At 68.0% G+C, this 57,154-nt stretch carries 58 protein-coding genes (1 of these 58 cut by a window edge); 34 read left to right on the top strand and 24 right to left on the bottom strand.

Features of this window, described 5'->3' with window-relative positions; all coding sequences use genetic code 11:
- The 4 genes from GS4_RS19660 to GS4_RS19645 form a co-directional block, all read right to left on the bottom strand.
- Positions 1-403: the 5' portion of a DUF6764 family protein gene (locus GS4_RS19660; protein WP_007623864.1), read on the bottom strand. 131 nt of this gene lie to the left of the window's left edge; the window shows 403 of its 534 coding nt (coding positions 1-403); its start codon is at positions 401-403; its stop codon lies beyond the left edge, outside the window.
- A gap of 89 nt (positions 404-492) precedes the next feature.
- On the bottom strand, positions 493-933 hold the full coding sequence (locus GS4_RS19655) for an SRPBCC family protein (protein ID WP_007623861.1): 441 nt from the start codon (positions 931-933) through the stop codon (positions 493-495).
- A 216-nt stretch (positions 934-1,149) separates the two neighbouring features.
- Positions 1,150-1,824: a DUF4166 domain-containing protein gene (locus GS4_RS19650; protein ID WP_007623859.1), complete on the bottom strand. Its 675-nt coding sequence runs from the start codon at positions 1,822-1,824 to the stop codon at positions 1,150-1,152.
- Between the two features lie 98 nt (positions 1,825-1,922).
- Positions 1,923-2,540: a TetR/AcrR family transcriptional regulator gene (locus tag GS4_RS19645; protein WP_007623858.1), complete on the bottom strand. Its 618-nt coding sequence runs from the start codon at positions 2,538-2,540 to the stop codon at positions 1,923-1,925.
- A gap of 96 nt (positions 2,541-2,636) precedes the next feature.
- Here GS4_RS19645 and GS4_RS19640 point away from each other — a divergent pair, with 96 nt between their 5' ends.
- Positions 2,637-3,113, top strand: a complete 477-nt coding sequence (locus GS4_RS19640; RefSeq protein WP_007623855.1) for a PaaI family thioesterase — start codon at positions 2,637-2,639, stop codon at positions 3,111-3,113.
- Positions 3,114-3,140: 27 nt separating this feature from the next.
- Here GS4_RS19640 and GS4_RS19635 read toward each other — a convergent pair whose 3' ends face one another.
- The 5 genes from GS4_RS19635 to groL form a co-directional block, all read right to left on the bottom strand.
- Positions 3,141-4,037 (bottom strand): DUF3159 domain-containing protein, encoded by an 897-nt coding sequence (locus GS4_RS19635; RefSeq protein ID WP_051989790.1) that lies wholly within the window; start codon positions 4,035-4,037, stop codon positions 3,141-3,143.
- 154 nt (positions 4,038-4,191) lie between these two features.
- On the bottom strand, positions 4,192-4,419 hold the full coding sequence (locus GS4_RS19630) for a hypothetical protein (RefSeq protein WP_007623850.1): 228 nt from the start codon (positions 4,417-4,419) through the stop codon (positions 4,192-4,194).
- Positions 4,412-5,071: a DsbA family oxidoreductase gene (locus tag GS4_RS19625; RefSeq protein ID WP_007623849.1), complete on the bottom strand. Its 660-nt coding sequence runs from the start codon at positions 5,069-5,071 to the stop codon at positions 4,412-4,414. The genes GS4_RS19630 and GS4_RS19625 overlap by 8 nt, the downstream gene beginning before the upstream one ends.
- Before the next feature lie 69 nt (positions 5,072-5,140).
- Positions 5,141-6,235 (bottom strand): alpha/beta hydrolase, encoded by a 1,095-nt coding sequence (locus tag GS4_RS19620; RefSeq protein ID WP_245555781.1) that lies wholly within the window; start codon positions 6,233-6,235, stop codon positions 5,141-5,143.
- Positions 6,236-6,755: 520 nt separating this feature from the next.
- Entirely contained in the window at positions 6,756-8,381 is a 1,626-nt protein-coding gene (groL, locus tag GS4_RS19615; RefSeq protein ID WP_007623839.1) for a chaperonin GroEL, read from the bottom strand.
- 526 nt (positions 8,382-8,907) lie between these two features.
- Here groL and GS4_RS19610 point away from each other — a divergent pair.
- The 5 genes from GS4_RS19610 (at position 8,908) to GS4_RS19590 (ending at position 12,903) form a co-directional block, all read left to right on the top strand.
- Positions 8,908-9,543, top strand: coding sequence for a DUF4178 domain-containing protein (locus GS4_RS19610; protein ID WP_007623838.1), 636 nt, complete (start codon positions 8,908-8,910; stop codon positions 9,541-9,543).
- Positions 9,540-10,076 carry a DUF2617 family protein gene (locus GS4_RS19605; protein WP_007623837.1) on the top strand — a complete coding sequence of 179 codons (537 nt, stop codon included), beginning with the start codon at positions 9,540-9,542 and terminating at the stop codon, positions 10,074-10,076. Before GS4_RS19610 ends, GS4_RS19605 begins: the two co-directional genes overlap by 4 nt.
- Positions 10,073-10,735, top strand: a complete 663-nt coding sequence (locus GS4_RS19600) for a DUF4247 domain-containing protein (RefSeq protein ID WP_007623836.1) — start codon at positions 10,073-10,075, stop codon at positions 10,733-10,735. The genes GS4_RS19605 and GS4_RS19600 overlap by 4 nt, the downstream gene beginning before the upstream one ends.
- Before the next feature lie 88 nt (positions 10,736-10,823).
- Positions 10,824-11,249 carry a DUF350 domain-containing protein gene (locus GS4_RS19595; RefSeq protein WP_007623834.1) on the top strand — a complete coding sequence of 142 codons (426 nt, stop codon included), beginning with the start codon at positions 10,824-10,826 and terminating at the stop codon, positions 11,247-11,249.
- Between the two features lie 79 nt (positions 11,250-11,328).
- The gene (locus GS4_RS19590) at positions 11,329-12,903 is read left to right on the top strand and encodes a polyamine aminopropyltransferase (protein WP_040511168.1); all 1,575 of its coding nucleotides are present in this window, start codon (positions 11,329-11,331) and stop codon (positions 12,901-12,903) included.
- Positions 12,904-12,960: 57 nt separating this feature from the next.
- Here GS4_RS19590 and GS4_RS19585 read toward each other — a convergent pair whose 3' ends face one another.
- A complete protein-coding gene (locus GS4_RS19585; protein WP_217997698.1) occupies positions 12,961-13,863 on the bottom strand; it encodes an SDR family NAD(P)-dependent oxidoreductase in 903 nt (300 codons plus the stop codon).
- Between the two features lie 94 nt (positions 13,864-13,957).
- Between GS4_RS19585 and GS4_RS19580 the strand changes: the two genes are divergently transcribed.
- From GS4_RS19580 to GS4_RS19550, 7 genes are all read left to right on the top strand, one after another.
- The gene (locus tag GS4_RS19580; protein ID WP_007623828.1) at positions 13,958-14,539 is read left to right on the top strand and encodes a TetR/AcrR family transcriptional regulator; all 582 of its coding nucleotides are present in this window, start codon (positions 13,958-13,960) and stop codon (positions 14,537-14,539) included.
- A 36-nt stretch (positions 14,540-14,575) separates the two neighbouring features.
- Complete coding sequence (locus GS4_RS19575; RefSeq protein ID WP_007623827.1) at positions 14,576-15,823, top strand: sensor histidine kinase; 1,248 nt, start codon at positions 14,576-14,578, stop codon at positions 15,821-15,823.
- A 4-nt stretch (positions 15,824-15,827) separates the two neighbouring features.
- A complete protein-coding gene (locus tag GS4_RS19570; protein ID WP_007623826.1) occupies positions 15,828-16,625 on the top strand; it encodes a LytR/AlgR family response regulator transcription factor in 798 nt (265 codons plus the stop codon).
- Positions 16,622-16,993 (top strand): hypothetical protein, encoded by a 372-nt coding sequence (locus GS4_RS19565; protein WP_007623825.1) that lies wholly within the window; start codon positions 16,622-16,624, stop codon positions 16,991-16,993. Before GS4_RS19570 ends, GS4_RS19565 begins: the two co-directional genes overlap by 4 nt.
- The gene (locus GS4_RS19560) at positions 16,994-18,742 is read left to right on the top strand and encodes a sodium/solute symporter (protein WP_007623824.1); all 1,749 of its coding nucleotides are present in this window, start codon (positions 16,994-16,996) and stop codon (positions 18,740-18,742) included. It begins immediately after the preceding gene.
- Between the two features lie 190 nt (positions 18,743-18,932).
- Positions 18,933-19,289: a DUF485 domain-containing protein gene (locus GS4_RS19555; RefSeq protein WP_007623819.1), complete on the top strand. Its 357-nt coding sequence runs from the start codon at positions 18,933-18,935 to the stop codon at positions 19,287-19,289.
- Complete coding sequence (locus GS4_RS19550) at positions 19,286-20,923, top strand: monocarboxylic acid transporter (RefSeq protein WP_007623815.1); 1,638 nt, start codon at positions 19,286-19,288, stop codon at positions 20,921-20,923. The genes GS4_RS19555 and GS4_RS19550 overlap by 4 nt, the downstream gene beginning before the upstream one ends.
- 506 nt (positions 20,924-21,429) lie before the next feature.
- Here GS4_RS19550 and GS4_RS19545 read toward each other — a convergent pair.
- Positions 21,430-21,864 (bottom strand): MarR family winged helix-turn-helix transcriptional regulator, encoded by a 435-nt coding sequence (locus tag GS4_RS19545; RefSeq protein ID WP_007623812.1) that lies wholly within the window; start codon positions 21,862-21,864, stop codon positions 21,430-21,432.
- A gap of 241 nt (positions 21,865-22,105) precedes the next feature.
- Here GS4_RS19545 and GS4_RS19540 point away from each other — a divergent pair, with 241 nt between their 5' ends.
- Together GS4_RS19540 and GS4_RS19535 are read left to right on the top strand one after the other, a co-directional pair.
- A complete protein-coding gene (locus GS4_RS19540; protein ID WP_157226703.1) occupies positions 22,106-23,719 on the top strand; it encodes an MDR family MFS transporter in 1,614 nt (537 codons plus the stop codon).
- Positions 23,716-24,543, top strand: a complete 828-nt coding sequence (locus GS4_RS19535; protein WP_007623800.1) for a universal stress protein — start codon at positions 23,716-23,718, stop codon at positions 24,541-24,543. The genes GS4_RS19540 and GS4_RS19535 overlap by 4 nt, the downstream gene beginning before the upstream one ends.
- Positions 24,544-24,619: 76 nt before the next feature.
- On the opposite strand, the gene GS4_RS19530 is transcribed toward GS4_RS19535, so the two are convergent.
- The 3 genes from GS4_RS19530 to GS4_RS19520 all read right to left on the bottom strand — a co-directional run bounded on the left by GS4_RS19530 (position 24,620) and on the right by GS4_RS19520 (position 28,605).
- A complete protein-coding gene (locus GS4_RS19530) occupies positions 24,620-26,419 on the bottom strand; it encodes a hypothetical protein (protein ID WP_169331492.1) in 1,800 nt (599 codons plus the stop codon).
- Positions 26,420-26,593: 174 nt separating this feature from the next.
- Positions 26,594-28,012 (bottom strand): amidase, encoded by a 1,419-nt coding sequence (locus GS4_RS19525; protein ID WP_007623791.1) that lies wholly within the window; start codon positions 28,010-28,012, stop codon positions 26,594-26,596.
- Positions 28,009-28,605 (bottom strand): TetR/AcrR family transcriptional regulator, encoded by a 597-nt coding sequence (locus tag GS4_RS19520; protein WP_051989789.1) that lies wholly within the window; start codon positions 28,603-28,605, stop codon positions 28,009-28,011. Before GS4_RS19520 ends, GS4_RS19525 begins: the two co-directional genes overlap by 4 nt.
- Before the next feature lie 89 nt (positions 28,606-28,694).
- Here GS4_RS19520 and GS4_RS19515 point away from each other — a divergent pair, with 89 nt between their 5' ends.
- The 3 genes from GS4_RS19515 to GS4_RS19505 all read left to right on the top strand — a co-directional run bounded on the left by GS4_RS19515 (position 28,695) and on the right by GS4_RS19505 (position 32,509).
- Positions 28,695-30,032, top strand: coding sequence for an MFS transporter (locus tag GS4_RS19515; RefSeq protein WP_007623779.1), 1,338 nt, complete (start codon positions 28,695-28,697; stop codon positions 30,030-30,032).
- A gap of 120 nt (positions 30,033-30,152) precedes the next feature.
- On the top strand, positions 30,153-31,352 hold the full coding sequence (locus tag GS4_RS19510) for an acyl-CoA dehydrogenase family protein (RefSeq protein ID WP_007623777.1): 1,200 nt from the start codon (positions 30,153-30,155) through the stop codon (positions 31,350-31,352).
- Between the two features lie 44 nt (positions 31,353-31,396).
- Entirely contained in the window at positions 31,397-32,509 is a 1,113-nt protein-coding gene (locus GS4_RS19505) for an acyl-CoA dehydrogenase family protein (RefSeq protein ID WP_007623775.1), read from the top strand.
- A gap of 130 nt (positions 32,510-32,639) precedes the next feature.
- Here the strand turns inward: GS4_RS19505 and GS4_RS19500 are convergent, their stop codons facing one another.
- From GS4_RS19500 to GS4_RS19490, 3 genes are read right to left on the bottom strand one after another with little or no spacing between them, the layout of a single operon-like run.
- Complete coding sequence (locus GS4_RS19500; RefSeq protein ID WP_007623773.1) at positions 32,640-33,467, bottom strand: aldose epimerase family protein; 828 nt, start codon at positions 33,465-33,467, stop codon at positions 32,640-32,642.
- Positions 33,464-33,790, bottom strand: coding sequence for a hypothetical protein (locus GS4_RS19495; protein WP_007623771.1), 327 nt, complete (start codon positions 33,788-33,790; stop codon positions 33,464-33,466). The genes GS4_RS19500 and GS4_RS19495 overlap by 4 nt, the downstream gene beginning before the upstream one ends.
- Before the next feature lie 10 nt (positions 33,791-33,800).
- Positions 33,801-35,537, bottom strand: coding sequence for a sodium:solute symporter family protein (locus GS4_RS19490; protein ID WP_051989788.1), 1,737 nt, complete (start codon positions 35,535-35,537; stop codon positions 33,801-33,803).
- A gap of 93 nt (positions 35,538-35,630) precedes the next feature.
- Here GS4_RS19490 and GS4_RS19485 point away from each other — a divergent pair, with 93 nt between their 5' ends.
- The 3 genes from GS4_RS19485 to galK are packed head-to-tail and all read left to right on the top strand — an operon-like array spanning position 35,631 to position 38,682.
- Positions 35,631-36,422, top strand: a complete 792-nt coding sequence (locus GS4_RS19485) for a DeoR/GlpR family DNA-binding transcription regulator (protein WP_040511130.1) — start codon at positions 35,631-35,633, stop codon at positions 36,420-36,422.
- Entirely contained in the window at positions 36,419-37,552 is a 1,134-nt protein-coding gene (gene galT / locus GS4_RS19480) for a galactose-1-phosphate uridylyltransferase (protein ID WP_007623768.1), read from the top strand. Before GS4_RS19485 ends, galT begins: the two co-directional genes overlap by 4 nt.
- Complete coding sequence (galK, locus tag GS4_RS19475) at positions 37,549-38,682, top strand: galactokinase (RefSeq protein WP_007623767.1); 1,134 nt, start codon at positions 37,549-37,551, stop codon at positions 38,680-38,682. The genes galT and galK overlap by 4 nt, the downstream gene beginning before the upstream one ends.
- Here galK and GS4_RS19470 read toward each other — a convergent pair.
- Entirely contained in the window at positions 38,638-38,889 is a 252-nt protein-coding gene (locus GS4_RS19470) for a hypothetical protein (RefSeq protein WP_007623766.1), read from the bottom strand. The genes galK and GS4_RS19470 overlap by 45 nt on opposite strands.
- A gap of 207 nt (positions 38,890-39,096) precedes the next feature.
- Here GS4_RS19470 and GS4_RS19465 point away from each other — a divergent pair, with 207 nt between their 5' ends.
- The 4 genes from GS4_RS19465 to GS4_RS19450 all read left to right on the top strand — a co-directional run bounded on the left by GS4_RS19465 (position 39,097) and on the right by GS4_RS19450 (position 42,814).
- Positions 39,097-40,320 (top strand): LLM class flavin-dependent oxidoreductase, encoded by a 1,224-nt coding sequence (locus GS4_RS19465; RefSeq protein ID WP_007623765.1) that lies wholly within the window; start codon positions 39,097-39,099, stop codon positions 40,318-40,320.
- A complete protein-coding gene (locus GS4_RS19460; protein ID WP_007623763.1) occupies positions 40,317-41,681 on the top strand; it encodes an NtaA/DmoA family FMN-dependent monooxygenase in 1,365 nt (454 codons plus the stop codon). Before GS4_RS19465 ends, GS4_RS19460 begins: the two co-directional genes overlap by 4 nt.
- Positions 41,682-41,792: 111 nt before the next feature.
- Complete coding sequence (locus GS4_RS19455) at positions 41,793-42,221, top strand: DUF350 domain-containing protein (protein ID WP_040511150.1); 429 nt, start codon at positions 41,793-41,795, stop codon at positions 42,219-42,221.
- A gap of 128 nt (positions 42,222-42,349) precedes the next feature.
- Positions 42,350-42,814, top strand: coding sequence for an SRPBCC family protein (locus GS4_RS19450; RefSeq protein WP_007623756.1), 465 nt, complete (start codon positions 42,350-42,352; stop codon positions 42,812-42,814).
- Positions 42,815-42,917: 103 nt separating this feature from the next.
- Here the strand turns inward: GS4_RS19450 and GS4_RS19445 are convergent, their stop codons facing one another.
- Positions 42,918-43,718, bottom strand: a complete 801-nt coding sequence (locus tag GS4_RS19445; protein ID WP_040511149.1) for an HAD-IIA family hydrolase — start codon at positions 43,716-43,718, stop codon at positions 42,918-42,920.
- A 96-nt stretch (positions 43,719-43,814) separates the two neighbouring features.
- On the opposite strand from GS4_RS19445, the gene moeA reads away from it, so the two are divergent.
- The 4 genes from moeA (at position 43,815) to GS4_RS19425 (ending at position 49,399) form a co-directional block, all read left to right on the top strand.
- A complete protein-coding gene (gene moeA, locus GS4_RS19440; protein WP_007623752.1) occupies positions 43,815-45,029 on the top strand; it encodes a molybdopterin molybdotransferase MoeA in 1,215 nt (404 codons plus the stop codon).
- 184 nt (positions 45,030-45,213) lie between these two features.
- Positions 45,214-45,942, top strand: coding sequence for a phosphatidylserine decarboxylase (locus GS4_RS19435; protein WP_007623751.1), 729 nt, complete (start codon positions 45,214-45,216; stop codon positions 45,940-45,942).
- On the top strand, positions 45,939-47,006 hold the full coding sequence (locus GS4_RS19430) for a CDP-alcohol phosphatidyltransferase family protein (RefSeq protein ID WP_083862796.1): 1,068 nt from the start codon (positions 45,939-45,941) through the stop codon (positions 47,004-47,006). Before GS4_RS19435 ends, GS4_RS19430 begins: the two co-directional genes overlap by 4 nt.
- Positions 47,003-49,399, top strand: a complete 2,397-nt coding sequence (locus GS4_RS19425; protein ID WP_007623749.1) for an AAA family ATPase — start codon at positions 47,003-47,005, stop codon at positions 49,397-49,399. The genes GS4_RS19430 and GS4_RS19425 overlap by 4 nt, the downstream gene beginning before the upstream one ends.
- A 35-nt stretch (positions 49,400-49,434) precedes the next feature.
- Here the strand turns inward: GS4_RS19425 and GS4_RS19420 are convergent, their stop codons facing one another.
- On the bottom strand, positions 49,435-50,292 hold the full coding sequence (locus tag GS4_RS19420) for an alpha/beta fold hydrolase (RefSeq protein ID WP_040511145.1): 858 nt from the start codon (positions 50,290-50,292) through the stop codon (positions 49,435-49,437).
- A 141-nt stretch (positions 50,293-50,433) separates the two neighbouring features.
- On the opposite strand from GS4_RS19420, the gene GS4_RS19415 reads away from it, so the two are divergent.
- The 4 genes from GS4_RS19415 to GS4_RS25350 all read left to right on the top strand — a co-directional run bounded on the left by GS4_RS19415 (position 50,434) and on the right by GS4_RS25350 (position 52,228).
- Positions 50,434-50,787 (top strand): VOC family protein, encoded by a 354-nt coding sequence (locus GS4_RS19415; protein ID WP_007623747.1) that lies wholly within the window; start codon positions 50,434-50,436, stop codon positions 50,785-50,787.
- The gene (locus tag GS4_RS19410) at positions 50,784-51,212 is read left to right on the top strand and encodes a hypothetical protein (protein ID WP_007623746.1); all 429 of its coding nucleotides are present in this window, start codon (positions 50,784-50,786) and stop codon (positions 51,210-51,212) included. The genes GS4_RS19415 and GS4_RS19410 overlap by 4 nt, the downstream gene beginning before the upstream one ends.
- A 237-nt stretch (positions 51,213-51,449) precedes the next feature.
- Positions 51,450-51,734: a hypothetical protein gene (locus tag GS4_RS25895; protein WP_007623744.1), complete on the top strand. Its 285-nt coding sequence runs from the start codon at positions 51,450-51,452 to the stop codon at positions 51,732-51,734.
- Positions 51,735-51,964: 230 nt separating this feature from the next.
- A complete protein-coding gene (locus tag GS4_RS25350) occupies positions 51,965-52,228 on the top strand; it encodes a hypothetical protein (RefSeq protein ID WP_439644629.1) in 264 nt (87 codons plus the stop codon).
- A 98-nt stretch (positions 52,229-52,326) separates the two neighbouring features.
- Here the strand turns inward: GS4_RS25350 and GS4_RS19400 are convergent, their stop codons facing one another.
- The 4 genes from GS4_RS19400 to GS4_RS19385 all read right to left on the bottom strand — a co-directional run bounded on the left by GS4_RS19400 (position 52,327) and on the right by GS4_RS19385 (position 55,151).
- Positions 52,327-52,869, bottom strand: a complete 543-nt coding sequence (locus GS4_RS19400) for a DUF1990 domain-containing protein (protein WP_007623742.1) — start codon at positions 52,867-52,869, stop codon at positions 52,327-52,329.
- On the bottom strand, positions 52,862-53,638 hold the full coding sequence (locus tag GS4_RS19395; RefSeq protein WP_007623741.1) for a phytanoyl-CoA dioxygenase family protein: 777 nt from the start codon (positions 53,636-53,638) through the stop codon (positions 52,862-52,864). Before GS4_RS19395 ends, GS4_RS19400 begins: the two co-directional genes overlap by 8 nt.
- Before the next feature lie 110 nt (positions 53,639-53,748).
- Entirely contained in the window at positions 53,749-54,489 is a 741-nt protein-coding gene (locus GS4_RS24930) for a hypothetical protein (protein WP_245555780.1), read from the bottom strand.
- 224 nt (positions 54,490-54,713) lie between these two features.
- Positions 54,714-55,151, bottom strand: a complete 438-nt coding sequence (locus tag GS4_RS19385; RefSeq protein WP_007623739.1) for a hypothetical protein — start codon at positions 55,149-55,151, stop codon at positions 54,714-54,716.
- Between the two features lie 74 nt (positions 55,152-55,225).
- Between GS4_RS19385 and GS4_RS19380 the strand changes: the two genes are divergently transcribed.
- Positions 55,226-57,154 (top strand): proton-conducting transporter transmembrane domain-containing protein (locus tag GS4_RS19380; RefSeq protein WP_007623737.1); only part of this gene is annotated, 1,929 nt, incomplete at its 3' end.

The raw sequence follows: 57,154 nt of genomic DNA, 5'->3' as shown, positions 1-57,154 counted from the left end.
CGGCCACGCTGAAGCCGCCGCGCCGCGCCTGCGCGACCGACAGCGCCTTGGGTCCGGTGGTCACCGAGTAGGCGGTGCCGCGGGAGCTCGCCCCAGCGAGTGCGGACGATCCCGGCTGCTGATTGCGCGCCGTCGAGTTGCCGCCCTTGTCGGCGACCGCAACGGCCGTACCCGAACCACTCAGCTCGTCGGCGTCGGCGCGGCTGGCCGGCCCGGCCTTGGCGCCGCAGCCGCCGGCACCGACGATCCGCTCGACCTGCTGCCCGTTGGCGGCCGAGCAGTGCACGGCTGCCTGTGCGGTCGGCGTGCCGAGCCCGAAGAGGAGCCCGCCGGCCAGTGTTCCGATGCCCACCGCGATCACCCGCGTGGCCGACAGACGTGTTCCGATCTTGTTGATCCGCACTTTGATTGGTCCTTCTCGTCGATGCTGCCCCCTGGCATGTGGGCTACAGGGTACTCAGATCTGCCGCGTGCCGTGGCGGCCGGTTCGACTCAACTGCCGGCGCGCCGCTCGACCTCTGCGATCAAGCCCTTCTTGGCGGTGTCGACAGCCATCTTCTGCGCGCGCTTCACGATCAGTCCCGGCAGTTTGATCTTGAGCTCGACCTCGAGCTCGAAGACCACGTGCGACCCGGAGTCGGTGGGGGTCACGGTGTACCGACCGTGCTGTTCGCTGAGTTGGTTGCCCTCCACCAGATCCCATGTGCAGCTGTCCTCGGTCCAGGTGTAGGAGAGGGTCTGCTCGTCGGAGATACCGGCCGCCGTCACCACCACCCGCACCTGGTCGGGGGTGCCGTCCTCGTGTTCGGACAGGATCTCGGCTTCCTTGTGCGGCCCGGACCAGTCGGGCAGGGATGCCACATCCCGGAGCACCTCCATCACGACGGACGGAGGTGCAGCGACATCGAACTCGTTCTTCGCGGAGACAGCCATGGGGAGAACCTACCCTCGCGTTCGACGGAGTCACGATGGAATCGCCCCCGCGCGTCCGAACGACGGACCCGTCTCGCGGATGCCGCGCACCCGCGCCGGGACACGACCGATGGATCGGTCGGGCGTCAGCGCCCGATTCGACTGCGCCACTTGGTCAGTTCGATGCCCCGGTGTCCAGATCGGATGGTGCCGACCCGAACGCGGACCGCGACGTGGTCACCGTTCGCGGTCGACGAGTTTCAGCGGCCATGCCTCATCCGGGATGTCGTGGACGCTGCATGCCTGATCGACAGCGGTGAACCATCCCCGGAAGTGCAGGATCTCACCGATCACCGGATTGCGGACGGTCGCATCGCAGCGGAATCGCTGCCGCGCGTCGTCCCACCCCTCGATGTACTTCATCTGGGCGGTGAACGGGCCGCGCATCCCGAAGTTGGGCCCGCGCAGCCAGCGCATCGGCCCACTCTCCAACAGCAGCGAGCCGTCGCGCGTGACGGATGGTTCGATCGGATACAGGAGTTCGGGCCCGTCACCGAAGTAGTCGACCAGACCGTTCCGCCCGGAGACCAGCAGCGAGTTGAGGCTGCGCGTGCCCGATGTGTAGTCGAACGACCGCAGCACCGCGAGGCACTCGCGGCCGAGCTCGTCGACGTAGCAATAGTGCCCCTGCGTGAAGGGCACCATGCGGCTCGACTTCTGCGGGAACGCGTTGCGCTTCGCGTAATACCAGATCATCGGCGGAGGCAGCGCCGAGGTCATGAACACCGACTCGTAGATGCCGGTGCCGATCTGCGCGACCCCCGACGTCGAGTCAATGCTGTAGCGCCAGGCGACGTTGGGATGGAGGCGGTCGAAGTCGGAGCCCAGGATGTCCCGGTACACCGGCGTCATACCGCTCTCCCTCCGCGAGGCCCGTCATCGACCGCGAGGCCGGACACAGGCGACCTCGCCGAGTTCTGAACCTACTATGCGACCGGGGTCACGCGTGGCTAGCGGGTGACCTCGGACTCACACAGACGCTGGAGTTCGGCGATGACGCGGTCCAACGGCTCCACACTCCGACGGGTCTGACAGATCCCGACGGCGCCTTCGACCGACGCCACCACGAGGTTCGCGAGCGAGTCGGCGCGATCGGCGTCGAGGCCCTCCTCGAGCAGGCGGGTGGCGATCAGGCGGTTCCAGCGGAGGAAGATCGCATCGGACTCCTCGGCCACCGCCGGCTCCGATCGCCGGGCCAGACCGCCGGCCAGGACCGGACAACCGAACTGGTAGTCGCTGTTCACCAGCATCCGCCGCCAGACGTCCCCGATGTCGGCGACCGCGTCGGCAGGTGTCGCCGACCGCGGCTCGCTGATGCGGTGGGCGACGAAGTCACCCGCGTAGCGGACGGCCTCGGTCATCAGCTGGGTCTTCCCACCCGGGAAGTGGTGGTAGATCGATCCGCGCGGTGCGGCCGCGGCCGCTATGACGTCTCCGATCGATGTCGCTGCCACGCCATCGCGCCCGATCAGGTCGGCCGCGTGTACGACCATCCGTTCGCGTGGTCCGCGCTCGGCGACACCGTGGGTGACATCGGCGGACACCGTCGTGTCCGTTTCCGGTTCCATTCCCCTCACATCCTCTCGAGGACCCCCGGGCGACGACCACGAGACCCGGCGCGCGTCGGCTCAGCGCTATGCAGGTCTTCATAATCATCGCCTTCTATGCAACCATACATAGTCATGACGACTACCAGTGAGACTTTCGATCCGTCCGCTTTGTCCGGGCTGGAACTCCTGCGTGCATGGATGAACCGCCCCACCGACGCACACCCCAACATCGGAACCCTCATCGGAATGGCGCCGAAGTCGATCGACGAGGGTTCCGTGACCTTCACCGTGACCCCCCGGCCCGACTTCGCCAATCCCCTCGGCACCGTCCACGGTGGCATCTGCGCCACGCTGCTGGACTCCGTGATGGGTTGTGCGGTCCACACGACGCTACCCGCGGGAGCGAGCTACACGACGCTCGAACTCAAGATCAACTACATCCGCACGGTCGCGGTCGACGCCGACGAGCTCACCGCGACCGGGACCGTGATCCACGTCGGCGGCCGTACGGCGACGGCCGAGGGCAAGGTGTACTCCGCCGACGGCAAGCTGGTCGCCCACGGCAGCACCACCTGCATCGTGTTCCGCTGAGTCGGCGTACGTTCCGGTCACCGACGGTCAAGGCGTGGACGGCGGTTGGGCCGCGCCCGGGGTCTCCTGGCCGCGCGGGGCGTCGGCGACTGCGTCTGCGACAGCCTTCTTCTCGGCCGGGAACAGTCGGTGCATCACGCCGATCGCCACGGCGCCGACCGCGACGAGAACCCATCCGACGGTCGACGACACCGAGTCGGTCACCAGGCCCATGATGCCGACGATCAACACGAACGCGGGTATCCAGTCGAACAGTCGTACCAACGACACCGGCGGATCGGTCTCGACGCCCATCTTCGCCAACGCCTTGTTGGGACCGTAATCGGGATAGAACTCGGTGAACGAGACGGCGAAGACCGTGGCGCCGATCTGGATGATCCAACCGGTCCAGAAGTTGCCCGCATCGTCGAGCACCGCATCGCCGATGGCACCGGCGATGGCGGAGACGCCGAAAGCCGCAACCCACGCCCAGGTGATGACGTAGTTGGTCCGGATGAAGATCGGCGACGACCAGAGCTCGGGATCGGTTGCCTCCTTGGCGTATTCGAGTGTGAACGGCCGCCGGATGAGGATGGAGCCGAGCGCGAACGCCACCAGCGCGACGTTGGCGATCTCACCGCCCCAGAGTTCCATCCAGCTGATCACGCGAGCCGACGCGAACAGTCCGATGCCGGCGAGGATCAGGAAGAACGCGGTGTCGAACCACTCGAGCAACTTGACCGAGTTGCCCAGCCGCCAGTTGGCGAACACCACCAACAGCGCCAGTCCGAGGGCACCGGCGACGGCTTCCTCGAAGCGTCCCGGGCCGGTGAAGAGCGACATCACGATCCATGGCGCCAGACCCGCGATGGGCGAGTTGAGGACCGCCCGCACCAGCGATGACGGAGAGTGATGGGCGGCGGCGCCATCGGTCGGAGATGTCATGGATCGAAGGCTATGCCGCACACCACAGATCCGCAGCCCGTTCTACCTGTTCGGTGCGGTACGACCGGATCGGACCATGCGTCGGACGGCTCACGCCTTCCCGCTACGGACTCGACCGTCGAGTATCGAGGTCAGCCGGCGCCCGGACAGTGGGCTATGCGCTCGATGCCGCGTCGGTCGCGGTGGACCCCTGGTTCGTCGCGGCATAGGTTGTCGGGGCATCGGTTGTCGGGGCAGGGCCGGTCGGGTTCGCGGCCGGCGGCCATGTGCACACGCCGTCCACACAGACCGCGGCGTCGTCGCCGACCATCTGCAGCGGAGCGGATGAACCGTCCTGCGCAGGCGCCCGCGTCGATTCGGAGCGGTCGGTCGGGTCAGGCATCCTCGGCCACCTCCGCGCCGACCTTGCGCAGGACGTCGGCGAACACATCGGGCTCCTGCGCTCCGGAGACACCGTAGCGACCGTTGACGACGAAGAACGGCACCCCGTTGATGCCGTAGGCACGTGCCTGCTCGATGTCGGCGGCCACGGCGTCGGCATACTCACCGGACTCGAGCACCGACTCGACCTCGGCACGGTCGAGACCGACGTCGGCGGCAAGGTCGACCAGGTCGGCGATCCTCCCGAGATGCCTCCCCTCGGTGAAGTAGGCGCGGAACAGGCGCTCAGACAGTTCGAGCTGCTTCCCCTCTGCCTTGGCGTGATGGAGCAGCTCGTGCGCCTTCAGCGTCTTGGTGTGCTGCAGCGCGTCGAAGTCGTAGTCGAGGCCCACCGACGCGGCGACGCCGCCGACCTGGGCCAGCATCTGCTCGACCTGCTGGGGCGCCAATCCCTTGTGCCCCACCAGGAAATCGACCTCGGTGCCGTTGAAGTCTACCGGCGTGTCCGGCGCCAGCTCGAAGCTGTGATAGGTCACCTGCACGGCATCGGCGTCGGGATACTCCTGCAGCGCGGCCTCGAACCGGCGCTTGCCGATGTAGCACCACGGGCAGGCGATGTCGGACCAGATGTCGACGGTGATCGGCGCACTCATGTGCGTGTCAACACCATCGGGACGCCGAACGTTCCCGGGCGGTGTGGGCGCCGCCCGGGACGTACGTTGTCACTCGCCGAGCGAACGAGCAATCTGCGGCCACGACCTGTGCAGTTGGTCCTGCCAGTACTCCCACGTGTGCGTACCCGGGCTGTACTCGAAGGTCGCCGGGATGCCGAGACCGCGCAGCCTGTTCTGCAGGTTGACGGTGCACTGATGTGTGGCCGCCTCGATGCCGCCGCCGACGAGTACTCGGTCGACCAGCTTGTTGAGGTCGCCGCCGATGTCGCGACCGTCGAGCTTGTCGTACGGACCGGACTGGCCGGTGCCCGAGCTGATGTAGAGCGACTTGCCGCGGAGCTTGCCTGCCTGCACGATCGGGTCGTTGGCACGCCACCCCGGGCCGCCGTAGGGGCCCCACATGTTGGTGGTGTTGGCCCCGCCCCGACCCTCGACGACCAACCTGATGTACAGCTGGCCGAGCGGTGAACTGGTCTCCGCGCAACCGCTGTACGAGGCGACCGACCGGTAGAGGTCGGGCGCCGACTCCGCCAGGCCCAGCACCGAGGTCCCGGCCATCGAGATCCCTGCGATCCCGTTCACTTTGGTGGTGTTCAGCCGCTTGTCGATGACCGGCGGCAGTTCCTTGGTGAGGAACGTCGTCCACTTGTTGCGTCCGAGAACAGGATCCGGCTTCTGCCAGTCGGTGTAGTAGCTGTAGGCGCCGCTCATCGGGACCACGACGTTGACGTTCTTGTCGGCGAAGAAGTTCACGACGTCGGTCTGCGCGAACCATGTCCCAGTGCCCTCGCCACCGCCTGCCCCGTTGAGCAGGTAGAGCGTGGGGCGCGGTTTCGAGGTGTCGGCGGGGAGCAGGACCCGGATGGGGATCGAGCGCCCCATCGACTCGGACGGCACCGAGAGGTCGAGGATCTGCTTGCCCTTGGGCGCCACCGGATACGGCGACCCCTCACCGGGATTCGCTTCCTGGTCGGTCCGTGGCCCCGGGGGCGTGTGCTGTTGAGGTGCTGCGTTCTTCGGGGGCGTCGTCGACGGTTCCGCCATCGCTGCCGGCCCCCCGACCGACAGGATCATGACCGCTGCGAGAACAGCTGCTGCGGTCACCGACGTCCGCTGCCATAGCGGACGAGACGCTCTGGACATGGGTGATCTTTCGACGTTTCCGTACGTGGGACGCAGGGGCAGCTCGGGCTCTGCACGCCACCTGCGCCGACCTTTCCGCGACCAGAGTACCGACGAGTAACGGGAACTATCGCGAAGATCATCAAGGATGCTGAAGAGTCACCTGGTCAGATGATGCGCCGCCACGTCCGAGCAGGTCGGGACCGTACTCGGAGGTACTGCGGGTGAGGTGTCGGCGGGCTGTGGATTCATCTGTTCGGGGGATCGGTCGGGGGCCTGGCGGGTGGTTCGGGTGGGGTCGGCTGGGCTGCGAGCTGGGCTGCGAGCTGGGCTGCGAACTGACCAAAAACTGCCCTCCAGCGGGGAGCCACGTGGTTATTGCACGCGACGATCCGCTCCATAGCAGATTTTGGGCACCCCCGCCCCGGCCCCGCCGACCCCGGCCAACGCAACTCGCCACAAACGCCGGAAGCCGGCCACCCACAAGGGGTGACCGGCTCCCGGACTGATGCGTTTCGAAAGACGCAGGGTTCTGATCAGATCAGAAGCCCATGCCGCCCATCTCGTCGCCACCCGGCACTGCCGGAGCAGCGTTCTTCTCGGGCTTGTCGGCGACGACGGCCTCGGTGGTGAGGAACAGAGCCGCGATCGACGCAGCGTTCTGCAGCGCCGAGCGGGTGACCTTCACCGGGTCGTTGATGCCGGCGGCCAGCAGGTCCTCGTACTCGCCGGTCGCGGCGTTGAGGCCGGTTCCGAGGGGCGAGTTGAGGATCTTGTCGGCGACGACGCCCGGCTCGAGGCCGGCGTTGACGGCGATCTGCTTGGCCGGAGCCGACAGCGCGACACGCACGATGTTGGCGCCGGTGGCCTCGTCACCGTCGAGAGCCAGCGAATCGATGGCAGGCTCCGACTGCAGCAGGGCAACGCCACCGCCGGCGACGATGCCCTCTTCGACCGCAGCCTTGGCGTTGCGCACGGCATCTTCGATGCGATGCTTGCGCTCCTTGAGCTCGACCTCGGTGGCCGCGCCGGCCTTGATGACCGCAACACCGCCGGCCAGCTTGGCCAGACGCTCCTGCAGCTTCTCACGGTCGTAGTCGGAGTCGCTGTTCTCGATCTCGCTGCGGATCTGCGCAACACGACCGGCGATGGCGTCCTGGTCGCCCGCACCCTCGACGATGGTGGTCTCGTCCTTGGTCACGACGACCTTGCGCGCCTGGCCGAGCAGCTCGACGCCGGCGCTCTCGAGCGAGAGGCCGACCTCTTCGCTGATGACCTCGCCACCGGTGAGGATGGCGATGTCGGCGAGGATGGCCTTGCGACGGTCACCGAAGCCGGGAGCCTTGACGGCAACCGACTTGAAGGTGCCGCGGATCTTGTTCACGACCAGGGTCGACAGGGCCTCGCCCTCGACGTCCTCGGAGATGATGAGCAGCGGCTTGCCGGCCTGGATGACCTTCTCCAGCAGCGGCAGCAGGTCCTTGACGGTCGAGACCTTGCCCGACACGAGCAGGATGTACGGGTCCTCGAGGACGGCTTCCTGACGGTCGGCGTCGGTGACGAAGTAGCCCGAGATGTAGCCCTTGTCGAAGCGCATACCCTCGGTCAGCTCCAGGCTCAGGCCGAAGGTCTGTGCCTCCTCGACCGTGATGACGCCTTCCTTGCCGACCTTGTCGAGAGCCTCGGCGATCAGGTCGCCGATGGCCTTGTCGCCGGCCGAGATACCAGCGGTGGCAGCGATCTGCTCCTTGGTCTCGACCTCCTTGGCGCTCTTCAGCAGCGACTCGGTGACCGACTCGACGGCCTTCTCGATGCCGCGCTTCAGGCCCAGCGGGTTGGCGCCGGCGGCGACGTTGCGCAGGCCCTCACGGACGAGCGCCTGAGCGAGAACGGTGGCGGTGGTGGTGCCGTCGCCTGCGACGTCGTCGGTCTTCTTGGCGACCTCCTTGACGAGCTCGGCACCGATCTTCTCGTAGGGATCCTCGAGCTCGATCTCCTTGGCGATGGAAACGCCGTCGTTGGTGATGGTGGGGGCGCCCCACTTCTTCTCCAGCACGACATTGCGGCCCTTGGGGCCGAGGGTCACCTTGACGGTGTCCGCGAGGCTGTTGAGGCCACGCTCGAGGCCGCGACGGGCCTCTTCGTCGAACGCGATTTGTTTGGCCATGGGTAAGTGATCCTCCGATAGGGGGTGACACTAGGTGTATGGCCGGACTCGGTGCCCGCGACGGACGACCGGAGTGTCAACGAGGACCGATCTCACCGTCCCGACCTGGCACTCACAACTCATGAGTGCCAACGTCCGTTTTAGCACTCGACCATGGCGAGTGCAAGGTCGGACGGTCCGGCGCAGAAATCGGCGAGACCGCCGGTCACGACCGTCTCCGCGCCCATGGCCCACGTGCTCCGAATGCTCCGACACCGGATCGGACCGACCACCCCGTCCGGTCCCCGGCGGCAACTCCATCGCGCGCGCCGACCTGGCACAGTTCCTGCTCGACGCGGTGGACGACCCCACACTGATCGGGCAGGTCGTCCGCGTGGCGCGCTGAGCACCGACCGCGTCGTCGCCGGAGGTGGGGACCAACACGCAGCGGTCTGCCGCGTCCGCGCGCACCAAAAGACGCAAATCGGTCATCTGATCGTGGGACACACGACTGTCGCGACGCCCTCGGGACCGATAGGGTCAGCCCGTGGAATTCCTGCTGATCATCGTCGTTGCCCTGCTGGCGATCATCGCGGTGGTGGTGATCTTCAATTTCCTGCAGAACCGCAAGGCGCGGCAGGCCGAGGCGGACGCCCTGCGCAACCGCACCTACCGCCCCGGCGACCCGTTCTCGAGCGCCGACGACGATGCGGTGCGCGGAGATCCCCGCCAACTCAAGCCCAGCGATCTCGTCGAGATCCGCGGAGAGACCTATGCGGTCCGCGGCACCCTGCGACTCAGCCAGGGCGGGTTCATCTGGACCGAGAACTTCCTCGACACCGGCCTGGGCCAGAAGGCCTGGATCTCCGTCGAGGACGACCCCGACCTCGAAGTGGTGCTCTGGCGTGAGCTCAGCGGCGTGACCGTGAGCCCGGGTCCGTCCTCGATCGATCTCGACGGGCGGCGTTACACCTCCGACGAGTCGGGCGGGGCGTCGTTCACGTCGGCGGGCACCACCGGGCTCGCGGCGTCCGGGTCGGTTCGCTACCACGACTATTCGGCCGGTGACGACCGACTCTCCTTCGAGGACTTCGGTTCCGGCTGGGAGGCCGCGCGTGGCGAGGTGCTGTCGCGCGCCGAGTACCGCATCTATCCCTCCAATCCGGCACCGGACGCCCCGTGACCGCGAGCACCCGACTCCGGGTCGCCTACGCCGACACCAGCGCCGACCAGCTGACCTTCTCCCTGAGCACACCGCTGCTGCCCGCGCTCGCCGAACGGGCGTGGCGCACCCAGGGGACGCGCTTGTCCCTGCGGCTGCTGGGGGCCAGTCATCAGGTGGTCGTCGACGATGAACAGACCACGGGCTCGCTGTGCGAGACGGTGGCCTGTCTGCCGGACGAATCCGCAGATCTCCCATCGACCTTCACCTCCAACGCCTTTCGTTTCACCGCCGACGTCGAGCATCCGACCGATCGTGCACTCGAGGCGCTGGTCGCCGACCTCACCAGACGCGCGAGCGAACACCTCGACGCCGGACGTCCGGCCCTGATCGGGCACTTCCCCGGCCGCCCCCTGGCCGTGACCGCCGTCCTGGCCGACGTGGGTCCGGACGAGGTGACCTGGTCGACCTGGCACACCTACCCGCAGACCGGAGAGGTCGTCGTCACCACCAGCAGCCTGCTCCGTGACTCGATCGGAGCGTCGAGCCGATGACCCAGGGACCGCCGTTCGGACCGCCCGGTCCGCCACCGCCCGCGGGTCCGCCGCCAGGGGGTCCCCCGACCGGAGGACCGCCGTTCGGGAATCCGCCACCGGGAGGGCCACCGCCGTCCGGACCACCGCCCGGTCGAGGTCCGGGTGGAGCCGACGACGACCCCGGACGTGGCCTGCGCCGCATCCGCAACATCATCATCGGCGTCATCGCCGCCGTCGCCGTGCTCGCACTCGTCGGCACCTGCAGCGTCAAGGCATTCGGTGGCGGCAACGGGACGAGTGTGCGCAACTACATCAGCTCGAACTACCAGCGGGACACCGGACTCGACGAGGGTGACGTGGACGCGTATGTCGCCGACGGCAGCCCCGCATCGGTGGCCAGCACACTCGCCGGCGTCGAGTCCCCGACCGACCGCCGCAACGGCGACAGTCGACAGGCGGGCAATGTGGCCGGGACGCAGTTCCTGCAGTACCCCGACTATCTGGTCGCCCTGTTCCCCTACGCCGCGAACAAGACCCGCGTCATGCTGAGTCGCGACTACCGATCGGGTTACAACCACTACCACAGCTATGTCGGCGGGTTCTGGGTCCCGACACCGAGCTATTCGGGGTCGGGCAGCGGCTACCGGGGCGGCGGCAGCGGTGGTGGCGGCAAGTGAGCGCCACACCGGGATCGGCCCACACCACACATCGATCGAGCACACCCGACCACCGCCGGCCATCCATCACACCACCGGGAGACACACCGTGATCCGAGACATCTTCGAGAACGCCTATGCGGCAGCCGCCTACAGCATCGTCGGCGTGGTGCTGATGGCCATCTCCTTCGTCGTGCTCGATCTGCTCACCCCGGGCAAACTGCGTGAGGTGCTGTGGGCGCAGCGCAACCGTAACGCCGGAATCCTGGTGGCCTCCAACCTCGTCGGCATCGCGATCATCATCACTGCCGCCATCGTCGCCAGCCAGGGCCGACTCCTCGAGGGGCTGCTCTACACGGTGGTGTACACCGTCATCGGCATCGTGGTCATGGCCATCACCTTCGCCCTCATCGATCTGGCGACCCCGGGCAAGCTGGGTGAGCTGCTGCTGCACCCGGAGTCGCATCCGGCGGTATGGGTCCAGTCGGCCACCCACGTCGGCGTCGCCGTGATCGTCGCATCGGCGATCCTCTGATCGTCCCGTTCCTCCGCACGTGACCGACCCCGACCTGACACCGACCGCCGGTCGGCCGAGCCCGGGCGTCGACACGGGCATCGCCGACAACGGCGCTGCGGCACCGACCGATCCCGACGAGATCGGTCAGTGGCACCGTCTCTCACGCGCGGCGCTGCTCGCCGTCGTCTTCGTCTGCGCCGCCTGTGGGCTCGTCTACGAGCTGGCCCTGGTCTCGCTGGGCTCCTTCCTGATCGGGAACACCGCCACCCAGGCCTCGATCGTGCTGGCTGTGATGGTGTTCGCGATGGGTATCGGTTCACTGGCCGCGAAACCCCTGCAGAACAAGGCGATCCTGTCGTTCGCGCTCATCGAGCTGGCTCTCGCCCTACTGGGCGGGCTGTCGGTGATGGCGCTCTACGCCGCCTTCGCCTATCTCGCGCTGTACACCCAGGCCCTCGTGGTGGTGGCCTTCGTCCTCGGTCTGCTGATCGGCGCCGAGATCCCGCTCCTGATGGTCCTCCTGCAGCGAATTCGTAAGCAGGAGGCCGGCTCCGCGGTCGCCGACATCTTCGCGGCCGACTACATCGGCGCCCTGATCGGCGGCCTATGCTTCCCGTTCCTGCTCCTGCCGCTGTTCGGCCAACTCCGCGGTGCGCTGGTCGTCGGCCTGGTCAACGCGCTGGCCGGCTGCTTCCTGGTCTTTGTCGTGTTCCGCCGATCGCTGACACCGCGACGCCTGGTGGTACTCGGCAGTGTGGCGGTCGGCGTGGTCGCCGTACTGGTCCTGGGCCTGATCTACTCGACCCGCTTCGAGGTGACCACGCGGCAGTCGCTCTTCCGCGATCCGATCGTCGCCGCTGAACGCACCTCGTACCAGGACATCGTGATCACCGAGCGCCGGATCCCCGGGGGTCCCGACACCCGGCTGTTCCTGAACGGCGATCTGCAGTTCTCGTCGATGGACGAGTACCGCTATCACGAAGCGCTGGTGCACCCGGCCATGGCCGGCGAGCACGAGCGGGTACTGATCCTGGGCGGCGGCGACGGCCTCGCCTTGCGCGAGGTGTTGACCTACCGCGACGTGCGGTCGGCGACACTGGTGGAGCTCGACCCGGAGATGATCCGGCTCGCCCGGGAGGACTCCCGGCTGACCCGTCTCAACCGTGGGTCGATGACCGACCCGCGGTCGACGATCATCGCGGCCGATGCGTTCAACTGGTTGCGGACGGCCCGTGAGCGTTACGACGCGATCATCATCGACATGCCCGATCCGGACGAATCCGCCACCGCCAAGCTGTATTCCACCGAGTTCTACGCTTTGGCGGGCGCCCACCTGGCTCCCGGCGGACGGATGGTCGTCCAGTCCGGCTCACCGTATTTCGCACCGCGTTCCTACTGGTGCGTCGACGCGACCGTGCGGTCGGCCGGGCTGCAGACGATGCCGTACCACGTCGACGTGCCGTCATTCGGCGACTGGGGGTTCCTGCTCGCGGCCCCGACTCGGCCCGAGCTCCGGATCACCCCACCCCGCGCTCTGCGATTCCTCTCCGACGCCGAACTCCAGGCGGCCGCGGTGTTCCCCGCCGATCGCCCGCGACTGGAGATGGCACCGTCGACACTGATGGACCCGCGCATCCTGCGCTATGCACAGTCGGAGTGGACCGCCTACTGATTCGATCTCGTAGCTGTGGCCGACGAATCAGAACACCGCGGAATCCGGATGTCGCCGCTAGGGATTCGAGGCGAGGAGGCCACCGAGGAAGTCCCACAGCATCCGCTCGCGGTCGGCATCGTAGGACTCGCCCGACGACGGGATCACCCGCGTGCGGTCGATGTAGGCGCCCGACGGAGCCGGTATCCGACCGAGCGCCACATCGGCGAGCTTGCGCCCCGCGGTCGGGACACTGTCGAAGAACGGGGTGACGGTGATCGCCGGCAACAGCCACCGGTTCGCATAGCGATCTCGACGGCTCGCATCTCTGGCCAACCCGGTGTTCGGGACGAAGGACGGGTTGTACGAGACGATCTCGACGCCGTCGGGGAGACGGCGGGCCCATTCGTGGACGAGATGGATGACGGCGAGTTTGCTCGTCGAATAGGCACGACGCCCCGCGGTGACGGGGTTCGCATCGCCGAAGGCTCCGGTTCGCGCGAGCGCGGCGGGGTCGGTCCAGCGCGGCGCGGGGACGAGACCACCGGTGTGCCGGAGGTCGCCGAAATGGGTGTCGCTCGCGGTGATCACCAGCCGCGCGGGCGCCGTGACCGCCGGCACGAGCGCACCGAGCAGAACGTGGTTGGCGATGACGTTGACGGCGAATGTGGTCTCGAGACCGTCGACGGTCTCGTGCCGGTCGTCGGCGAACTGCAGACCGGCGTTGCCGAGGAAGCCGCGCAGCGGAGGCAGGTCACCGGCCGACACACGGTCCACCACGGTTTCGGCGGCGGCGCGGGTGTCGTCGAGAGATGCGAGATCGACGTCCACCGTCATGAGGCGACGAGCGAAACGGGTGAGTGACGTCGCGAGCGTGGAGTTGCCCTCGGCCCGACCGAGAACCACGAGGTGGAGATTCGGATCGCCGGCCAGAAGCTTCTCGGCCGCGTATCGCCCGATGCCGCGGCTCGCGCCCGTCATCACCGTTGTGTACATGGTCGCCCTCGCATCCAGTTGACGTTGTCAACAAACTGTGCGCGCTTCAGTTGACTATGTCAACTGATAGATTCATTTGATGGCGACACGGGTGGAGAGCGCGGCCCGCACCCGCCGCGCGCTGCTGGACGCGGCGTCGGAGCTCCTCGATGCGGGCGGTCCCGATGCGGTTACCCTCCGCGAGGTCGGCAATCGTGCGGGAGTGTCGCGCACCGCCCCGTACCGCCATTTCGCCGACAAGGAAGCACTCTTGATGGCGCTGGCCGCGCAGGCGTGGACCGTCGTCGCGGATTCGCTCGCCGCGATCGCCGGTGCCGACGTCGAGCCCAGGGCCGCCTTGCGATCGGCCCTCGAGGCGCTCTCCGACCTCGGCCGGACGCGACCACACCTGTACCGCTTGATGTTCGCCCAGCCGGCCGCGGACGCCATTCCTGCACCGGTCGACGAGGCCGCGGGTCGCGCCCAGAACGTCTTCCTCGAGCTGGTCGCCGCCGGCACCGACGTAGACGATCCGCGCCCCTACGCGGGCATCCTCACCGCCGCTGCGCACGGCCTCACCGACCTCGACCTCAGCGGACACCTGCCGGTCGAGAAGTGGCACGCCGACCGACACCGGCTCATCGAGCTGCTGATCGAATTGCTCCCGTCCGGGCGTGCCTGACCACGTCCCGCACCGACCCCCGAGGAGGATGATCTCGTGACCTCCCTGTCGGTACCCGTCGCCGTGGCCCTGGTCCTGGTCGCGGTCGTCGTCGTCGCGGGCGTGGTCGTCCTGATCCGGACCCGACGCGTGGTCGCGACCCCGACCGAGCGCGCGGTGCACTCGGCTCTGCACACCGCGTCGCAGGCGGCACGGTCACTGCGACAAGGACTGTCGGCAGAGTCGGCCCGCGATGCGCTGCCGCATCTGCGCGCCCTGACCGCGGCGGAGGGAGTCGCGCTGTACGACGCCGACGCAGGACTGCTGGCAGTCGATCCCGCCGACGACGCACTCTGGGACCCCGACCTGACCGCCGCCGCGGCCGCGGCCGCCGACCAGGCTGACGCCAACCGTCGGCGGGTGCTGGTGTCCGACCCGTGCGGCGCCGAGTCACCAGCCCGTGCGATCGTCGCGCAACCGCTCATCGCCGACGAGACGGCGGTCGGCGTGCTGGTCGTGGCGACCACTCAGCGCCCGGGGCCCGGCATGCTCGCCGCGGTCGCCGAGGTCGCGCGCTATGCATCCGGTCAACTGGAGCTCGCCGACCTCGACGCGTCACGCGCCCGTCTGGATCGCGCCGAGGTCGTCGCACTCCGCGCCCAGATCAGCCCGCATTTCATCTACAACGCGCTCAACACCATCGCCTCCTTCGTCCGGACCGATCCCGATCGCGCTCGAGAGCTGATCCTCGACTTCGCCGACTTCACCCGCTACTCCTTCCGCGCCGCGGGCGACTACACGCTGCTCGCCGACGAACTCCGCAACATCGACCGCTACCTGACCCTCGAGCGTGCGCGATTCGGCAGCGCGCTCGAGGTCCGTCTGCACGTCGCACCCGAGGTCCTCAACGTCGTGCTGCCCTTCCTCGCGCTGCAACCGTTGGTGGAGAACGCCGTTCGGCACGGACTCGCCGGCAAGGGCGGAGGCACCATCACCATCACCGCGGCCGACGAGGGCGCCGACTGCGTCATCACCGTCGAGGACGACGGAGTCGGGATGGACCCGGAGATCCTGCGCACAGGTGACCTGGAGGCGTTGACCGAAGCCGGCGGGCAGTCGACGCGACCGGAGTCCGAGGGCGCACAGATCGGCCTCTCCAATGTGGACCATCGGCTGCGAGCCGCATTCGGCAACGATTACGGTCTAGTGGTCGAGACCGCGGTCGGCGCGGGCACGAAGATCGGCATGCGGGTGCCGAAGTTCCGCGCGGGCATCAGCGCCCGGCACGAGAGACTCCAGAGGTGAGGCGATGGGCGGACTGACCGTCTTGGCCGTCGATGACGAGCGTCCAGCACTCGACGAGGTCTCCTATCTCCTCTCCCGCCGTCCCGAGATCGCCGAGGTCGTCGCGGCCACCGACGCGACATCGGCCCTGCGGGAGCTGAACGACCGTGCGATCGACGCGATCTTCCTCGACATCAACATGCCCGGGCTCTCCGGACTGGAGTTGGCCGAGGTACTCCGCCGCTACAGCGCACCACCGGCCATCGTGTTCGTGACCGCGCACGACGACCGGGCAGTGGACGCATTCGAGGTCGGCGCCGTCGACTACCTGCTGAAGCCGTTACGCGAGGATCGTCTGGCCGAGGCGGTCGGACGGGTGGTGGCGGCCCGTGAGTCCACCCAGGCCGCTGCCACCACCGCTGCGGACGATGCGTTCGCCGACGATGTGATCCCGGTCGAGCTCAGCGGCGTCACCTCGCTGATCCGACGCGACTCGATCGTCTGGGTCGAGGCCGTCGGCGACTACGCCCGGCTCCACAGCGAGAGCGGCGCCCATCTGGTCAGAATCCCGCTCACGACGCTCGAGAACCGTTGGCGGGACCACGGATTCCATCGTGTGCACCGGTCGTACCTAGTGGCACTGGGCATGGTCTCCGGACTGCGGACGTCGGGGGCGGCCACCGTGGTGGGCATGCGCGCCCACGGCCACACCCACGCCGTGGAACTCCCGGTGAGCCGCCGCCAGGTACGGGAGCTGAAAGACCGACTCGTACGCGACCCGTTGCGCAGCTACGGAAAGCAGAGCCGCTCGGGGTCGGCGTGAGTGAGCAGCCCGCGGCCCGCGAACGCGTCGTGCTCTCACAGCGGCGCGGTGCACGGATGGTCCGGACGCGGGTGGAGGTGCAGGAGCAGACGGAGGTCGGCGACGCCCTGGTGCGCGGCTTGGTGCGGGCACAACTCGGCCTGGCGCTCCGCCTCAGCCTGGGCGTCATCGCGGTGATCGTCGCGATCCCCCTCGTCGGCTTGCTGTTCCCCGGCCTGGCGACCGCGACGGTACTGGGCATCCGCGCCAACTGGATCGTGCTCGGCGTCGCCCTGTACCCGCTGCTGTATGTCGCAGCACGCATCTACGTGCGCTTCTCCGAGCAGGCCGAACGTGACTTCATGGGCGTCGTCGACGATGACTCCTGAGTGCCGGTGAACTCCGGGATCGATCCGGCCACCGCGGCCGCGCTGGCGATCGCAGCCGTCGCGACCGTGGCGGTCGGCGCCTACGGCGGCCGGCTCTCGCGGACCACCTCCGACTTCCTGGTCGCCTCGAGATCGGTCGGATCACGCTGGAACGCCGCAGCCATCTCGGGTGAATATCTCTCCGCGGCATCGTTTCTCGGAGTGGCCGGGCTGGTCGCGAAATACGGGGCCGACGCGCTCTGGTACCCGGTGGGCTTCACCGCCGGCTATCTCGGCCTGTTGCTGTTCGTCGCGGCCCCACTCCGACGTTCCGGCGCGTACACGGTGCCCGACTTCGCCGAGTTCCGGCTCGGCTCCCGTGCCGCCCGCACCACTGCGATGCTGGTGGTGGTCGTCGTCTGCGTGCTCTACCTCATCCCCCAGTTCCAGGGTGCCGGCCTGACCCTGAACATCCTTCTGGGCGCGCCGGTCTGGGTCGGCGTCGTCGCGGTGGGCGTCATCGTCATCGTGAACGTGGTCGGCGGTGGCATGCGGTCGATCACGTTCGTGCAGGCCTTCCAGTACTGGCTCAAGCTCACCGCGATCGCCGTTCCCGCGCTCGTGCTCCTCGGCGTCTTCGCCGGCGACCGTTCCGATCTCGGCGCGCCCGCTCCGCCTCGGGTCAATCAGGAGACCACCGTCGACATCACCACCGACGTCGTCGTCGCGGTCACCGACCCGCAGGGTGTGACGGTGACCGGCTCGGTCGACGGACGCGACGTCCGGGATCAGCCCGTGCCGGGTGCCGGCCGACACACACTCGCCGCCGGATCGGTCCTGCACCTGCAGTCGGGGGCAGCCACCCCGGTGATCGCCGGGGCACCGAGCACCGGTGCCGACTGGATCGAATCCGGCCGCGGACTGGGCGGCGATCACCCTCTGTACCAGGTGCTCTCACTGATCGTGGCCACCTTCCTCGGCACGATGGGGCTGCCCCACGTGCTGGTGCGCTTCTACACCAACCCCGACGGTCGATCGGCTCGTCGCACCGCGCTCGCGGTGATCGCCCTACTGTCGCTGTTCTACCTCTTCCCCACCCTGCTCGGCGTCTTCGCGCGTCTCTACGTCCCCGAACTCCTCATCACCGGCACAGCCGATGCCGCGGTGTTGCTGGTCCCGGCCGCGGCCGTCGGCGGCATTCCCGGCCAACTGCTCGCCGCGCTCGTCGCGGCCGGCGCCATCGCGGCGTTCCTCGCGACCTCCTCCGGTCTGCTGGTGAGCGTGGCCGGCGCGCTCTCCACCGACGTGCTGCGCGGGCGGGTCCGCGACTTCCGCATCGCCGCACTCATCGGCGGCCTGTTGCCGATCGGTCTCGCGCTCGCCGCCACCTCCCTGGAACTCTCGCGCACCGTCGGCCTCGTGTTCGCGGTCGCGGCCTCCACGCTGTGCCCCCTGCTGGTGCTGGGCATCTGGTGGCGAGGACTCACCGCGGCCGGCACCATCGCGGGCCTGGCTGTCGGCGGCTTCTCGTCGGGGATGGCCACCAGCCTGGCCATCGCCGGCGTGGTCGACGACGACGCGCTGGGTGGATGGGCGGCGGTCCTGGTCGGGTATCCGGCGGCGATCACGGTGCCCCTCGCGTTCGCGACGATGGTCGGCGTCAGCCTGCTGACGCGAGGTCGTCGGCCGGCCGACGTCGCACGGATCTTCGCGCGGATGCACGTGCCGGAGCGCCTGGGCATGGGCGTCGAACGACTCCCCGACGCCTGACCGAGAAGACCGTTCGTCGGCGCTCACCGACCGTCCACCGCATGTTCGTCGGACCTCATCGTGTGACCCAGGCCACGCCGTTGTGTGTGATCCGCGCCTCAGTGACGATTTCTCCAGCGGACCGTCACAGATGTCGTGTGTCCGGACCATCCGACGACCAGAGCCCACCATCGGCGAACAGGAGAACCCAGTGTCCACCGTCGAGCATCCGCCCGGAGCTCCACACACGCCCACCGGCGCGGAGTTCATCGAGGCGCAGCAGAGCCCCCAGTTCCAAGACCTGAAGCGCACCCTCCGTCGCTTCGTGTTCCCGATGACCGCCTTCTTCCTGATCTGGTACGCGGTCTACGTGCTGCTCGGCGCGTTCGCGCACGACTTCATGGCGATCTCGGTGTGGGGCAACATCAACGTCGGCATCATCCTCGGCCTGCTGCAGTTCGTCACCACCTTCCTCATCACCGGCCTCTACGTACGGTTCGCCAACCGCGACCTCGACCCCAAGTCCGAGGCCATCCGCAACGAACTCGAAAGTGAGGTCCGGCCGTGAACGACCAGTCCGTGACCGTCCTCGCCGCAGCCGTCGGCAACCCGGCCGCCAACATCGCGATCTTCGGCGCCTTCGTGCTGATCACGCTGTTCGTGGTGATCCGTGCGAGCCGCAACAACTCGACCGCCGCCGACTTCTTCACCGGTGGGCGAGCCTTCTCCGGGCCGCAGAACGGCGTCGCCATCGCCGGCGACTATCTCTCGGCCGCAAGCTTTCTCGGAATCGCAGGCGCCATCGCCGTCTACGGCTACGACGGCTTCCTCTACTCCATCGGCTTCCTGGTGGCGTGGCTCGTCGCCCTCCTGCTGGTCGCCGAACTGCTCCGCAACACCGGCAAGTTCACGATGGCCGACGTGCTGAGCTTCCGACTCAAGCAGCGTCCCGTCCGGATGGCGGCGGCGTTGTCGACGCTCACCGTCTCGTTCTTCTATCTGCTGGCCCAGATGGCCGGTGCCGGCGGACTCGTCGCGCTGCTGCTCAATGTCGAGAGCAAGCTCGGACAGTCGTTGGTGATCGGCGTGGTCGGCATCCTGATGATCGTCTACGTGCTCGTCGGCGGCATGAAAGGCACCACCTGGGTGCAGATCATCAAGGCCGTCCTGCTGATCGCCGGAGCCGCGTTCATGACAGTGATGGTGTTGAGCAAGTTCGGATTCAACTTCTCCGAGATCCTCGGGTCGGCGCAGACCGCGATCGGCGGCTCGACCGACGAAGCCGTCGCCGCCCGTGACGTCCTGGCGCCGGGTGCCCAGTACGGTGGGTCGCTCGAGTCGAAGATCAACTTCATCTCGCTCGGCATCGCACTGGTCCTCGGCACCGCGGGCCTGCCGCACGTGCTGATGCGCTTCTACACCGTCCCGACCGCGAAAGAGGCTCGGCGCTCAGTGGTCTGGGCGATCGCACTGATCGGCGCCTTCTACCTGTTCACCCTCGTCCTGGGATACGGCGCGGCGGCGATCGTCGGGCCGGACCGGATTCTGGACGCGGCCGGCGGACAGAACGCAGCGGCCCCGCTACTCGCCTTCGAGTTGGGCGGTGTGGTCCTACTCGGCATCATCTCGGCGGTCGCCTTCGCGACCATCCTCGCCGTGGTCGCCGGTCTGACCATCACCGCGTCGGCGTCCTTCGCCCACGACATCTACGCGAACGTGCTGAAGAACAACAAGGTGACCGAGAGTCAGCAGGTCCGGGTCTCGCGGATCACCGCAGTGGTGCTGGGCATCGTCGCCATCGCCGGCGGCATCCTGGCCAACGGTCAGAACGTGGCCTTCTTGGTCGCATTGGCCTTCGCGGTCGCCGCGGCGGCGAACCTGCCGACCATCGTCTACTCGCTGTATTGGAAGCGGTTCAACACCCGCGGTGCACTGTGGAGCATCTACGGCGGCCTGATCTCGACCATCGTGCTCATCGTCTTCTCACCCGCGGTGTCGGGATCGAAGACCTCGATGATCCCCGATGCCGACTTCGCCTGGTTCCCGCTGGCCAACCCCGGCATCGTGTCCATCCCGCTCGCCTTCATCCTGGGCATCGTCGGGACGCTGACCACGAAGGACGCCAGCGATCCGGAGAAGGCCGCCGAGATGGAGGTCCGCTCGCTGACCGGTGTCGGCGCCGAGAAGGCGGTCGTGCACTAGGGCTGATGCGGGTCTTTTCTTCCGGTTGATCGTTCACCACCGACGTCGAGGTTCTCGGCGTCGGTGGTGTTCTGTTGTCGGGGGGTGGGTCGTCGCCGGGCTCACCCAAGGCGGCATGACCAGAAACTGCCGTCCAGCGGGACACCGCGTGGATAGTGCACGCGCCGCACCGGTGGGCGGCAGATTGTGGTCATCAGCCGGCAGCCAAGCACCGGGGACCCCGAACCCGACTGAACCTCCACCACCAGCGCCACCCCGACCAAAAACTGCCCTCCAGCGGGCAGTCGCGTGGATAGTGCACGCGCCGCACCGGTGGGCAGCAGATTGTGGTCACCAATCGGGCGTGCCAAGCACCGGGGACCCCGAACCCGACTGAACCTCCACCACCAGCGCCACCCCGACCAAAAACTGCCCTCCAGCGAGGAGCCATGTGGATATTCCACACGCCCACCCGCTCCACGGCAGATTCTGGCCACCAGCCGGCAGCGCGATGTCCGAGACGAGCCCTACCCCGAATCCTCCGCCAACCGACCCAGGAGCTCGGTCAGCCGACGCACGTCGGTGGGCTCCCACCGCGACAGTCGATCCCGCCAGTCCGCGATCGCCGACACCGAGACCTTGTCCAACCGTCGACGCCCCTTGGCGGTCAACGACACCAGTCGGACGCGCGCATCGTCGGGGTCGGGCTGCCGCTCGACCAATCCGAGCCGCACCACCGAATCGATCTGCCGCGTCAGCGTCGACTTCTCGATCCCCAACTCGGCGATGATCGCCGACATCGGGACCTGACCGCGCTGCATCAGGACCATCAGCAGCGGGTAGCACGCCGGATCGAGTCGCGGGTCGATGGCCTGCGCCCGTTCACGCGTGCGAATCCGACCGCGCCGCCACATGTCGACCAACGCTTCCTCGAGGTCGGCGATCGGGTCGTCGGAGCCCATGGCGCGATCCTCTCGTGTCGATGACGCGCGGACGTCCGATCCGCTCGCCGTAGGTTACCGAGCCCACGGGGCTCGTCCCGCCGCTGGTCGGGTCCGGGAATAAGTCAGATTAGTTGATAGTTGCAACCTTCATGCCTATGGTTGCATCTTGCAACTACTGGCGTCCCGACTCCGAGGAGGTCCCATGAGCGCACACGAGGCGCAGCCGGTCGCGCGATCGGCACCCGACACGGATGTCGCGATGACGCACCAGCAGAAGATCGAGGCCCTCGTCGGCCTGCTGCTGGGGATGTTCGTCGCGTTCCTGTCGTCGACCATCGTCAGCAACGCCCTGCCGACGATCATCACCGATCTACACGGCACCCAGGACCAGTACACCTGGGTCATCACCGCGACCCTGCTCGCCTCCACGGCGACCACCCCGATCTGGGGCAAGTTCTCCGACCTGGTCAGCAAGAAGCTGCTGGTGCAGATGTCGCTGTTCCTGTTCACGCTCGGGTCCGTCCTCGCCGGCTTCTCCCAATCGGTGGGGATGCTGATCGGGTTCCGCGTCATCCAGGGCCTGGGCCTCGGCGGACTGCAGGCGTTGGTCGTCATCGTCATCGCCACGATGTTCAGTCCGCGCGAACGCGGTCGCTACCAGGGCCCCATCGCTGCCGTCATGTCGGTAGCGACGGTCGCGGGCCCGCTGATCGGTGGCGTCATCGTCGACACCAGCTGGCTCGGCTGGCGCTGGACCTTCTACGTCTGCGTCCCGCTCGCCATCGTCGCGCTCGCCGTCATCCAACGGACGCTGAACATCCCGGTCGTCCGCCGCGAGGTCACCATCGACTACGCGGGCGCGCTGCTCATCGCGTCCGGTGTCAGCACACTGCTCATCTGGGTCACGCTGGCGGGCAAGAGCTTCGACTGGGCGTCGAGTATCTCCTACGGTCTCGTCGCACTCGGTGTGGTCTTGCTCGGGGCCGCACTGTGGGTCGAGTCACGCGCGAAGGATCCGATCATCCCGCTACGACTCTTCCGAGATCGCACCACCGCGTTGGCGACCATCGCCAGCATCGCCGTCGGTGTCGCCCTGTTCGGTGGCGCGGTGTTCCTCGGTCAGTACTTCCAGATCGCTCGCGGCTACTCTCCCACCGCTGCAGGACTTCTGACGCTGCCGATGATCATCGGGTCGATGCTGTCGGCGACGGTGTCGGGTCAACTCATCACCCGGTTCGGTCGATGGAAGGCATTCCTGGTGGTCGGCGCGTCGCTGATGACCGTCGGTTTCGGGTTGCTCTCGACCATCGACGCGCACACCGACATGGTGCTGCTCGGCGTGTATCTCTTCATCCTCGGCACCGGTATGGGCATGACGATGCAGAACCTGGTCCTCGCCGTGCAGAACAATGTCGGTCCCGAGAATCTGGGCGCGGCGACCTCCACCGTCACCTTCTTCCGCTCCCTCGGTGGCGCCGCGGGCGTCTCGGTACTCGGTGCGGTGCTGTCCAACCACGTCACGGATCTCATCGCCAAGGGACTCGGCGCACTCGGCATCGGTTCGGGTCAGACCGGCGGTGCAACAGCAGGTCTCGCGAACCTCAACGAGCTTCCGGCCCCGATCGCCGACATCGTGCGAGGCGCCTACGGCGACGGGACGGCGCGGATCTTCTTGGTCGCCGCCGCGATGGCCGCACTCAGCCTGGTCGCCGTGCTCTTCATCAAGGAGGTCGCACTCAAGACCCTCAGCGGCGATGAACAGCGTCGCGCAGCGGTCGATCCCGCTCCGATCGAGGCCGACCTCCCGGCGACGGCGACCGTGGCGCCGGCCACCGGAACCGAGGAGACCTACGTGGGGGCGCACCGGCGATGAGCACCATCGCGGTCGGCGTCGACGCCAGCATCGAGTCGGAAGCTGCCGCTCGATGGGCGGCGGCGGTCGCCGACCGCGGTGGTCACCGTGTCGTGCTCGTGCACGGCTACGCCCCACCGATGATGATCGCGACCCTCGCGGAGTACGACGTGGACTCGGCACGGGCCGCGGCCCATGATCGGGTGGCGGCGGTGGCCGATGCCCTCCATGTCGATCATCCGTCCCTCGACATCACCACCATCGTCGAACATCTGACCGCGATCCCGTTGCTCACCAACGTCTCCGAGCATGCGGATGTTCTCGTTCTCGGTCATCACCGGGCCGGCTGGTTCGAGCGTCTGACCGCCGGGAGCATCAGCTCCGCGTTGTCGGCGCGTTCCCGATGCCCCGTGGTCACCGTCCCGTACGGCAACCTCGTCGAACACGGTCCGGTGGTCGCCGCGGTCGATGTCGAGGCACCGTCGGAGCACGCCATCACCGCTGCCTTCGACCGGGCCCGCGACGCCGACGGTCGGATCACCATCCTCTGCGCCATCCCCGACGACCTCGCAGCCGACGAGATCGCCGAGGTCTACCGTCGGGCCGACGCGCTGCTCGACACCTGGCGGGAGTTGTATCCCGACTGCACGGTGACCCTCCAGCTCGTCAACGGGAACCCGCATCGCGCACTGGCCGAGGCGGTTCCGCAGGCCGCGCTCCTGGTGATCACCCGACCACGGGGCGGCGCGGGCATGACCGCGTGGACGACCTCGGTCGCCCGCGCGGTCCACCATTCGGCTCGATGCCCGATCGCCATCGTCGACCACGCCGCCGAGTCGGCCTGATCTCCTCACCCATCTCGTTCTCGCTCACCCGACTGGATGAGCAGAAACTAGTTGGGTGAGCGTCGGCGAACCGGGCCTACCGCAGACCGAGGACGTGGTATGTGATCTGATGGCGCGGAATCCAGGTCTCTCGCGCGCAGATCATCAGCGTCGCACCGGGAACCACGAGCAGACCGCCGGCATCGTAACCGCACGGCGACGGCCGCCTGGTCGTGTTGCCAGCGCGATCGACGATCGCGATGCTGACCCGGCTGGTTGTCGGGTCGAACACTGTTGCGGTCGCAAGTCCGTCCCCGACCATTGCTGAACGCCTGTCAGCCGAGATCCCGTTGTCAATCGCACGATTCATCGGCGTGATCTCTGTTTTCCACGGCAGCACGTAGTCGCCACCCCGACCGGCAGTTCGGGAAAGCTCCACAACCGGAACCGTGGAGGTCCCCAGGGCGAGAGTGTCGGTGTACCCGCCGGAAGCGCTGCCGGCCCCTGGTAGCCGCCGAACGCGATGCCGCGCTGTATCCACTACGTAGACGCCATCGCCGGAGTATTCGGCGCTCGTGGTGGTGACCACCGAATCTCCGAACACGGCGACCATGTGTGCGTTGAACTGTGTGGCGTTCGACTTTCTGGGCCGCAGAGGGATTCGCCATACCGACGCGTCACTGATCGAATGGACTTCGATGCTGTACGACGTGCCGCATCTGACGAGGTACACGACGGCATGAGTGGTCGTGCCGAACTGGGGGTACGCCTCCGTGCACCGCATGCGTACGGATCTGTGCCACACATGATTCCCGGTCCTCGGGTCGAGGACCATCAACTCGTCCCCACGAACAACCGCCAGGGCGTGCGCAGGCCCCTCGAGCCGTTGGTCGGGACGCCAGTTCTCGCCGTTGGACCACCGATACTCCCCCGACATGGCGTCGAGACCGATCAGCATCGATCGCGAAGGCCATCCCGACATCAGACAGGCCAGTACGACCGAGCTGCCGGGACCCACTCCGGTCGAGTGCACCGCGTACGGAGTGCACTTCGACGGCAATCGCGAGTACGCAAAGGTCCACCGAAGTCGTCCGGTGCCACCGTCGCGAGCTTCCAATGCAGTGCCGTTCTCGACGACGAAGCCGGCTCCGGCCGCCACGAGCCGACTGGGATCCTCGGTGGCAAACGAGTACGAAATCCGTTCGCCCAGAGTAGTCGGCAGGCCTGGGACGGGATCGTTCTCAGCCGCTGCCCTCGCAGGATCGCGGGCCGTGATGGACAGGGCCACAGTGGGTGAGGCCGCGACGACGAGCCCGACAACCATCGAGAAGGCAACCAGGAGCGTTGCAGGACGGGCCGAAACACCTGCCCAACGGATCTTCGCCGGCCACCCGAGACGGCGAGTGCCGTCGGGCCGATAGACGCGAACGACCACCGCGACGACAACGATGCAGCCAACCGTCAACGCGATCCATGCTGCGATCGAGATCTCTCTGATGCCTCGATCGCCCGGACCGGAGACACTCGCGAAAGCGCGGTCGGGCCAGGATGCGAAGACGGCTGTCAGCACACCCGCCGCTGCCGCCATCGCGACCACAATCGCAATCCCGAGGTACGACGAAGCGTGGGGACCATTCGTTCCGGCCATCAGTGCGGTCAGCAGCACACCCGTCACCAAGGCCACGACGACAACCCCGACGAGCTCGGCGATGGTGAAGGTGGTGATCGCGCTCAGATCGGTACCGGTCGAGCCGCGAGGCGACCTCCATACGAGCGCAAGCGCTGCAAGCACCACGGCGCCGATCACGAACCCGCCACTCACACTGCAGAGAACGAGCATCGATCGCGCCACACGCGCATCGACCTCAGACGCCTTCTCCGGCAACTCTTCGGACACCGCCACCCCCGTCGGATCGGGACAACTGTGCCACACGCACAGGACAACCGAGTTGCTCACACCGGCCAGACGACCGAGGGGTCATCCGACCGGATGACAGTCGGCCTGAACTCCCGCTCACCCATCTCGTTCTCGCTCACCCGACTGGATGAGCAGGAACGAAAAGGGTGAGCGTCAGCCGACCGGGTCCTGAATTCGGGCGAAGCCCCGGGCCGCCTCCAGTTCGAAGGCCAACTCGAGAAGGACTCGCTCGCAACCGAGATCGGCGGAGAAGTGGATTCCCACCGGCAGCCCGGCCGACGACTGCGCGAGGGGCAGGGAGATGGCCGGCGTGCCCGACACGTTGTTGGCCGGGGTGAAGGCGACATAGCGGATCAGCCGCTCGAAGACGAGGTCGAAGTCGATGCCGGGATCGAGGTAACCGATCTCGGGCGTCACGTGCGCAAGGGTCGGCGACAGCACCACGTCGACCTGGCGGAACACCGCGCGGAATCGACCGATCGAGCGTCGCAGCGACCAGATCACATGAGGTGTCCGATAGAAGCGACGCAAGAACTTCCGCGACAGGCCGCGGGTGAACGGGTCGACCTGCGAACGGTCGAAGTCGGGGTCCAGTAGACGACTCCCGAAGAACTCCAACGAGAAGGCCATCAGTCCCCAGTAGTCGGTGAACTGGTCGATGAACGCCGGCTCCACCGGGATCGGGATCACCTCGACGTCGTGGCCGAGCTCGCCGAGCAGTTCGACGGTCGCCTGCAGACCGGCGACCGTGTCGGCGTCGAGCGGCTGTCCGGTGATCGCCTCGTCCAGCACGCCGATGCGGAGTCGGCGCTCGGACGGCCCCTCGACGAGCCCGACGCGGGGCATCGATGCAGCATCGCCGCGGTCGATGTCGGCAAGGAAGTGGGCAGTGTCGCGCACCGACCGGCTGACGATCCCGTTGGACACCAGGTCGATCGGGGCCGCCTCCCCCTCCACAGATGCCGCAACCCGACCACGAGACGGCTTGAGCCCGACGAGTCCGCAGGCGGCGGCCGGGATGCGGATCGATCCGCCGCCGTCGTTGGCGTGCGCGATGGGAAGTGCCCCCGCCGCGACCAGGGCTGCCGAACCACCTGACGACGCGCCTGCCGAATAGTCGGTGTCCCACGGGTTCCGGGTCGGGGGACGGTCGACGAACTCGGTGGTCGCAGTCAACCCGAAGGCGGGCAATGTCGATGCTCCGACCAGGGTCACCCCGGTCGCGAGGAACTGGTCGGTGAACGGCTCGTTGCGCTGCGCCGGACGGTCCGACACGGCGGCAGAACCGTGACGAGCGGCGATCCCCGCGTAGTTGGTGTTGTTCTTGATGATCGACGGCACACCTGCGAACGGCCCCTTCTGCGAAGGGTTCTCGACGATGAGCCGACGCGCTCGGTCGCGGTCGTCGACTGCGACGGCGTTCAGTTGCGGCTCCACGGAGTCGATCCGCGTCAACGCGGCCTCGAGAGCCTCCGCGGCCGAGATCTCACCGCCGGCGATCGCCGAGGCGACGCCAATACCGTCGAGGTGGCCGAGCGCGTCGTCGCCGAAGGCGTGGACCCGTTTCGTCACCGCGAGGCCGCCGACGCCTCGGCGTCGACGGTCGCCAACCGCAGGACGTCGGCGACGAGATCGGCCGCGTACTCGCCGTCGACCGCGAGCCCGAACACCGCGTGGTGATACAGCGGCGCGATGATGTGGTCGAGCACCTGCCGGACCGACGGAGTCGCCTCGGTACGCTCACGCGCCCGCCCGATCATCTCGTCGGCCTGCTCCCGGCGGATCGCCCAGCAGGGACACTCCTCCACGAGACCCTCACGTGCGGACACCATCGCCCGGAGATATGCACGGCGCTTGGGTCGGCCGATGTCGTCGGCGATGATGCGTGCCCACTCGTCGAGCTCACGGGCGAGGTCACCGTGGTCCGGGAGCGGTTCACCTTGCGTCAGGGCTGCGACCGCAACCTCTTCGAGGAGCACCTCCATCGTGCCCCAACGCCGGTAGACGCTCGTCGGGTTGACTCCGGCGACCTCGGCCACCTGCGGAATCGTCATGGTCTCGCGATGACCCTGGCCGACGAGCTGTCCGACCGCGGCGTACACAGCGGACTGCACACGCGCGCTACGACCACCGGGACGTCGGAGGGGGGCGGTAGCGTTGCTCATGACGCCATTATTGCAAACCGCGTTGCGTTAGTGCCACGATCGGGCTACTTTCATTAACGCAACCGTCATTGCTTTAGGAGGAGCGTCTCATGGCTCGCCCACATCTGCACCCGCACCGTGCCTTCTGGGTCGTCGCGGCCACCGTCGTGATGGTTCTCTTCGCATCCGCGGCCCCGTCGCCGCTGTACCCCGTCTATCAGGAACTCTGGGGCTTCTCGGCGTTCACACTCACCGCGGTGTTCGCCATCTACGTGCTCTTCATGCTGGTCAGCCTGGTGACCGTCGGATCGCTCTCCGACCACATCGGCCGACGACCGGTCCTCGCCGTCGCCCTGGTCCTGCTGATCGCGAGCATGGTGCTGTTCCTCGTTGCCGACGACGTAGCGGTACTGATGGTCGCCCGCGCACTGCAGGGTCTCGCGACCGGAGCCGCCATCGGCACCCTCACTGCCACCGTTGTCGACATGCAACCGACCCAGCGGCTCGGCTCGGCGATCACCGGCGCCGCCCCGACGATCGGACTCGCGGGTGGTGTCGCCGTCGCCGGAGTACTCGTCCAGTACGCACCCGCGCCGCGATTCCTCATCTACGAGGTCATCCTGGTCGCCTTCGCGGCACTGCTCCTCGCACTGCTGGTGATCCCCGAGACCTCGCAGCGCGTCGGGTTCACGTCACGGCGGCACATCGCGACGACGCTGGCCCCACAGGCATCGGTGCCGAAGGACGTCCGCCGGGCGTTCCTGGGTGCGGTGCCCGCCTTCATCGCCACCTGGTCACTCGGTGGCCTGTACCTGTCGCTGGGATCGTCGGTGGTGGCGCGGGTGTTCGGGGTCGACAACCACGCCGAGGCCGGCGCACTGCTCTTCGTCTTCTTCGCCTCCGCCGCGACCACCTCGCTGGTGATCACCCGCACCGGCCCGGCGGCCAAGCTCACCTACGGCTACCCGATGTTGACCGCGGGTGCACTCCTCTCCCTGGGCGGCATCCTCGGCGAGTCGTTGCCGCTCTACCTCGTCGGCTCACTCGTCGCGGGGTCGGGCTTCGCCGCCTGCTTCCTCGGCGGCCTCGACAGCCTGTCGGCATCGACCGCACCGCACCAGCGCGGCCAGGTCTTCTCCGCCGTCTTCGTCGTCAGCTATCTCGCCTTCAGCGTGCCGGCCGTGATCGCGGGCATCGTCGTCTCGCACATCGGCCTACACACCACGGTCGTCGCGTACGTCACCTACGTGACCGTGCTGGCCGTCCTCGGCGGACTGGTGATGGTCTACAGCCGTCGAGTCGCGCAGCGGGTGACCACCGGCGCCGGATCACCCGGGAACGCGCCGTCGGCCGACGCCACCGACACGGGGATCGCCGAGCTCGTGGTCGACGCCGGGCCGGTGGATTCCCTGGACACCCCCGTGCCGGCCCCGTCGGGCCGACGCTGACGCCGACAACTGAGGACTCCGGTCACCGGCACCTCGCTGCCACATCCGTCGGCAGCGAGGTGTCCTGCGGTTTCGGCGTCGGTGTATACCGACGCGGCCGACAGGAGTAAGAACAGAGTCATGCACCTCAAGTTCAGCCCCGAGGAGGAGGCGTTCCGCGAGGAATTGCGGACGTTCTTCACGACCAACGTGCCCAAGGAGATCCTGGAGCGGTCCGCCGCCGAGGATCTCAACTTCCCCGACGATCTCATCACCACCCAGAAGATCCTGGCCGAGGCCGGATACGCCGTCCCGCATTGGCCGGTCGAGTGGGGCGGTCAGGACTGGACGCCGATCCAGCACCACATCTGGCGTGAAGAACTCAGCCTCGCCTCGGTGCCCGAGCCGCTCGCCTTCAATGCCGCGATGGTCGGTCCGGTCATCGCGGCCTTCGGATCCGAGGAACTGAAGAAGCGCTTCCTGCCGGCGACCGCGAACCTCGACATCTGGTGGTGCCAGGGATTCTCCGAGCCCGAAGCCGGCTCCGACCTCGCCTCGCTCAAGACCAAGGCGGTCCGCGACGGTGACGAGTACATCGTCAACGGTCAGAAGACCTGGACGACCCTCGCCCAGTACGCCGACTGGATCTTCTGCCTCGTCCGCACCAACCCCGACGCCCCGAAGCGGCAGGCAGGCATCAGCTTCCTGCTCATCGACATGAACAGCGAAGGTGTCGAGCGCCGCCCCATCCAGCTCATCGACGGCGGCTACGAGGTCAACGAGGTCTTCTTCAACAACGTGCGTGTCCCCGCCGAGAATTTGGTGGGCGAGGAGAACGCCGGTTGGGGGTACGCCAAGTTCTTGCTCGGCAACGAGCGCACCGGCGTGGCACGGGTCGGTTTCACCAAGAAGAAGCTGGCCCGCGCCAAGGAATTGGCCCGCCAGACCACGACCGCCGAGGGCACGCTCCTCGACAACCCGCTGTTCGCTGCACGCCTCGCCGAACTCGAGAACGAGTTGTTGGCGCTGGAGCTCACCCAGCTCCGCGTGGTGGCGTCGTCCACCGACGGCAAGCCGAACCCCGCATCGTCCCTGCTGAAGTTGCGCGGCAGCGAACTGCAACAGGCCGCAACCGAACTCCTCGCCGACGTCGCCGGACCCGACTCGCTGCCGGTGGCGCCGCCCGACCCCGACGCGGCCAACGGGACCGCGGAGATCCTGTCACCCGCCTGGGCACAGCTGACCGTGCCCACCTACCTGAACTACCGCAAGGTCTCGATCTACAGCGGATCGTCGGAGGTCCAGCGCCAGATCATCGACAAGGCCGTACTCGGCCTGTAGCGCACCGACATCCGCGAACCGCACTGCGAGAGACAGGACCCCTGATGGACTTCGAACTGTCCGACGAACAACAGCTGTTGCGCGACACCGTCCGCGACGTGCTGACCAAGAAATACGATGTGGAGACCCTTCGCTCAGTCACCGACACCGAGCTCGGCTGGGACCGCGGCATCTGGAAGTCGCTGGCCGACATCGGCATCCTCGGCCTGACCTTCCCCGAGGAGGACGGCGGGTCGGCGGCCGGACCGGTCGAGTTCGCGACCGTGCTGACCGAGTTCGGCCGAGCCCTCGCCCCTGAGCCGTACCTCGATTCCGTCCTCGTGCCGGGCTCGCTGGTGGGCGCCGCCGCCGACGACGAGACCCGGTCGGAGATCCTCGGCGGACTCGCGGCCGGCGACCTGCTCCTGGCCTTCGCACACCTGGAGTCGGGTGACCGCTGGCCGCTCGCGGGAGTCGCGACCACCGCATCCGGTGACACTCTGACCGGCACCAAGACCCTTGTCGGTCATGGCGATTGCGCCGACAAGTTCGTCGTCTCGGCACGCGTGGACGGTGAGGTCGGCCTGTTCCTGGTCGACGCCGACGCCGAGGGCGTCACCCGGACCCCGTACCGTACGCATGATCGTCGGCGCGGCGCCCAGGTCGACTTCGCGAACGCACCTGCCAAGCGACTCGGCAGCGGCGACGCATCGACGATCATCGCCGACGCCGAGGTCGGCATCCAGACCGCACTGTGCGCCGAGGCGGTCGGGGCGATGGACCGGGCTCTGGCCCTGACCACCGACTACCTCAAGACGCGCAAGCAATTCGGCGTCACCCTGTCGACATTCGAGGCACTCACGCATCGAGCCGCCGACATGTATGTGCTGCTGGAGCTCGCCCGCAGTCTCAGTCTGTACGCGACCGGCACCCTGGCCGACGGTACCGCCGACCCGATCGTCGCCAGCCGTGCCAAGCTCCAGATCTGCCGGTCGGCTCGCCAGATCGGGCAAGAGGCCATCCAGATGCACGGCGGCATCGGTATGACCGCCGAGTACCCGGTCGGACATTATGCGAGTCGACTGGTCGCCATCGCCCACACCCTGGGCGGCGCCGAGGAGCACCTGTCGCAGATCGCCGGATCAGTCGGCGACTGGGAGTCGATCAGCGTCGGCTGACAACCGTGCGGACTATTGACACCTGAGCGGGCCGAGCTGTGGATATCGCACAGCCGAGCCCGCTCAGGTGCCATTCGTGCGGACGTCGAATCCACAGATGCGCAGACCGCCCACACGGAACCTCCGGTGGTCACCACGACCAGTTCGTGGTGACCACCAGTTCTGTTCCGGGGAGCACCATTTCGGGCGCCGAGTTGATCCCGTCCGGCGGGCCGGTCTGCGGCTCGACGCACACCACGCCGGGTCGCTCGTCGTAGACGACCACCCATCGTGCATCGCTCTCGACGCGGAGACCGAACACATCACCCCAGTCGAGTCGCACGTCGACGCCGTCGGGCATGCCGAAGCAGTCGTCCCACGGGCCCGGACGCCGCTCGACCCGACGGCCGGTCGGTAGATGGTCGTCACCCCGCTCCTCCTGCCACGCCGGGTCGAACCCGATCCGGCACGAACCTGATTCGTGGGTGAGTTGCCGACGGAACCACGGATGCCAGCCGGCCTGCGCGGGGAACGATTTGTCTTCGGCCGAAACCCGGAGTCGCATCGTCAGTCCGTCCGGCCGCACCTCCACCTCCTGGTGCACCGACCCTAGGTAGGGCCACGCCGGGTCGAGTCGCACATCCATCGCGGCCGTCGAGGCGCTGAACTCGCGCATCCGCCACCGGCGATCGCGGACCACACCATGGATCGCATTCGGTGGGTCGTTGCGCGGGAACCGGTGCACCCCATCGGCGCTCCGGAGTTCACCGTCACGCATCCGGCCACACCACGGCGCCATCGGAAAACACCCGAATCGATCGCCCGGCTCGAGGATGTCGATGCCACCGACGGAGAGAGATGTGAGACGCCCACCCAGGTCGGTGAGGTGGGCGACCACATCGCCCGCACGCAACTCGACGTCGCTGCCGGGTTCCGACCGAAGGTCGCCGGCACCATCGGGACTCGCAGTCGTACTCACCCGTTCCCGCCGACACCGGTGCTGCGACCGTTGGGCTTGATCGCGGCGCGGATCGCGAACAGGGCGGCGACGACCAAGAGGACGATACCGACCCAGATGTTGGCCGAACTCCCCGCCGACAGATCCACCGGGTCGGTGGAGTGCGGATGATCACCGGCTCCCGCCTCGGCTGCCGCGGGGAGCAGACCGGCGATCACCAGAGCCACGCCGTAGATGCCGAGCAGTTCGGCGATGATGTTGCGGATGTCGAACAGCCGCTCGAGGATTCGATCCTTGCGGGTTCTCGCGGAGTCGATCTCGGCCATGATGTTCTCCTCACTCATGTCGGAATCGTCAGTGGAAGACGACGTTGAGGACGATGACCAGTCCGAGGACGATCATGCCCAGAGGGACGGGGCGCGAGAACCATGGCAGCGAGTTCGCCGTCATGTCGCGCAGTTTCGACTTGTCGGTCAGCGAGTAGACGAAACCGTCGAGTTCGGATTCCGGCTTCGGTCTGGTCACCAGCGAGATCACCACCGACAGCAGGATGTCCACGATGAACGCCATCGACGCCGCGACGAAGGGCATGCCCTGGCCGGGCAGGTCGATCACCCCGGTCTCCTGCAGGACGAAAACCGTCACCGCCGAGGCGGTTCCGCCGACGAGGCCCACCCATCCAGCGGTCGGGGTCATCCGCTTCCAGAACATGCCGAGGATGAAGGTCGCGAACAACGGGGCGTTGAAGAACCCGAACAGGGTCTGCAGGTAGTCCATCAGATTCGAGTAGCCCGCCGCGATGGTGGCGGTACCGATGGCGAGCACAGTGGCCGCCACGGTCGCGACCCGCCCCACCGTGATGTAGTACCCGTCCTCGCGATTCTTGACCACGTACTGCTGCCAGATGTCGTAACTGAACACGGTGTTGAACGCCGACACGTTCGCTGCCATGCCCGCCATGAACGATGCGATGAGGCCGGCCACCGCGACGCCGAGCAGTCCGTTGGGCAAGATGTCGCGCATCATCAGCAGGATCGCGTCGTTGTAGGTGACACCGTCGCCCGCGCCCGAGTTCTTGAGGTGGATCATGTCGCCGACCGCTGCCGCACAGATCATTCCGGGCACCACCACGACGAAGGGGATGAACATCTTCGGGATCGCACCGAGGATGGGAGCACGGCGGGCCGAGGTCAACGAGTCCGAGGCCATCGCGCGCTGCACCTCGACGAAGTTGGTGGTCCAGTATCCGAAGGACAGAACGAATCCCAGGCCGAAGACGATGCCGACGACCGACCACACCGGTGACGAGAAGCCGCTCAACGCCTGCCCGGGCCACGACGAGAGTTGGTCGCCGACCGTCGCCGTGACCGCCCCGCTCCCGCTGTGGGTGTCGACGATCTTCTCCTTCAGTCCGCTCCACCCGCCGACCTTGATCAGCCCGATCACGGTGAGGGGCACCAGCGCCGCGAGGATGACGAAGAATTGCAGCACCTCGTTGTAGATGGCAGCCGACAGACCGCCGAGCGCGGTGTAGGACAACACCACCGCGGCCGCCACGATCAGCGAGACCCATTGCGGCCAGCCGAGAACCGCGTTGACGACGGTTGCCAGCAGGAAGAGGTTGACGCCGGCGATCAACACCTGTGCCACCGCGAAGCTCAACGCGTTGACCAAATGCGCACCGGTTCCGAAGCGCCTGCGCATGAACTCCGGCACACTGCGCACCTTGGAGCCGTAGTAGAACGGCATCATCACGAGGCCGAGGAACACCATCGCGGGCACGGCGCCGATCCAGAAGTAGTGCATCGTGGCCAGTCCGATCTGGGCGCCGTTGGCCGACATCCCCATGATCTCGACGGCACCGAGGTTCGCCGACACGAAGGCGATACCGGTCACCCACGCGGGGAGTGATCGCCCCGACAGGAAGAAGTCGAGGCTGGTGGCAACGCGGTGGCGCGCAAGGTAGCCGATCGCGAGCACGAACGCGAAGTAGACGGCGATGAGGACGTAGTCCAACACACCGGTGTTCAGACGCAGGAGCGTCTCGGACGCCAGGTTCACGGGCGACCTCCTTGAGTACCGAGTCGACATTGACCGCTCAGAAACTAACAGAAGGCAACACGATGGTTGATCGATTCCGTGCATTTGATGTTCGAAACCGTGCGATGTTGATAGTCTCTGTCCATGCTGGCAGCTGAACGACGTGGGCATGTGTTGGCCGCGGTGGTGGGTCGTGGAGCTGTCCGGGTGACCGACCTCGCCGAGGAACTGGGCGTCTCCGAGATGACGATCCGTCGCGATCTCGACCGGCTCGAGTCCGATGGCGAGATCGCGAAGGTGCACGGCGGTGCCGTACGCACCGACCCCGAGCAGTCGGCGCGCGGACTCGAACCGCCGTCGTCGACCAAGGCTGAGCGCGAACCCGGGGCCAAGCGTGCGATCGCAGCCGCGGCTCTGTCCTTGGTCGAGGACGGGATGACTCTCGCGATCGGCGCCGGGACCACGACCTTGGAGCTGGCTCGTCTGCTCCGTGGACGCGACGTCACGGTGATCACGAACTCCGTGTCCATCTTCCATCTCCTCACCGATCCGTCGGCGGACGAGGTGGTGTCGTCAGGTGTACAGCTGACCGGTGGCCAACGGACACCGTCCGACGCCCTCGTCGGACCGATCGCGAATGCCGCGCTGGAACGGTTCCGGACCGATCGGGCGTTCGTCGGCACCCATGGCATCGACCCACTGGCCGGATTCACCACACCGAACCTCGGTGAGGCGGAGACCAACCGGAAGCTGCTCGGTACCGCACGCTCGTGTGTGGTGATCGCCGATCACACGAAGTACGGCGAGATCGGCGCGCACCTGTACGCCGGATTCGGCCGGGTCGACCACCTCGTCACCGACGACGGGCTCTCGGAGGGCCGGCGAGCGGAACTGACACGGGTGGTCGATCTCGTCGTGGCGGAGGGCAACTCGTGATCGATACAGATCCGCAGGCGCCGCCGGGACCGCGCGCGCTGCCCACGCCGGTGCGCGCGCCGCTCGCCGACGGACGGGAGATCTTGTTCTTCGCGCAGGAGTCCGAGCCGGTCCCCGCGGCCGACCATCGCGAACTCCCGCCGCAGCCGACCGAAACGCCGACACTGCTGCGCCGCGACCCGCAGACCGGAGACTGGGTGATGATCGCCCCAGCGCGTCAACTGCGGACCTACAAGCCGCCCCGTCAGATGTGTCCCCTCTGCCCCGACCCGAGCGGCCGATCCAGCGAGGTCCCGGCCGCCGACTACGAGGTGGTGGTGTTCGAGAACCGTTTCCCCTCCCTGTCGACCGCACATCGGGGTTCCGGGTTCGCACTGACCGCCGACGACGGCGACCTGACCGTCGAGCAACCAGGCCACGGCCGTTGCGAGGTCGTCTGTTTCAGCAGTGACCACGAGGCGTCGTTCGCCGGACTCACCCCGGAACGCGCGCGACTGGTCGTCGACGTCTGGGCTCAACGAACAACCGATCTGCTCGGTCGAGACGGCGTCGAGGAGGTGTTCTGCTTCGAGAACCGCGGCGAGGCGATCGGCGTGACCCTCAGCCACCCACACGGGCAGATCTATGCCTACCCGTTCCGAACACATCGGACCCGCACCATGATCCGCGAGGCACAGGCACACCGCGCAGCCACCGGATCCAATCTGTTCGAGGACATCCTCGCAGCCGAAACAGCCTCCGGCGAACGCATTCTCGTCCGCACCGAGCACACCACCGCATTCGTTCCCTTCGCGGCGCGGTGGCCTGCCGAGGTGCACATCTACCCGAATCGACATCGACGACATCTCGGTGAGCTCACCGACGCCGAGGCCGACGATCTGGCCCGCGTCTATCTGTCGGTGCTGCGCGGCTATGACGACCTCTACGGTTTCCCCCTGCCGTACATCGCGTCGTGGCACCAGTACCGATCCGACGCCGCCGAGGGGTACCTGCACGCGGAACTCTTCTCCGTGCAGCGGAGTTCGGACAAACTCAAGTACCTCGCCGGGTCGGAGTCCGGACGCGACGCCTTCGTCACCGACAAGACACCCGAGGACATCGCCGCTCAGCTCAGGGAGGTGATCCGATGACCGGGACGGCGATCCGCGCGTATGCGCCCGGACGGGTGAACCTCATCGGTGAGCACACCGACTACAACCTCGGGTTCGCGTTGCCGATCGCCCTACCGATGGGCACGACGGTCGACTACCGACCCGCCGATCCGGGAGTCGACGACGACCGGTTGGTCGCGACCTCGACGGCCGAGCCGGACACGTGTGTGATCGACCGCGACACCCGTCCCGGCGATGTCGGCGGCTGGGGCGCATACGTCGCCGGCTGCGCGTGGGCGCTCCGCGAGGCGGGCCACCGGATCCGCGGCGGCACGCTCCATGTCGACTCGACCGTCCCGGTCGGTGCCGGACTCTCGTCCTCGGCTGCGCTCGAATGCGCCGTCCTCCTCGCACTGACCGCCGATGCGCGCCCCGACCGCCACGAGATCGCGCGTCTCGCGCGGCGTGCGGAGAACGACTACGTCGGTGCACCGACCGGGCTGCTCGATCAACTGTCGAGCCTCTACGGAGACGTCGACACCGCACTACTCATCGACTTCCGCTCTCTGGCGGTGGCGCCGATCCCGTGCGAGCTCGACCATCAGGTCCGGTTGCTGGTCATCGATTCGCGGTCGGCCCATCAACACGTCGCGGGTGAGTACGCCGAACGCAAGGCCAGCTGCGAACGTGCCGCCGCGGAACTGGGAGTCGACTCGCTGCGTGAGGCGTCATCCGATGCCTGGGAGTCGTTGCCGCAGGGTCCGATACGCTCTCGTGCTCGCCACATCCTCACCGAGAACGCACGAGTGCTCGACGCCGCCGGCGCCCTCCGCGATCGCGACTTCACCGCGCTGGGCGTCGCGATGGATGCCTCACACCGTTCGATGCGGGACGACTTCGAGATCAGCACCCCGCAGATCGATCGGATCGTCGACGCCGCGAAAGATCTCGGCGCATTGGGTGCGCGGATGACAGGTGGTGGCTTCGGCGGCTCCGTCGTCGTGTTCGCCGACGCCGCCTCCGCGTCGGCGATCACCGACCGACTGCCGGACACGATCGTCGACGCCGGGTTCACCCGGCCACAGGTCCGCGAGATCCGCCCGGGACGCGGCGCGACCGTCGGGTCAGCCCCGACCGTCGACTCGGGCGACGTCGAGCAGCACAACTGATCGAGCGAGCTCCGGCGACGTCGAGGCAGCACCGCGCACCAGGGTGGCGGCGTCGACCTCGGAGACCCGCGCCGACAGCGACCGGCCCACCCGTGCGAAGACCTGGGTGAGGGCCGACGGCCGGGAACCCGACGAACCGGAGCGCGAAGTCTCGGAGCGTGACGGGCCGATGGTGTTCGCCAGCGACGGTCCGGACACCCAGGACATGAGCCACCCTCCGCGATCTCGTTGCAATGTGCCGCCGCAGACTGCGCCGACGATCCCCCAGTACAGGCCGGATCACTGTCACCCGCCAGGTTTGCGTTCAGCGTGATCGGGAGTGCCCGGCCGGAGAATCGGACCACCGGTCGCGACGTTGACCCGACGACAGCCACTCTCGGGTGGCCCCATCACGTGCGGATTCGGAGGACTTCGATGAGCGACGGACAGTCGCGCCACCTGGCGATCGGTCTGAGTGGCACGGGACGCCACCCGGCCGCCTGGCGTGAGCCGGGCGCACGACCGACCGAGGTCGTCCGGGCGCAGCGCTGGATCGATCTCGTGTCCCGGGCCGGCGAAGCCGGTGCCGACCTGGTCACCCTGGACGACTCCTTCGGCGCCCACCCCGGACTGACCACGGCGACCGACGATCGCACCGACCTGCTGACCGGCCGGGTGGACGCCGTACTCCTCGCCTCGCGTGTGGCTCCTGCGGTACCGGGCATCGGGATCGTCCCGACCGCCGTCACCACCCACACCGAGCCGTTCCACACGTCCAAGGCCATCGCCACGCTCGACTACGTGAGCACGGGCCGTGCCGGTGTCGAACTGTCCATCGCCACGAGCGCCGCGGATGCCGCCCTGTTCGGTCGCCGCGAGATCGCCGGGGACGACTCCGGGACCGTTGAACTGCTCGCCGAGGCCGAGGACTATGCGGAGGTGCTGCGCCGTCTCTGGGACAGCTGGGAGGACGACGCCGAGATCCGGGACGTGGCGACCGGCCGGTTCGTCGACCGGGACCGTCTGCACTACATCGACTTCGACGGTCCCCGCTTCTCGGTGCGCGGTCCGTCGATCACGCCGCGACCTCCACAGGGGCAGCCCCTGATCGTCGCCGCCGCAGACCACGGTGCGCGATCGGCGGAACTGATCGGTCGGGTCGCCGACGTCGGATTCGTGCCGGCGACCGACGCGACCGCCGCCCGCGCGTCCGTCGACGCCATCCGTTCCGCACAATCGGCCGCTGGTCGCACCGAGGAGACGGTGCACGTGTTCGCCGACCTGATCGTGGTGCTCGACGCCGACGTCGCAACCGCGGCTGCACGGCTCGCGCGCCTGGACGAGGCGGCCGGGATCGGCATCCCGCGCAGCGCACCGGTGTTCGTCGGCACGCCGGCCGATCTGGTCGACCACATCACCGAACTGGTCGGCGGCACCGGTGTCACCGGGGTCCGCCTGCAACCGGCGACCATCCCCCACGACCTCGATCTCATCGTCGCCGAGGTCGCACCGGAACTGCAGCGGCGCAGCGGTTTCGGTCGCGCCGTGACACCCGTCGACGGATGGTCGGGGACGCTTCGCGGTCGCCTCGGTCTCCCGCGTCCGACCAACAGGTACGGCACACGAACCACCTCAACCGCCCAGGCAGGTGTCCGATGACCAAGCAGGTCCATCTCGCAGCCCATTTCCCGGGAGTCAACAACACCACCGTGTGGAGCGATCCCGACGCCGGAAGCCACATCGAATTCGAATCGTTCGTGCATTACGCCCAGACCGCCGAGCGTGGGCTGTTCGACTTCCTGTTCCTCGCCGAAGGTCTGCGTCTACGCGAACAGAACGGGCAGATCTACGATCTCGACGTCGTCGGGCGGCCGGACACCTTCACGATCCTCTCGGCCCTCGCCGCGGTGACCGAACACCTCGGTCTCGCGGGCACGATCAACTCCACCTTCAACGAGCCGCTCGAGGTGGCCCGCCAATTCGCAAGTCTCGACCATCTGTCGGACGGCCGCGCGGCGTGGAACGTCGTCACGTCCTGGGACGAGTTCACCGGCGAGAACTTCCGTCGGGGTGGCTATCTCCCCAAGGAGGAGCGCTATTCGCGGGCACGTCAGTTCCTCCAGGTGGCAACGGAACTCTGGGATTCCTGGCGCGCCGACGACATCGTGGCGGATCCGACCACCGGTCGGTTCCTCGCTCGGGCCGAGGCCGGGTCGTTCGTCCATCACGACGATCAGTTCGACATCGCGGGCCGGTTCCCGGTACCGCGAAGTCCGCAGGGACGGCCGGTCATCTTCCAGGCCGGCGACTCGGACGAGGGCCGGGAATTCGCTGCCGCGCAGGCGGATGCGATCTTCTCGCGCCACTCCACACTCGACGCCGGTCGGGAGTTCTACGCCGACGTGAAGGGGCGCCTGCCCGCACACGGGCGTGCCGCGTCCGATCTGCTGATCCTGCCCGCAGCGACCTTCGTGTTGGGCGACACCGATGCCGACGCCGCCGACATCGCCCACGATGTGCGGCTGGCCCAGGTCAGCGGGCAGACCGCGATCAAGTTCCTCGAACAACTGTGGAACCGCGACCTCTCCGACCACGATCCCGACGGGCCGTTACCGACCATCGACCCGCTCCCCGGCGAGAACACCGTCGCGAAGGGGCGGGCGAGTGTGCGCATCCACCGCGACCCGCGCGACGTGGCGAACGAGTGGCGGCAACTCGCGGAGTCGAAGAGCCTCTCGACACGCGAGCTGATCATCGAGGTCACCGGGCGTCAGGCCTTCATCGGCTCAGCCGCCACCGTAGCGAACGAGATCAACCGCCTCGTGCAGGCCGACGCCAGCGACGGTTTCATCCTCGTCCCGCACATCACCCCGGGTGGCCTCGATCGGTTCGTCGACGAGGTCGTCCCCCATCTGCAGGAACTGGGCGTCTACCGCACCTCCTACGAGGGAACGACGCTGCGCGACAACCTCGGACTGCCTGCGTTGCGCGGCGAAGAGGTTCCGGTCGCGGGCAGCTGATCGCTAGGGTTCTACTGGCGAGCCGTTCGGGCTCTCCGCCGGGTCTCCGGGATCGGCCTCCACCGGCGATCACCGCGACCCCGGGGCCGTGGCCAGGACGGGAGAGACATGCTGGAACCTTTGCGCGACAACCTCGCCTCGGCGGCCGCCTACGGGATCGTCGGGATCGGCCTGCTGGTGGTCGGGTTCCTGGCCCTCGACCTGGTGACACCCGGCAAGCTCCGCACGCTGGTGTGGATCGATCGAAACCGCAACGCGGTGCGGCTCGTCATCGGACAGGTCATCGGACTGTCGGTGGTGCTGCTGGGCGGGATCTACACCTCGCAGGGCCTCTACCTCTGGCGTGGCGTCGGATACACCGCCCTCTATGCGGTTCTGGCCATCGCCGTCATGATGTGGAGCTTCGTGCTCATCGACTGGCTGACCCCCGGAAAGCTCGGGTCGGTGCTGCTCGACGACGACGACCATCCGGCCGGCTGGATCAGCGCCGCGGTGTTCGTCGGTGTCGGGCTCATCATCGGCGCAGCCCTGCTCTTCTGAGCTGCGGCCCCGCCGTCGATCGGTGACTCGGCTGACCTCGCAGCGCTTATTGACGGTCAGACAATAGGACTCTAGGGTGGGGTCGATGTGGCCGCGGACACACGCGCGCCGACGACCCAGGGAGTGACATGGCAGCGCCGCTGATCGAGGAATCCATCGAGATCCAGGCAACACCGCAGCAGGTGTGGTCGGTGGTCTCCGACCTCAAGCGCATGGGCGAGTGGAGCCCGCAGTGCAAGAAGATGATCATCCGCGGCGGCGACATCGGACTGGGCACCCGCACGATCAACATCAACCGTCGGGGCCCGCTCGTGTGGCCGACCACCTCCAAGGTGATCCGCTTCCAACCCGACAAGGAACTCGGCTTCCGTGTCGTCGAGAACCGGACCGTGTGGAGTTACACCCTCACCGAGACCCCGAACGGCGTGACCGTCACCGAACGTCGCGAGGTCCCGACCACCACGACCAAGATCTCGTCGGTGCTGGTCGACAAGCTCTTCGGCGGCGAGAAGTCCTTCGAGGCCGAGTTGAAGCTCGGCATGGCCGAGACCCTCGGCAAGATCAAGCGAGCCGCGGAGTCGTCCCGCGCCTGAAGCCGGTTGAACAGGGTTCCCGTTCATCGGTCTCGTCCGCGCTCACCTGTCGTGATGAGCGTGCACGAGATCGGTGAGCGGGAACAGCCGTCTCCGGGTTCGATCAGGTCTTGTCGAGTTCCTCGACCAGCTTCGGGAGGTCGGCGACCGAGTCGATGACATGGTCGGGAACCGGCCCGAACTCGTCACGCTGCAATGCGTCGAGTGCCGGCTGTCGGAACTTGCCGGTGCGCACGAGCACCCCGACCAACGCCGACGCCTGGGCCGCGAGGACGTCGTTGTGCATGTCGTCGCCCACCATCAACACCTGCGACGACTCCAGACCGATGTGGTCGATGGCGGCCCGGAACCCCAGCGGCGACGGCTTGCCGATCGCCCGGATCCGCTTGCCCGCGGCCTTCTCCAGCCCCTCCAGATAGACGCCGGTGTCGATGCTGAGACCCGCCGCGGTGGACCAGGTCATCGAGCGATGCATGGCCACCACCGGCACACCGGCGAGCAACTTGTCGAGAACCGTGGACAACGTCTCGTGTGTGAACACCGGTCCGGCACCGCCCAGGACCACCACCTGCGCCTCATCCGGGTCGTCGGTCAGGGGGATACCCGCCATGTCCTCGGAGATGTCGCCGTCGTTGAGAACCCACGCCCGCTTTCCCGGGTGATTGGCGGCGACGAACCCCGCAGTGAGTCGGGCCGCGGTCAGGATCTCGTCGGCGTCGACCTCGAACCCACAGTCGGCCAACGATTGTGCGATCTGCGCGCGCGAGCGGGACGTCGTGTTCGTGAGAAAGGCACGCGGGTGCCCCCGCTCGGCGAGCGTGCCCACAGCCTCGACGGCGCCCGGCAGCGCCTCCCACGAGGTGACCATCACCCCGTCGATGTCGAGCAGTAGACCCATCGTCATCATGACCACGCTAGTGGCGACCGCCCCACCTCGCACGCGGTCGCACCGGCGACGGGACTGACCGGCCCGCTCACTGGAAGATGGCATGCTGGGCAGATGCGATCGGTCGCCGACCACCGAGCCGCCGTTGCGGCCCTGTTCCCCGACCGGCGGACCGTGTCCGTCCCGGTCCCCGACGCCCTCGGCGCCGTCACCGCGACGGAAGTCACCGCGCCGATCGGACTCCCCGGCTTCGACAACTCGGCCATGGACGGTTACGCCGTCCGGGCCACCGAGGTCGCCGGTGCCACCGCGACCGCGCCGGTCCGACTCGCGGTCGCCGAGGACATACCGGCCGGACGCACCGACCATCTGGTGCTCGCCCCCGGCACCGCACATCGGATCATGACCGGCGCGCCGTTACCCGACGGCGCCGACGCGATCGTCCCGGTCGAGTACACCGACGCCGCGACCGACATCGTCACCATCGCCGACGCTGTCGAGACCGGTCGCCACATCCGGCGCGCCGGCTCCGACATCGAGGCAGGTGAACGCGCTCTGTCGGCCGGAACTCGGCTCGGCGCACCGCAACTCGGCCTGCTCGCCGCGCTCGGCCTCGCCGACGTCGAGGTGTTCCACCGCCCCCGGGTGATCGTCCTGTCGACGGGGTCCGAACTCGTCGCACCCGGCAACGCGTTGGCATACGGCCAGATCTACGAGTCGAACGGCCCGATGTTGGCGGCTGCAGCCGTCGAGGCCGGCGCGGATGCCCGTCACGTGCACTTCGTGCCCGACGATCCGTCCGGCTTCCTGGCACGCCTCGACGAGATCTCCGGCGACGCCGACCTGATCATCACCTCGGGAGGCGTCAGCGCAGGTGCATTCGAGGTGGTCAAGGAAGCCCTGACCACAACAGGCGGCGTGGAGTTCGTCAAGGTCGCGATGCAGCCCGGCATGCCACAGGGTGCCGGGCACATCCGGTCCACCGCCGGACGCGACGTGCCGATCGTCACCCTGCCGGGAAACCCGGTCAGCGCACTCGTCTCGTTCGAAGTCTTCCTCCGCGCCCCACTGCGGGCGGCGATGGGCCTGCCGCCCGAACGAGAACGCATCACCGTGCCGGTCGCCGCCGACATCCGGTCACCGCGCGGCAAACGCCAGTTCCTGCGGGGTGTCCTGGGCACCGGTCCGGACGGTCCCACGGTCGACCCGATCGGTCCGCCGTCGTCGCATCACCTGCGCTATCTCGCCGCAGCGGACGCACTGATCGACGTGCCGGTCGACACCGAATCGGTCATCGCGGGCACCCGCGTCGAAGTGATCGTGCTCTGACGGGCCGCTTCGGTCGGTGGCTGGTGCCCGGACGGCTTCGTTAAGCTGCAACGGCGCCCCGACCACTCGAGCGCCGGGGTCCGCGCCGGTACGGACCACACCATGACGCGGTCCGTGCCGTATCCCCTTCAGCAGCGAGTTCGCGAACCCAGCGGCCGAGCAGGCCGAGACGGAGGTATTGACGGTGGCCAGACGACCGCGCCCGACCGACGAGGCCGGAACCGGGGTACCCGCCGGGTCGCTCACACACTTCCTCGACCTGGCCCGCGAGACCATCCCGCCCGTCCACCCGGCAGGTATCCCCTTCGTCGCCGGGCCGGCCGCCATCGCTCTGCTCGGACGTCGGCACCACTGGATCTCCCGCCCCGCCGCGCTCGCCGCAGGTGCCTGCGCCGCGTTCTTCCGACACCCCACGCGGGTGCCACCGCTCGGTGACGATCTGGTGGTCGCCGCCGCCGACGGCACCATCGCACTCGTCGACTCCGCGGTACCGCCCGCCGAATCGGGTCTGGGCGACGAACCACGGCCACGTGTCTCCACGTTCCTGTCGATCTTCGACGTCCATGTCCAGCGCGTGCCGATCGCCGGGACGGTCACCTCGGTGACCCACACGCCGGGTGCCTTCCTGTCAGCCGATCTCCCCGAGGCGAGCCGCGACAACGAACGCACCACCATGACCCTCCGCACCGCCTCGGGTGCCGACCTCGCGGTCGTCCAGATCGCCGGGCTGATCGCCCGACGGATCGTGTGCAACCCGGGGGTCGGCGACTCCCTGACGCTCGGCGAGACGTACGGCCTCATCCGCTTCGGCTCACGCGTCGACATCTACCTGCCGCCGGGCACCACACCGCGCGTCCGCGTCGGACAGCGCGCGATCGGTGCCGAGACGGTCTTCGCCGACCTCAGCGGATGATCACCAGCTCCGCCGGTCGATCACGCCGGTCGTTCCGCAACCCGACGTCGCGATCAGTGCGCCGACGCCTGTCCCGAAACGACGACCGGACCCACCGTCGTGATCGGGAGCGCGGCGACCGTGGGCGTTTCGGCCGACAGGCGGCGGCCGGTCGGATGTTCGTCCCGTCGGCGCTGACGATCCTCGCGATCTGCGCAGGACTCACCGCCGTCCGGGCCGCCTACGACAATCAGATCGACCTCGCCCTCGGCCTGGTCGTCGCGGCTGCGCTCCTCGACGGTCTGGACGGCCGGGTGGCGCGGATGATGAACGCCACCTCCCGGATCGGCGCGGAGATCGATTCGCTCGCCGACGCCATCAACTTCGGCGTGGTGCCCGCCATGATCGTCTACCTGCACCTCATGGACGGCGCCGACTTCGGGTGGGTCCTCACCCTCATCTACACCTGTGCGATCGTGTTGCGGCTCGCGCGCTTCAACACACTGCTCGACGACGATGACGCGCCTGCATACACGCGAGACTTCTTCGTCGGCGTACCCGCACCCGCAGCGGCGCTGGCGGCGCTCCTCCCGATCGGTCTGGCGCAGCAGTTCGGTGACGGTTGGTGGACGTCGCTACCGGTGGTCGGCGGTTGGATGATCCTCATCGCGCTGCTCGCCGTGAGTCGAATACCGACCGCATCCCTCAAGGCGGCATCGGTTCCGCCGCGCGCCCTCGCCGGCGTTCTCATCCTGGTCGCGATCGGGGCCGCCCTGCTGCTCACGTACCCGTACGTCCTGATGATGATCGGCATCGGCGGATACCTCGCGCACATCCCGTTCGCGTGGCGTAGCCAGCGCTGGGTCGCCTCACGGCCGGAACACTGGGACGCCCCGCCGCGCGAGCGACGTGCCGAGCGTCGGGCATCCCGCGCCGGCGATGGCCGCGGTGTCGTCGTCCGCCGCCTGCCGAACCGCGGCAAATCGCAGGCTCGTCTGGGACTACGGCGGCCGGCCCGCCCGCAGCAGCCGCATCGGGCACCGGACGACGCATCGGACGACATCGAGACCCGGGGAGATCGATGACCGCGCAACTGACCCTGACCGCCCGACTCAATCCATCTGCGGCCGAGAACCGGCGCGGCATAGTGCGGGTGCATCCCGAGGTGCTCGCCGCGCTCGGGCTGCGGGAGTGGGATGCGGTGTCGATCACCGGTGCTCGCGTCACCGCTGCCGTGGTGGCCGCGGCCGACGACGCAACGCCCACCGGAACCGCATTGTTCGACGACATCACCTTCTCCAATGCCGGTGTGCGCGAGGATGCGTCGGTGGTGCTCGCGCCCGTGGTGGTCCACGGCGCGGCCCATGTGACGGTCACCGGGTCCGCGTTGGCCGGCCAGTCGGTCACCGAGTCGACACTGCGGCGCGCACTGTTGGGCAAGGTGCTGACCGTCGGCGACGCCGTGTCACTCCTCCCACGGGATCTCGGTCCCGAACTCGCGGCCGGGGAGGCGACGCGCTCACTCGCCCGGTCGGTCGGGATCACCTGGACCAACGAACTCCTGACGGTGTCGACGACCGACCCGGGCGGACCGGTCAGCGTGCAGACCAACACCGCGGTGCTCTGGGCAACCGCCGGGGCATCCGCGTCGGCACGCACCTCGTCGGTCGAGCGCCGTGCGGCCACCGCGGGTCCGGGAACCACATCGGTACGGCAGGGATGGTCCACCTCGGAACCGGTCGACAAGTCTGCGCGACAGGTACTTCCGGCCGACGATGCCGCGAGTTCGAGTGGCGCTGCTGCGCACGATGCCCGGACGACGCTTGCGCCGTCCGGGTCGGGTGACGCCGCTCCGGCGGTCGCGCGGCCCGCGACTCCGGTGGAGTCGCCGACCACCCCACCCCCGTCCGCACGGCCACGCAGTGTGTCCGAGCTCGTCGGTGTCGACACCCAGGTCGGAAAGCTCCAGGAATGGCTGTCCATCACCCTCGACGAGCCGCAGGTCCTACGCACCCTCGGTGCTGCCCCGCGGCTGGGGGTGCTGATCACCGGCCCCGCAGGTGTCGGCAAGGCGACACTGGTGCGGGCCGTCTGCGCCGACCGCCGGGTCGCCACCGTCGACGGACCCACGGTCGGTGCCATGGAGTCGACCGCCCGCCTGAACGCCATCGCCGGCGCCATCGCCGATCTGCGCGCCCACGCACCCGGCGTCCTGCTGGTCACCGACGTCGACGCGTTGCTCCCCGCGGAGGTCGAGCCGGTGTCGACGCTCATCCTCGAGGAACTGCGTGCGGCCATCGGCGACGGCACCATCGCATTGATCGCCACCACCGCCGAACCGATCAAGCTCGACAGTCGGCTCCGCGATCCGTCGCTCTGCGACCGCGAACTCATCGTCGCCCTGCCCGACGCCGCACTGCGCGGTCGGCTGCTCGGCGCGATCCTGGCCGGGGTGCCGTCCGAGGGCGATCTCGACCTCGACACCATCGCCGCGCGGACCCCCGGCTTCGTGGCCGGCGACCTCGCGGCGCTCGCCCGCGAGGCGGCGCTGCGTGCGGCTGCTCGATCAGCCTCTGCCGGAGCCGATCCCGCTCTGACCGCAGCCGATCTGCTGGGCGCGCTCGAGGTGATCCGGCCGGTCTCGCGACTCGACTCCCCCGAAGTCGCGCTCGGCTCGATCACGCTCGACGACGTCGGCGACATGGTCGAGACGAAGCAGGCGCTGACCGAGGCCGTGCTCTGGCCGCTGCAGCATCCCGACACGTTCACCCGGCTCGGGGTCGCGCCACCGCGCGGCGTCCTGCTGTTCGGTCCGCCCGGGTGTGGCAAGACGTTCGTCGTGCGCGCGCTCGCCGCGTCCGGACGGTTGTCGGTGCACACCGTCAAAGGTGCTGAGCTGATGGACAAGTGGGTCGGTTCATCGGAGAAGGCGGTACGCGACCTGTTCGCCCGCGCCCGCGAGTCCGCACCGTCGCTGATCTTCCTCGACGAGGTCGACGCACTCGCCCCGCGTCGCGGACAGTCGAGCGACTCCGGTGTCGGCGACCGTGTGGTCGCGGCGCTGCTGACCGAACTCGACGGCGTCGAGCCGCTGCAAGATGTGGTGGTGCTCGGCGCCACCAACCGCCCCGACCTCATCGATCCCGCACTACTGCGCCCCGGTCGACTCGAGCGTCTGGTGTTCGTCCCGCCGCCCGATGCCGATGCGCGCGCAGAGATCCTCCGGACGTCCGGACGCCACGTACCGCTGGCCGACGACGTCGACATCGATTCGCTGGCAGCCGATCTCGACGGCTACTCGGCGGCCGACTGCTCTGCGCTGCTGCGCGAGGCCGCGTTGTCAGCGATGCGGCGAAACATCGACGCCGCCACCGTCACGGCGGACGATGTGGCCGATGCGCGTGCCCGTGTCCGGCCGTCGCTGGACGCCGCGCAGGTCGAGAACCTGCGCGCCTACGCCGAACGTCGGGTCGACTAGACCTCCGATCACCACAGCCGGAACCGGACCGTTCGTCACGAGCCGTCGAGCAGTTCGCGGAGTCGGGCGGCGAACTCCGCGGGCGCGCCGTGCTGGCCGAATTCACCACCGAGGAAACCGTCGTGGTGACTCGGGAACATCTCGTGGGGCCACCCCGTCGCGTCGGCGAGAGCGTGCGCAGCACGCGCCATCAGCTGCCCCTGCGACTCCTCTCCCGAGGCCACGATCACGCCGGCGATCTCGGCGAGCGGCTCGAGGTCGGGCTCGTGGCCGGTGCTGGCGTACAGCGTGCGTGCGAACATCACGTCATCTCGTGAGCCGTCGTCGTCGGTCGGCAATCCCAGATCTGCCGCCGACGGTCCGCTCGTCGGAGACCATCCGTCGGGGAACTCGCCGAGATGGCCACCGGCCGCGATGAAGGCGGCCATTGCCGGCCCGAACCCGTGGTCGCGGTAGATCGCGGCGATCTCGTCGACGACTGCCGTCGCCGCCACCCGGTCCGGTAGCACGGTGGTCAGGGGCGGCTCGTGCAGGACCACGGTTCCCACGAGATGCGGTGCCTGCGCGAGCAGAGCCAACATTGTCACCGCCCCACCGCTGCTGGCGAAGACGTCGACGACTCCGACATCAGCAGCCTCGAGCACGCGGCGCAGGTCGGTGGCGTGGGTGTCGATCGACAGCGGAGCGGACGAACCGTCGACGCTCCCCGCCGCACCGCGCGGGTCGTAGGTGATCACCGTGCGATCGTCGAAGTGCGACGAGAGTGTGGCGAAACCGCTCGCGTCCATCGGCAGGCCCACCAGGAGCAGCGGGCGATGGTCGGCGACCTCCGGCCCGGTCAGGTACCAGGCGATCCCGACTCCGTCGACGTCCACCGATCTCGCAGTGCTCATGACCTGATCATCGCTGCTCCCACCCTTCGACGCACGGCCTTCGGCGGTGTCGCCCATCCCCTCCACCGATGAGTTCGGGGCGCGTCGGTGGTCGACATATGTGGCCGAACACGACAGGACGACCGAAACGAGAGGACCCCGATGCAGGTCACCCAGATCATCTCCGTGCAGTTCGTCGCCGATCTCGAGGCGGCCGTCGATTGGTACTCCGCGCTGTTCGGACGGCAACCCGACAGTCGGCCGATGCCGCCGTCGGCAGAGTGGTACTTCGACGCCGACCGCGGAGTGCAGTTGTACGACGATCCAGAGCGGGCCGGCGGGCACGACGTGATCGTCGGGGTGCCGGATGTCGACGATGCGCTCCGCGAGGTCGCCGGTCGGGGCATCGACGGGGAGGCGTTCACCGTCCCGTCCGGTCAGTTCCGACTGGCGATCCTCCGCGACCCGTCGGCGAACACCGTCATCCTGGCCACTGCCCTGTCCGGTTCGGCGTGACCCCGACGGTGGACGACCTGCCGCTGACTCTCGGTCGATGGCACAGCACCGGAACGGTTCTCGACGAGAGCGGCCGGGCGACCGCACACATCGACGGCACCGACGTCTACACCGCGCTACCCGGCGGCGCCTGGATCGCGCACGAGGTCGACGTGCACATCGGCAGCGAGCACACGGTGGCGCACGAACTGATCGGCGGCGCCCACCCCGACGGCGGGTGGTCCATGTACGCGTTCGACGAGTCGCCGACACCCGGTGTCATGCGACTCTCTGCAGAAGCTCCGGACCTGTTGCTGCTCAGCGGTGATGGCGTGCGGAGTTGGTTCTCACATCGGGCGGGTCCCGATCACATGACGACCGAGTGGGAGCGCGTCGTCGACGGCATCTGGATACCGTGGATGTCGATGCGGTTCGATCGGATCTGAGCCGATATCGGGCCGACAACGCGGCCGCGACCTCGTTTCGTTCCCACGACCTCAGCCGAAGTCGCGTATGCGAGATGAGGTCGCGGTAGCGGAGACGAACCGTCTCGAAGCAACGCTGTCGACGAGCGATCGAGTGCCGATTGTCGCCGGGTCCCGGATTTCTGACACGTGACCGTGGCGCGGTGTGGTTGGTGCACAGCACGATCCGCTGGGGAGTCAGTTGTGCTGTGGTAGCGGTTGCGCACGGTCGACGATTTCCAGCGCACGGTCGACGGCTCAGAGCGCACGGTCGACGATCTCGAGCGCACGGTCGACGGTTCAGAGCGCACGATCGACAACGAGACAACTACCGACCATCGAACCCGGGAAGATCGGACCAACGCGATCGAGCCCGAGACAAGCCCCGTCGATCGTGCGCTCGGGCTGCATGTCCGCGGGAACCTGCATCGTGGCGCAGCCGAGTTCGGATTTATGGCACGTGACTGTGGCGCGGTGTGGTTGATGCACAGCGTGATCCGCTGAGGTGTCAGTTGTGCGGTGCGCGGTGGCCGAGAACTGTCGGGCTCTGCCGCACAATCAGATTCGGCCGACGACTTGGTCTCCGCCTACGGCGAACTCGATGCGGTGCTGGATCGGATCGCTCAACTCTCCGCTACTTCGGACGTGCCCGCCGCACAGCATCCCGAGCCCAACGCATGGCGTTGTTCGCCAGAGATCGTGGCTGCACCGCACCCGACTGCGACCAACCCGCCATGCACTCCGAAGCCCACCACCTCACCGACTGGGCCGAAGGTGGACGCACCGACATCAACGCACTCGGCGTGGCCTGCCCCAAACACAACAGCGCAGCCGGCCCACGCCGAGACCAATGGACAACCCGCCTGGACCGCACCACCGGCCGAGTCACCTGGACCCCACCAGCAACCACCCAACCCATCAACGGACCACCGAGGCCACGCGTCAACAACCGCCACCACCCCGACCGTGCGCTCGCCCAAGCCCGACCACCGGGGTGACCGACAACGCTGCCGCGACCTCGTTTCGAGCCCGCGACCTCAGTCGAAGTCGCGGATACGAGATGAGGTCGCGGGAATGAGCGACAGCCCTGCCGACGTCACGAACGCAGCGCGCGCAGGTACCGCTCGGCCATGAGGCGTTGCGCGATGCGGGCCGCCGGGCCGCCGACGCGGGTGAGCAGACTGCCTGGCCGCGAGAAGGCGGTCACGGTGAAGGTGACCGCGTCGTCAGCAGCGCGGTCGACGACGAAGCGCTCTTCGCCGCACTCCGGGTGACCCGGCAGTGTCCCGTACGAGAAACCCGCTTGCCGACCATCGTCGATCACCTCCACGATCCGGACCGGCGCATGTAGCCGCAACGGTCCGACACCGAGAGACACCACGGCGACCGCACCGGACACGACCGTCGATGCACTGCTCGCGACACGCGCACCCGATCTCAGCTGGACCTGCCAACTCAGGATCGCCTGCCGCGCGCGATCGAACACGTCGGCGCCCGAACCGATCCGGGACGATACCGACATATGGTGGTACCCCGCAGGCAGCGTGCCCGCCGTGGCGCCGACCTCCGGGTAGGAGAACGCCGCGTCGAGAAGTCGCCGCTCGTCGGCTTCGGCCAGTTGTCTCAGTCGGTCAGCCATCCACCCCACTCAACCCGCGCCGGACCGCCAGCGCCACCGGCGTCGGGTCATCGGCATCGAGATCCAGTTCGCCGATCGGTTCCAACGGCGGCTGGGCCATGAACCGCGGAACGACACCGTGGTGTCCCTGGGCGGAGTGGACGAGAAAGGGATGGCAGAGGTAGACGTCACCGATCCGACCGGTCGCGGTCACCTCGGGCAGATGCTCGGTCGCGGGCACGACATCGGAGCAGACGTCCATCCACGGACGCCCGTCGGGTCCGGCATCGGCCAGGAAGCGGGGCACCATCCGGTGCGAGCCCACCCGGATGCGGGTGGGCGCATCGTCAGCACTGACGTCGGAGAACAGGAAGAGCATCAGCAGAGCCCGACCACGCGATCGCAGGCTCACCCGGAGACCGCCGTCGTCACCGGCGAAGGACGCCTCGACGTGCCATCCCGCTGCTTCCGGCGGGTCCGCACTGGGGAACCGCAGCGGGAACGTGCCCATACCGAGGCGGGGGCGCCACCGGTCGCGCCCGACGAGTGCGTCGTACGCGGACAGCAACACGTCGGTGTTCGCCACCTCGGTGAACGGCGGCGTGGCCATCCCGTTCACCCAGATGAGCGACTGTGTCCACGCCTCCGGATCGTCTGCTAGAAGGCCGATCTCATCCCACAGCGCGGCTTGGCACCGCTCGCCGACGGCCCGCTCGAAGGCACCCTCGATCTTCACGAAGCCGTCGGAGACGAACTGCTCCACGGCCACCTCGTCCAGCTCGTAGGCCATGGCAGTCGATGGTGCTCTGCGAATGGTCATCGCAGCAAACGAATTTGCGCGACGCCGTACACCGGTCGGTGACCCGCATCCCTCGGCGGGTCACCGACCCTCGGCGCGGATCAGGCGCCGGTGCTGGTCCCGGACGAGGACTGACCGCTCTGCCCCGACCCCTGTTGAGGCATCGTGCCCTGACCGGGCATCTGCATCGAGCCGTCCGGTGCCTGCTGGCCGCCCGAGCCGCCGGGGACCTGTCCGCCCGACCCCGAACCGCCGTTCTGACCGGTGCCACCCTGACCGGTGGTAGCGCCCTGACCGGTGCCTCCGCTCTGACCCGACCCCGGGAAGCCGCCCATGCCGCCGCCCATACCGCCGTTTCCGCCCATTCCGGGACCTCCCTGCTGCATGACGCCCGACTGCGCACCGGACGAGGACGAGTCACCGACCACGTAGCCGGCACCGAACCCGAGCAGGCCGGCGACCACGGCGACGCCGATGCCGCCCGCGACCACTGCGTTCTTGAGATTGCCGGGACGCTGCGCCTCGGGCCCGCTCGGCCCCGGGGCGGCAGGCGGGTACGCACCGGGCGGCGGTGGCTGATGTGGCGGCCGCGGGCCGTACGCGACAGTCGGGGCCTGGCCGGCCACGCCCTGGTTGGTCACGGGAACAGGTGCCTGAGCGCCGGAGGTGATGGGCGTGGTCGGGTGCTCGGACGTGTCGGGGTCGGGAGCCGTGGATGCCCGCGCCAGTCGCTCGTCGCCTGCCGCCACGTGGTCGGTCGGATGATGTCCCGAGATCTCGGACGGATGGGCGGCGGGAGAACCCGTGCTCGCCGACCGATGGTCGGAGGTGGTGCTCGTCATGGACTGCTCGCTTTCGTCGCGCTCGTCGTCGTCGAGTGCAGTCGACGACGACCGGCCGGGGTCGTCCCCGACAGTGCAGTCCACGATGGCGACGGGTCCTGGCGCCCGACTGCGCGACGACTGTGCGTCGGCTGTGAGCGGCGAGGAGCCTGCGCGCGGCCGCGAGGAGCCTGCGCCCGGCGGCGACGGACCTGCGGGGCGAGCGAGCACGCCCGTGAGAAGTGTCAGGCCGTGTTGACCTGGTAGAACACCGACATCGGTCCACCTGCGGCACGCGGCGTGGTGCCCACCTGCACCCAGTACGTCTGGTTCTTCGGACCACCGGAGAGGATCACCACCGTCTGCCCGGCGTCGGAGGTCCGCTGCGACTCGGTGAACCCGGCATCGGTGAGCGTGCGGACCGCGGCATCGAGTGGATCGCCGACCTCGCGGTTGCCCTGCACCGTCACCGACCACCCGTCGGCACGACTGCCGTTCGCGGTCAGCACCGTGCCCGTCAACAGGGGCACCGATGCGAGCGGATAATCACCGGGGAGAGCTGCGCCCGGAGGTGCCTCGCGGTCGCCGCCGCCGCACCCGGCGAGCAGTGCAGCCATCACGACAAGCACGCTCACCAGACCGGACAGACGCCTCGACCCGGACAGCCGACTGAACCCGTCCATGCACGTAACGGTAAGCTAGGGCGTGCGGGCAGTGCCCGTGACACCCCGCCCGGATCGAAAGACGGAGTGCCCATTTGATCTCAGTGTTGGCTGCGCTCGCCCTGTGCGCATTGATTGCGCCTGCAGTCATCCACTGGTTGGGGACCCGCGGTTTCTACGTCCTGGCCCTCGCGCCGGCAGGCGCACTCGTATGGGTGATCGCCAACTGGCCCGACCCCGATCGTCCCCCGGTCGTCGAGACCGTCCGCTGGGTGCCCGTCCTCGACATGGACATCGTCACCCGCTTCGACACCCTCGCCGCGATCTTGTCGGTGCTGATCCTCGGGGTCGGCGCGCTGGTCCTCTGCTACTGCGCGCACTACTTCGACGAGGTCCGCCCGCGCGTCGCCGTGTTCGGCGGCGAGATGATCGCCTTCGCGGCGGCCATGTTCGGACTCGTCGTCTCCGACAACATGCTGGTGCTCTACGTGTTCTGGGAGCTCACCACCGTGCTGTCGTTCATGCTCGTCGGCTTCTATGCCGTGCGCGCGACGTCCCGACGTGCGGCGACGCAGGCGTTGCTGGTGACCACCGCGGGCGGGCTCGCCATGCTCGTCGGCATCATCATGCTCGGCGAGCGGTCGGGCAGCTACCTGCTCTCCGACATCATCTCCCACCCGCCGTCGGCAGGCGTCTATGTGGACACCGCCGTCGTGCTCATCCTGATCGGCGCCCTGAGCAAATCTGCGATCGTGCCGTTCCACTTCTGGCTGCCCGGCGCGATGGCCGCGCCGACACCGGTCAGCGCATACCTGCACGCAGCCGCGATGGTGAAGGCGGGGATCTACCTCATCGCGCGTCTCGCCCCGGCCTTCTCGACCGCGATCACCTGGCAGGTCGCCGTCGTGATGCTCGGCCTCGTCACGATGGTGATCGGCGGCTGGCGATCGCTGCGTGAACTCGACCTCAAACTCATCCTGGCGTTCGGCACGGTGTCGCAGCTCGGCTTCATGGCCGTGCTGGTGGGCATCGGCGATGCCAACGTCGCGATGGCCGGCATCACCATGCTGGTCGCCCATGCCTTCTTCAAGGCCTGCCTGTTCATGGTGGTCGGCATCATCGACCACTCGACCGGAACCCGTGACGTGCGCAAGCTCGCCCGGCTCGGGCACCGACTCCCGGTGCTCGCGGTCACCGCCGCCATCGCCGGGGCCAGCATGGCGGGCCTCCCGTTCACACTGGGCTTCGTCGGCAAGGAGACGGCCTTCGGTTCGGTATGGGACACCGGCGCATTCGTGCCGTGGCAGGCCGAGACCATCGACATCGTGATGCTGATCGGGTCGATCCTCACCTTCGCCTACACCTGCCGGTTCCTGTGGGGAGCCTTCGGCCGCAAGGTCCGCTCCCAGCCGAGTCCGGCCGTCGCGAAGATGCATCCGCCGAAGCCGATGTTCCTGGCGGCGCCCGTCCTGCTGTCGATCGCCGGTGTCGCGGCCGGCATCTTCAGCCCACAGGTCGGCGACCTGTTCGAGCCGTATGCGGAGACCCTGCCCGCCTACGGACACGAGCTCGAACATCTCGCCCTGTGGCACGGTTTCGGTCTACCCGTGGTCTTCTCGATCATCGTCGTCGTCGCCGGCGCCGCGGTCTTCCTGCTCCTACGCCGACTCCGCGAGCGCCTGTTCGGTTTCCGGCCGCTGCTCAACGCCGACCGCATCTACGACGCCACCCTGCGCGGCGCCGACACCTTGTCGCTGATGCTGACCCGGAACACCCAGCGCGGATCGCTGCCGATCACGCAGGGCGTCATCCTCAGCACCGCGATCATCGTGCCGATCGTCGCCCTCGCGTTCGGCGCGCGCGACCGCCTCGACATCGACGGTTTCGACTCGGTGACCCAGATCGTCATCGGCGGCATCATGATCGCCGCCGCCCTGGCCACCGCGCTGCTGCGCAACCGGCTCGCCGCCGCTCTGCTGGTCGGCGTCACCGGTTACGGCTGTGGCATGTTGTTCGCGCTCTAC

This window comes from Gordonia soli NBRC 108243, from assembly GCF_000334455.1.
Taxonomy (GTDB): Bacteria; Actinomycetota; Actinomycetes; order Mycobacteriales; family Mycobacteriaceae; genus Gordonia; species Gordonia soli.
The sequence above is the reverse complement of the archived record's forward strand: the minus strand, read 5'-3'. Positions and strand labels throughout refer to the sequence as shown.

Coding starts and splice junctions, on each gene's coding strand:
- GS4_RS19655 (WP_007623861.1), bottom strand. CDS start 933: ATGGCTGTCTCCGCGAAGAACGAGTTCGATGTCGCTGCACCTCCGTCC.
- GS4_RS19650 (WP_007623859.1), bottom strand. CDS start 1,824: ATGACGCCGGTGTACCGGGACATCCTGGGCTCCGACTTCGACCGCCTC.
- GS4_RS19645 (WP_007623858.1), bottom strand. CDS start 2,540: ATGGAACCGGAAACGGACACGACGGTGTCCGCCGATGTCACCCACGGT.
- GS4_RS19640 (WP_007623855.1), top strand. CDS start 2,637: ATGCAACCATACATAGTCATGACGACTACCAGTGAGACTTTCGATCCG.
- GS4_RS19635 (WP_051989790.1), bottom strand. CDS start 4,037: ATGACATCTCCGACCGATGGCGCCGCCGCCCATCACTCTCCGTCATCG.
- GS4_RS19630 (WP_007623850.1), bottom strand. CDS start 4,419: ATGCCTGACCCGACCGACCGCTCCGAATCGACGCGGGCGCCTGCGCAG.
- GS4_RS19625 (WP_007623849.1), bottom strand. CDS start 5,071: ATGAGTGCGCCGATCACCGTCGACATCTGGTCCGACATCGCCTGCCCG.
- GS4_RS19620 (WP_245555781.1), bottom strand. CDS start 6,235: ATGTCCAGAGCGTCTCGTCCGCTATGGCAGCGGACGTCGGTGACCGCA.
- groL (WP_007623839.1), bottom strand. CDS start 8,381: ATGGCCAAACAAATCGCGTTCGACGAAGAGGCCCGTCGCGGCCTCGAG.
- GS4_RS19600 (WP_007623836.1), top strand. CDS start 10,073: ATGACCCAGGGACCGCCGTTCGGACCGCCCGGTCCGCCACCGCCCGCG.
- GS4_RS19585 (WP_217997698.1), bottom strand. CDS start 13,863: ATGACGGGCGCGAGCCGCGGCATCGGGCGATACGCGGCCGAGAAGCTT.
- GS4_RS19580 (WP_007623828.1), top strand. CDS start 13,958: ATGGCGACACGGGTGGAGAGCGCGGCCCGCACCCGCCGCGCGCTGCTG.
- GS4_RS19570 (WP_007623826.1), top strand. CDS start 15,828: ATGGGCGGACTGACCGTCTTGGCCGTCGATGACGAGCGTCCAGCACTC.
- GS4_RS19545 (WP_007623812.1), bottom strand. CDS start 21,864: ATGGGCTCCGACGACCCGATCGCCGACCTCGAGGAAGCGTTGGTCGAC.
- GS4_RS19540 (WP_157226703.1), top strand. CDS start 22,106: ATGACGCACCAGCAGAAGATCGAGGCCCTCGTCGGCCTGCTGCTGGGG.
- GS4_RS19535 (WP_007623800.1), top strand. CDS start 23,716: ATGAGCACCATCGCGGTCGGCGTCGACGCCAGCATCGAGTCGGAAGCT.
- GS4_RS19520 (WP_051989789.1), bottom strand. CDS start 28,605: ATGAGCAACGCTACCGCCCCCCTCCGACGTCCCGGTGGTCGTAGCGCG.
- GS4_RS19515 (WP_007623779.1), top strand. CDS start 28,695: ATGGCTCGCCCACATCTGCACCCGCACCGTGCCTTCTGGGTCGTCGCG.
- GS4_RS19510 (WP_007623777.1), top strand. CDS start 30,153: ATGCACCTCAAGTTCAGCCCCGAGGAGGAGGCGTTCCGCGAGGAATTG.
- GS4_RS19505 (WP_007623775.1), top strand. CDS start 31,397: ATGGACTTCGAACTGTCCGACGAACAACAGCTGTTGCGCGACACCGTC.
- GS4_RS19495 (WP_007623771.1), bottom strand. CDS start 33,790: ATGAGTGAGGAGAACATCATGGCCGAGATCGACTCCGCGAGAACCCGC.
- GS4_RS19490 (WP_051989788.1), bottom strand. CDS start 35,537: ATGTCGACTCGGTACTCAAGGAGGTCGCCCGTGAACCTGGCGTCCGAG.
- GS4_RS19485 (WP_040511130.1), top strand. CDS start 35,631: ATGCTGGCAGCTGAACGACGTGGGCATGTGTTGGCCGCGGTGGTGGGT.
- galK (WP_007623767.1), top strand. CDS start 37,549: ATGACCGGGACGGCGATCCGCGCGTATGCGCCCGGACGGGTGAACCTC.
- GS4_RS19470 (WP_007623766.1), bottom strand. CDS start 38,889: ATGTCCTGGGTGTCCGGACCGTCGCTGGCGAACACCATCGGCCCGTCA.
- GS4_RS19465 (WP_007623765.1), top strand. CDS start 39,097: ATGAGCGACGGACAGTCGCGCCACCTGGCGATCGGTCTGAGTGGCACG.
- GS4_RS19460 (WP_007623763.1), top strand. CDS start 40,317: ATGACCAAGCAGGTCCATCTCGCAGCCCATTTCCCGGGAGTCAACAAC.
- GS4_RS19450 (WP_007623756.1), top strand. CDS start 42,350: ATGGCAGCGCCGCTGATCGAGGAATCCATCGAGATCCAGGCAACACCG.
- GS4_RS19445 (WP_040511149.1), bottom strand. CDS start 43,718: ATGACGATGGGTCTACTGCTCGACATCGACGGGGTGATGGTCACCTCG.
- moeA (WP_007623752.1), top strand. CDS start 43,815: ATGCGATCGGTCGCCGACCACCGAGCCGCCGTTGCGGCCCTGTTCCCC.
- GS4_RS19430 (WP_083862796.1), top strand. CDS start 45,939: ATGATCACCAGCTCCGCCGGTCGATCACGCCGGTCGTTCCGCAACCCG.
- GS4_RS19425 (WP_007623749.1), top strand. CDS start 47,003: ATGACCGCGCAACTGACCCTGACCGCCCGACTCAATCCATCTGCGGCC.
- GS4_RS19420 (WP_040511145.1), bottom strand. CDS start 50,292: ATGAGCACTGCGAGATCGGTGGACGTCGACGGAGTCGGGATCGCCTGG.
- GS4_RS19415 (WP_007623747.1), top strand. CDS start 50,434: ATGCAGGTCACCCAGATCATCTCCGTGCAGTTCGTCGCCGATCTCGAG.
- GS4_RS25350 (WP_439644629.1), top strand. CDS start 51,965: ATGCACTCCGAAGCCCACCACCTCACCGACTGGGCCGAAGGTGGACGC.
- GS4_RS19400 (WP_007623742.1), bottom strand. CDS start 52,869: ATGGCTGACCGACTGAGACAACTGGCCGAAGCCGACGAGCGGCGACTT.
- GS4_RS19395 (WP_007623741.1), bottom strand. CDS start 53,638: ATGGCCTACGAGCTGGACGAGGTGGCCGTGGAGCAGTTCGTCTCCGAC.
- GS4_RS24930 (WP_245555780.1), bottom strand. CDS start 54,489: ATGACGAGCACCACCTCCGACCATCGGTCGGCGAGCACGGGTTCTCCC.
- GS4_RS19385 (WP_007623739.1), bottom strand. CDS start 55,151: ATGGACGGGTTCAGTCGGCTGTCCGGGTCGAGGCGTCTGTCCGGTCTG.